Origin of the sequence: Duganella hordei, from assembly GCF_040369125.1 — a bacterium.
GTDB classification, from domain to species: Bacteria; Pseudomonadota; Gammaproteobacteria; order Burkholderiales; family Burkholderiaceae_D; genus Rugamonas; species Rugamonas hordei.
On record NZ_BPWI01000001.1, the window covers coordinates 801,829 to 859,499 of the forward strand.

Here is a 57,671-nt window from a genome sequence, read left to right on the forward strand (position 1 = left end):
CTGCCGATGCGGTTGGTGTAGCACCACACCAGCGCGCCGCTGGAACTGAAGATCGCGCCGACAAACGCCAGCTGCAAATAAAACAGCACCGAGCCCGGGTTGTGCAGATGGCGGCTGATCGGGATGGCCCGGTAGCCCAGCGCGACGACGGCGAAGCCCAGCGGATTGGCGGCGCTGAACAGCAACGCCCAGCCCGGCGGCATGCCGCTGTAGAGGGCCAGCATCAGCGTCGCCAGGTAGCCGGGAACCGCGCCCCACCACCAGCCGCAGGTGAGCGTCCACAGCATGCATATCACCAGCGGCGGATAGACGGTGACGTACAGCTCGATCCCGCCCAGCCGGACCGGCAGTCCCGACCAATGCAAGATCACGGTCGCCAGGCCCAGCGCGATGCTGGCCGCCAGCGACAGCAGCCACAAGCCGAACACCAGTTTGCGCTCATGCGGCGCGCCGTCGCGCAACAATCGGCGCATCGACAGGGCGCGGGCCGTATGGTGCGTTTGCGTATGCAGCAGTGAGTGTTTCATGACATTCCCAAGTTCGAATGCCAAATTGTAATGCAAAGTGACTGTCTGGCAACTGATCAGGGCGGCAAACGCAGGCCGTCGAGCGGGAATGGATCCTGTTGGCCGCCCAGCATGCCGGCCAGGATGCTGGCGGTGCCGCAGGCAAACGTGAAGCCGAGCGGACCGTGGCCGACGTTGAGCCACAGATTGTCGTAGCGGGTGGCGCCGATGATGGGCGCGCTGTTCGGCGTGGCCGGACGCAGCCCCGCCCAGGCCTGGGCGCCGGCATAGTCGGCCGCGCCCGGCATGGCTTCCCTGGCCAGCCGCACCAGGCCCTCGACGCGGCGGCGGTCGATGCGGCGGTCGGCGCCGACCAGGTCCACCATCGCGGCGATGCGCAATTGATCGCCGATGCGCGCGTACAGCACCTTGCGCTCGAAATCTGTGACGCTGATTTCCGGCGCAAGGTCCTGCGGGCGTATCGGCGCGCTCAGGCTGTAGCCCTTGAGCGGATAGATCGGCAGGTAGATGCCGGCGCCGGCCGCCAGGTCGCGGCTGTCGATGCCGGCCGCCAGCACGAAATGGTCGGCGCCCAGCCTGCCGATCGAGGTCTGCAGCCCGGCTATCCGGCCGCGCTCGGTCAACAGCGCCTGCACGTCGCAGCGCAGCACGCCGCTGAAGTTGCGGTGATCTGCCAGACGCTGGCGCAGCGCCACGCAGAACGCGTGACAGTCGGCCACCGCCTCGCCCGGATTGAAGATGCCGCCGGCCAGGTCGCCCTGCAGCGCCGCCAGCGCCGGCTCGTACGCCGCCGTGCCGGCCGGGTCCAGCACGCGGGCGTAGGCGGCCGCGTTGGCGGCGGCGCGATCGAACAAGCGCTTGCTGCGGTAGACCACCAGCTTGCCGGCGTCGCGCCAGGAAAACTCGGACAGCGGCAACTGCAGCGACAGCTCGGTCATCGCATTGCGGCTCAGCTCGCCCAATTGCAGCAAGGTGGCGGTGGTGCGGCGGTTGCTGTCGGCATTGCAGTTGCGCAGGAATTGCGCCAGCCAGCGCCATTGGCGCAGGTCGGCCTCCGGTTTGAAGCGCAGCGGGCCGTCGGGCTGGAACAGCCATTGCAGCGCCTTCAGCGGCACGCCGGCATCGGCCAGCGGCGCCACGTAGCGGTAGCTCAACTGGCCGCCGTTGCGGTAGCTGGCCATGCTGCCGACTTCGGCCTCGCGCTCCAGCAAGCTCACGCTGTAGCCGGCCTCGGCCAGCCACCAGGCCGATGTCAGCCCCACCACGCCACCGCCGATGACTATCACCTGGCTCATCATTATTGGCCGAGGATGGCGTGACGGTACAGCGCCGTCAGGATGCGCTCTTCGCTGCGCGTCATGGCCGAGTAGCGGCCGGGATTGCGCTCGGGATCGGCACCGGTGCCGCCGATCAGCGACACCATGCCGTTGCCGCGCTTGAGGTCGACGACGAAGGTGGAGATCAGCCCGTACGCATCGCCCAGGTGGCCGGCCGCGCTGAAGCCGCCGCCCTCGACCAGCCGGTTGCCGGAGGCGGGCAGGTCTTCGAAGCGCTGACTGCCCAGGCCCCAGCTGTGGTACAGGCCGCGATAGGTGTCGCCGTTGCTGCCGTTGTCCTGCCATTGCTGGCTGAACATCAGCGCCACGGTCTCGGGCTTGAGGATCTGCCGGCCCTGATACTGTCCCTTGTTGATCAGCATCAGCATGATCTTGCCGAGATCGTTGGCCGAGATGCGCATGCCGCCGGTGGGGCTGAACAACGTGCCGTTGCCGCCGATGATGTAGTGGGCGATGCCGGCGGGCGCCGCCGGCGGCCGCGGGCCGTAGTCGTCCACTTGCGCGATCCACGGGCCGGCGCTGTCCCACACCTCGGTATCGACGGTGCGCTTGCGGTACAGCGTGGCCACGTCCGCCAGTTCGGCTGCGGAGAATTCGGACGGATTGTAGCCGCCGCGTATGCCCATCGGCTCCAGCAGCAGGCGCTTCATCAAGCGGTCGAAACGCTCGCCGGTGACTTTTTCCAAGATGGTGCCGATCACGCCCCAGTTCAGATTGGTGTACGTGAAATACGCGCCGGGCGCCGCATTGGCGGCCGAGGCCCAGACGCCGGCGGCGCCGGTCAGCTTGTCGCGGATGGCGACGTCGGCGCCCCAGGAATAGCCGCCGTCGTCGCGCAGCGACGAAGTATGCGTCAGCAACATGCGCAAGGTGATCGGCTGGTCGGGGAAGTGGGGATTGCGCAGCGCGTAGCCGAGGTAGCTGCCGGCGTCGGCGTCCAGGTCCAGCAGATGCTGTTCCACCAGTTTCATCACGCCGAAGGTGGTCATCATCTTGGAGATGGAGGCGATGCGGAACATGGTGTCCGCATCGACCGGCGCGGCCGAGGCGCCGATGCGGCGCTGGCCGGTTTGATATTGATACTGCACTTTGCCATTGCGCACCGCCAGCACCGACAGGCTGGCCAGCGGCATTGCCGGATCGGCGGCCACGGCGGCCAGCTCCTGGTCCAGCGTGGCGGCGGGGCCGGCGCTGACCGCCGTCACGCCGGACATCAACAACATGCCCATCAAGGCCTGCATTTCGCGTTTCATGTTGGCCCTTGGTTATTCGATAGGGCAAGAATACTGTGCCAATCCGACCCAGGCCAATGAAAACCGGCTCTCCTTGTATAACTTTTCGGAATGACCATCTGGCAAGCTTTCATAACCCGCAATCGGCATTCAAGCTTACACTTCTTGCATGCTAAAGACCGAACTCCCGAGTCAGGAACATACCGGCCTGGACCAGTATCCGGTAGCCGAGCTGGTTGGCACGCTGATCGCCGACCAGTTCAACGCGCTGGACGCCGTGCGTGGCGCCGCCGCCGTCATCGCCGCCGCGGTGGACGCGGCGGTGCCACGCATTGCCGCCGGTGGCAGGCTGATTTACGTCGGCGCCGGCACCTCGGGCCGGTTGGGCGTGCTGGACGGCGTCGAGCTGCATCCGACGTTTTCCTGGCCGCATGAACGGGCGCTGTCGCTGCTGGCTGGCGGCAAGGGCGCGATGTTCCAGGCGGTCGAAGGCGCCGAGGACAACCGGGAGCAGGGCGGACTCGACATGGCCGGGCTGCGGCCGCAAGCCGACGACGTCGTCCTGCTGCTGGCCGCCTCCGGCACCACGCCTTACGTGCTGGGCGCGCTGGACGTGGCGCGCGCCAGCGGTGCGCTGACCATAGGCATCGCCAACAACGGCGGCGCGCCGGTCGCCATCCGGGCCGAGTTCGGCATCACGCTCGATACCGGGCCGGAAGTCATCTCCGGCAGCACTCGGCTGAAGGCCGGCACCTCGCAGAAAATCGTCCTCAACACCATCTCCAGCGCCATCATGGTGCGGCTGAACAAGGTCTACGGCAACCTGATGGTCGACATGAAGGCCACCAACGCCAAGCTGGTGCGCCGCGCCGTCGCGCTGACCATGCATGTGACCGGCGCCGACGAGGCCAGCGCCCGCGCGGTGCTGGAACAATGCGGCTTCCACGTCAAGGTCGCCATCGTCGCGCTGATGCGCAAGCGCACCGTGGCGGACGCGCAAGCCTTGCTCGAGCAAACTCATGGCAGCGTCCGGGCGGCACTCCTGCTACAGTAACGCATTGCGCTATTGAAAGAAGGACGATGCGGTTACGTCATATCGAAGTTTTCCACGCGATCATGCAGGTCGGCACCATCAGCGGCGCGGCGCAGGTGCTGCACATTTCGCAGCCGGCCGTCACCAAGGTGCTGCAGCATTGCGAGCTGCAACTGGGCATGCCGCTGTTCGAGCGCGTGCGCGGCAAGCTGTACCCGAAGCCGGAAGCGCACCGCCTGTTCGCCGAGACCGAAAAGCTCAACCGCGACCTGCAGGGCATCCGCCGCCTGGCCGCCAGCCTCAAGGGCCGCACGGTGGAAACCATCCGCCTGGTGTCGACGCCGACCATCGCCGTCAGCGTGCTGCCGCAGGCCATGAGCGACTGGCGTCGATCCTTCGCCGACACCCGCTGCGAACTGGCCACCCACCACACCAGCGAGATCGTCAACACGCTGCGCCTGGGCGAGGCCGATCTCGGCCTGTCGCTGCAGGACCCGCGCCATCCCGGCATCGTCGCCGAACCGATCGCGCAGGGCGTGATGACGGTGATCGCGCCGCTGGGCCGCTGGCCGGACCAGGAAAGCGCCACGCCGCTGACCGCGCCGCAGCTGGAAGGCGAGCTGATCGGCTACGCCGACAACGATCCGCTGGGCGAGATGGTGGTGGCGGCCTGCGAGGCGCAAGGCATCCAGCCGCGCTTCCACACGGTGGTGCAGACTTACCAGATCGCCCGTTCGCTGGTGGAGGCGGGCGGCGGCATGGCGGTGGTCGATCCGTTCACCGCCGCATCGGGCCGCGGACGCCTGCAAAGCCGGCCATGGGCGCCGGAAATCCCCATCCAGCTCTACCTGCTGACGCCGGCCCACGCGCCGCTGTCGCACGGCGCCGGCCAACTGGCCCGCAGCATCGCCGAAGCCGCCCGCGCCTTACTTAGCTGACCGCGCAGCTGCCCGTCGGCTGATGTTTATTAATAACAACGTGGCAAAAAAGATACAAATACCATTTCGCAAATCGCTCCCCACTGGCATGCTGCTGCGCAAAGCCCGGCTTCATTACTAAAAGTTATACGCACAGTAGCTATTTTCATTAGCTGGCATAGGAAGCATGGGACTAATCTGAGCGACGGCGGGATAACGTAATGCTATGACATTGCCACCGGCCGCACTCGATAGCTCGCAAAGTTCAATCAAAGGGAGAGGCCGTGAAGGTTAAGAAACTGGCGCAAATGATTGCGTTGATAGGTGTGGTGGCCCCGGTAGCGGGACCGGTGTTTGCGCAGGATGCCGGCGCCGCGATGCAGCGCGTCGAAATTACCGGCAGCAGCATCAAGCGGGTGGCCAAGGAGGGCGCCTTGCCGGTCCAGGTGATCAGCTACGACACCATCGAAAAATCCGGCATCACCAGCACCGAGCAACTGATCCGCAGCCTGTCCGCCAACGGCACCGGCGCCGACAACATGACCTCGGGTAACAACGTGTTCGGCGCCGACGCCGACCGCGTCAGCGGCGGCGCCTCGTACGCGTCGCTGCGCGGCCTCGGCCCCAACAGCACGCTGGTGCTGCTGAACGGCCGCCGCATCGCCAGTTTCGGCGCCAGCGCCAAGGCGGTCGACCTGAACGCGATCCCGCTGGGCGCGATCCAGCGCGTCGAGATCCTCAAGGACGGCGCCTCGGCCATCTACGGCACCGACGCCATCGGCGGCGTGATCAACTTCATCCTGCGCACCGACTACACCGGCCTCGAAGCCTCGCTCAGCGACAACTTCACCCAGCAGGGCGGCGGCGCCACCCGCCGGCTGTCGCTGCTGGGCGGCTTCGGCTCGCTGCAGAAGGAAGGCTACAACGTCATGGGCAGCGTGACCTATGACAACAACGAGAAACTCAGCTCGCGCGACCGCTCGTTCGCCAACGGCTTCCAGCCGGCGCGCGGCCTGTCGCCGGACACCACCGGCACGCCGTACGCCAACCAGCTGACCGGCGCCGGCACCGCGCTGGGCACCGGTTTCAAGCGGCCTGGCGATCCGACCACCTACCTGCAAGCCAATCCGTTGAGCTTCCAGGGCAAGTGCGACAGCGTTCCCGGCATGTCGCAATACCAGACCGCGCTGTGGAAGGACGTCACCTCGCCAGCCCGCAGCACCTATTCCTGCGCCTACGACTACGGCGCCGACTACGTCATCAGCTTCCCGGTCGAGCGCCTGAACGCGGTCACCCGCGCCACGCTGCAGATCAGCCCGGACCACAAGCTGTTCGTCGAAGGCTTGTTCGGCCACACCAAGGCCACGGCCGAGCTGACGCCGGTGCAGATCTCGACCTCGCTGGCGGCCGGCAATGCCTACCCGGTCGGCGGCGCCTACTACCAGGACCTGTCGGCCATCATCCCGACCTTCGACAAGACCAAGCCCATCATCTACAAGTGGCGCGCCTACCCGTGGGGCAACCGCACCCAGGAAAACGTCACCGACAACGCGCGCGTGCTGGTCGGCATGGAAGGCGTGCTCGGCAAATGGGACTACCGCGCCGGCGTGTCGCATGCGGAAAGCACCACCAAGACCGCGCTGACCAACGGCTACGGTTACACCAGCAAGATCAACGCGGCGCTGGCTACCGGCATCATCAATCCGTGGGCCACCGACGGCCAGACCCAGACGCAGGCAGCCAAGGACCTGGTTGAATCCACCATGTTCCGCGGCGCCTTCCAGCACGGCAAGACCACGCTGACTTCGCTGGACGGCAACCTGTCCGGCGAGGTGTGGCAGCTGCCGGCCGGCGCCATGTCGATGGCCGTGGGCTTCGACCTGCGCCGCGAGGGCTACAACTTCGCGCAGGACGTCGACGCGACGCAGATCCTGCTGTCGCCGGGCAATGCCGCGCTGCCCGACGCCAGCCGCGACGTCAAGGCCGTCTACACCGAGCTGCTGGTGCCGATCACCAAGGAACTGGAAATGCAACTGGCGGTGCGCCGCGACCACTACAGCGTGTTCGGCGCCACCACCAATCCCAAGGTCTCGTTCCGCTACCAGCCGACCAGTTCGTTGCTGTTCCGCGGTTCGGCCAACAAGGGCTTCCTGGCGCCGAGCTTCACGCAGCTGTATTCGGCCCAGCTGTCGCAGGAACTGCCGAACGGCATCATTGATCCCATCGGCTGCCCGGCCCACCCAGGCGATCCGGCCTATTGCGCGATTCCACGCCTGCCTTACACCACCGGCGGCAATCCCAACCTGAAGCCGGAAACGTCGAAGCAGGGCAGCGTCGGCATGGTGATCGAGCCGGTCAAGGGCTATTCGGCCTCGCTCGACTACTGGGCGATCAACTCGATCAACCGCATCCTGAACCGCACGCCGCAAGTGGTGCTGGCCAACGCGGCCGCGCTGTCGGGGAACATCATCCGCAACGCGGACGGTACCATCGCCTACGTAACCGCCGGCTGGATCAACGCGGCCGGCGCCAAGACGCGCGGCGCCGACCTCAGCCTGCGTGGCGAAGGCAAGGTCAGCGACTACAAGTGGAACTTCAACCTGGACGGCACCTACACCCAGAGCTTCAAGTTCGCCGAGATCGAAGGCCAGCCGTACAAGGAATACGTCGGCAACTTCTACACCCGCGACCTGTACCTGCGCTGGAAGCACAACGCCACCATCAGCCTGGCGCGCGGCGACTGGAGCGCGATGCTGATCCAGAACTACAGCTCCGGCTACAAGGACCAGTTGCCGGACGGCGGCAAGGCTGCGCCGCCGCCGGGCTTCAACCCGGACGTGAAGGCCTACACCAAGTACGACCTGTCGGCCACCTACTCGGGCATCAAAAACACTACGATCACGATCGGCATACAAAATCTGCTCGATACGGATCCGCCGTTCACCGCGCACAACGTGGATGAAGTGGTTGGCGCAGGCTGGGATCCCCGGGTGGCAGATCCACGCGGACGTTCGCTGAGTATCCTGCTCAAGTACAAGTTCCTGTAATGACGGAGTCCTTCAGCCGGCGGCAGTTCGGCAATCTGCTGGCCGCCGCCGCGCTGGGGACTACCGGACTGCCGGCGGCAGCGGCCGCCCATCGAAAGAAATCCATGCACCTGATCAAGCCGCGACGCCTGCAGCCGGGCGACCTGGTCGGCATCATCGCGCCGGGCGGACACACCAGCGACGGGGCGTTGGCCAAGGCGGTCGCCAATATCGAATCGCTGGGACTGCGAGTTCGACTGGGCGACAACATCAACTATGTCTACGGCAATTACGGCGGCACGGTGGCGCAGCGGCTGGAAGACTTGCACGGCATGTTCCTCGATCCCGAGATCAAGGCCGTGTGGGCGATACGCGGCGGCTCAGGCTGCATCTCGCTGCTGGAGCACATCGACTACCAGCTGATACGTGCCCATCCGAAGATCCTGATCGGCTATTCGGACATCACCGCGTTGCATCTGGCGCTGCTGCGGCTCTCAGGGCTGGTGACTTTCCACGGCCCGGTGGCGTCATCCACGTTCTCGGAATATTCAGTGGCGCAGCTGCAAAACGTGCTGATGACGCCGCATGACAGCTACACCATTGCCATGTCGGCGGACAACGCGCAGAAGGCGCTGGAACAGCCCAACTACGCGATCCGCACCGTGCACGAGGGCATCGCCACCGGCAGGCTCATCGGCGGCAACCTGTCGCTGGTAGCCGCGCTGGCCGGCACGCCGTACGCGGCCGATTTCCACGACGCCATCCTGTACCTGGAGGAAGTCAACGAGGAACCGTACCGCGTCGACCGCATGATGACGCAGTTGCAGCTGAGCCAGGGCTTCTGCCATGCGGCCGCCGTCGTGCTGGGCATCTTCGAGAACTGCGAAGCCACCGACGGCGAAAGCGCGCTGACGCTGGACGAAACCGTCGACCAGCATCTGCTGCCGCTGACGCGTCCGGCCGTCGCCGGCTATTCCTTCGGCCACATCCGCAACCAGTTCACCATCCCGGTCGGCCTGCGCGCCAGGCTGGACAGCGGGCAACAAACCTTGACGCTGCTGGAGCCCGCTGTTATTTAAGCCGCAGGACGACGTGCGTGGCTTTCTCCGACGCGACGGATCGCACGCATTCGTATCCCAGGGTCCGCAGGTCTATCCCCTGGAACAGCGACTCTCCCTGGCCGAGCAGGACAGGCGAGATAGCAATGTGCAATTCATCGACGAGGCGCTCACGGAGATACTGCTTGATGGTGTTCACTCCGCCGCCGATCCGTACGTCCTTTCCGGCAGCGGCCTCGCGTGCCCGGTCGAGCGCCTCGTGGATGCCTCCCGTGACGAAGTGGAACGTCGTGCCGCCCTCCATCTCGATGGAGGGACGGGCGTAGTGGGTCAGGACGAAAACCGGGACGTGATACGGCGGATTGTCTCCCCACCAGCCTTTCCAGTTCTTGTCCGGCCAGTCCCCGCGATCGGGGGAGAACATATTCCGTCCAAGAATCCAGGCCCCGACGTTCTGAAAGCTGCGGGCGGCGAAATCATCGTCAACCCCGGTCGTACCGCCGTCCTTGCCAAACAGGGCCTGCTGGAACGTGCGTGTCGGGATTAGCCACTGGTGCAATTCCGTTCCGCCGACGCCCAGCGGATTGTCGATGCCCTGATTCGGACCCGCTCCGTATCCGTCGAGCGAGACGGTAAAACCTTCAACGCGAACTCGTGTCATCTTTTTCCTCCGTTTATTTAGTGTTGAACGCCAATTGGGCGGCGAAAGCCCGTTTGTACGCAGGCCGCGCTTCGCCACGGGCAACATAGGCGGCAAGGCTTGCAAATTCATTCAGAATACCCGATGGCCTCAGCCTGAGCAGCACCGACACCATGATCAGGTCGCCCGCGCTGAACCCGCCGTCCAGCCATTCGGCATCGCCCAGGCGCGCCGAGAGTTGCTCCAGCCGGCTGCGGATGCGATCCGCAATCAGGGGCATGCGTTCCTTGCTCCAGGGCTTGTCGCCCTCCATAAATTTTGCGGTAACAATTTCAAGGATCGGCGGCTCCACCGTGTTGAGTGCGGCAAATATCCACGTGATCGCGCGGGCACGGGCGTTGGCATCGTCCGGCAACAAGCCCGGATAGCGCGAGGCGATATGGAAAATGATCGCGCCCGACTCGAACAGCACAAGATCGCCGTCCTCATAGGTTGGAATCTGGCCGAAGGGATGAATGGCCAAATGCGCCGGCTGCTTCATCGCGGAGAATGAAACCGGGCGCACGTCATAGGGCAGGCCGGCTTCTTCCAACGCCCAGCGTACGCGCGTATCGCGTGCCAGTCCCATGCCGCCGTCGGGCGAGCGTTCAAAGGCTGTAATGGTGATAGTCATCGGGATCTCCTAGGTGATTGGGGTGATTTCAATGACGACGAACGACCAGCCGCCAAATCGACACGCCTGCTTCGTGCGGTGCCAAATAAATTTGATACACTGCGCGCTTTCCATAGTTGCCAGAGTTTACACGATGCCCCCAAGCCCCCAGGAATTACGCGCCTACGCCTTGCATTGCCTGCTGGAAGCCGATCCGGCCGCCAAAGTCATGGCGGTGGCGGCGATGGCCGCGGCCTGGTCCACCGGCGCTTGCGGACTGGCCGAGGGCGCCGCGCTGGAGCCCCAGGCCGCCATCCCTGGTCGTCCTGCGCGTCCGGAGCTGGTGCCGCCGCTGCAGGTAGGCCGCCGCTCGATGGCCACCGTCGAAGGCCGCGCCATGCTGATCCACGCGCTGGCCCATATCGAATTCAATGCCGTCAACCTGGCGCTGGACGCGCTGTGGCGCTTCCCGGACATGCCGTCCGAATACTACGTCGACTGGCTGCGCGTGTCGGCCGAGGAAGCCACACATTTCGCCATGCTGTCCGCCCATTTGCAGACGCTAGGATATCAATACGGCGACTTCCCCGCGCACGACAGCCTGTGGGAAATGGTCGGCAAGACCACCGAGGACGTGCTGGCGCGCATGGCGCTGGTGCCGCGCACGCTGGAGGCCCGCGGCCTCGACGCGATTCCACCGCTGCGCGCCAAGCTGGCCCAGGCCGGCGACCTCGACGCGGCCAGGATCCTCGACATCATCCTGCGCGACGAGATCGGCCACGTGGAAATCGGCAACCGCTGGTACGGCCACCTGTGCCAGCAGCGCGGCCTGGAGCCGCGCGCCACCTACGCCGAGCTGGCCGTGCGCTACAAGGCGCCGACGCTGCGCGGCCCGTTCAACATCGAAGCGCGTCTCAAGGCCGGCTTCACGGAAGACGAGGTACGTGCGCTATAGCACGCTCGGTTGACAACCGTGCGTCGGCTTAACAGTTATCCGCTTACCATGTCCATCGCCAGCTGCCACTACACCAGAGGATGCGATCGACATGAACGATTTCAGCGATATTAACGTTGCCAGGCGCGAGTTGCTCATCGCCGGCGCACTTTCCGCAACGGCCGCCGCCGTGCCCGCCGTTGCAAGCGCACAAGCCACTACACCGGCAAGCAACAATCCGCCTCCCGTCCTGGCCAAGACCTCGCTGCAAGTCAACGGCCAGACCCACCAGCTCAATCTCGACACCCGCACCACGCTGCTCGACGCCCTGCGCGAACACCTGCACCTGACCGGCACCAAGAAAGGCTGCGACCACGGCCAGTGCGGCGCCTGCACGGTGATCGTCGACGGCCGCCGCATCAATTCCTGCCTGACGCTGGCGGTGATGCACGACGGCGCCAAGGTCACCACCATCGAAGGGCTGGGCAACAAGGACAAGCTGCACCCGATGCAGGCCGCCTTCATCAAGCACGACGGCTACCAGTGCGGCTACTGTACGCCGGGGCAGATATGTTCCGCCGTGTCGGTGCTGGACGAAATCAAGCAAGGCATACCGAGCCACGTCAGCGCCGACCTGAATGCCAAGCCGGTGTTCAGCGCCGCCGAACTGCGCGAGCGCATGAGCGGCAACATCTGCCGCTGCGGCGCCTACTCCAACATCATCGACGCCATCACCGAGGTGGCGGGGAGGGCGGCATGAAGGTGTTCACCTACCAGCGCGCGCAATCGCCGGCCGAAGCGGCCGCCGTGGCCGCGCGCACGCCCGGCGCCAAGTTCATCGCCGGCGGCACCAATCTGCTGGACCTGATGAAGCTGGAAATTGAAACGCCGCCGCACCTGATCGACGTCAACGGCCTGGGCCTGGACAAGATCGAGGCCATCTCGCAAGGCGGACTGCGGATCGGCGCGCTGGTGCGCAACACCGACCTGGCCGCCGACGAACGCGTGCGGCGCGACTACGGTGTGCTGTCGCGCGCCTTGCTGGCCGGCGCGTCGGCCCAGTTGCGCAACAAAGCCACCACCGCCGGCAACCTGCTGCAGCGCACCCGCTGTCCGTACTTCTACGACACCAACCAGGCCTGCAACAAGCGCCAGCCCGGCAGCGGCTGCTCGGCCATCGCCGGCTACAGCCGCAACCACGCGGTGGTCGGCGTCAGCGACGCCTGCATCGCCACCCATCCGAGCGACATGGCGGTGGCCATGCAGTTGCTGGACGCGAACGTCGAAACCGTGCGGCCGGATGGATCGGTGCGCACCATTCCGATCGCCGATTTTCACAAACTGCCCGGCAGCACGCCGCATGTCGAACACGCCTTGCAACCCGGCGAGTTGATCACCAGCGTGACGCTGCCCAAGCCTTTGGGCGGCACCCACATCTACCGCAAGGTGCGCGACCGGTCCTCGTACGCCTTCGCGCTGGTGTCGGTGGCGGCGGTGGTGCAGGCAGACGGCAGCGGACGCGTGGCGCTGGGGGGCGTCGCGCACAAGCCGTGGCGCTTGCCGGCGGCCGACGCGAGCCTGCCGCAAGGAGGCAAGGCGGTGGCCGAGCAACTGCTGGCCGGCGCCAGGACCACGCACGAAAACGCATACAAGATTCCCCTGGTCCAGCGCACGCTCAGTTCGGTGCTGGCGGAAGCGAAGAAAGGCTGACAGCATGAAATTCACCACGCCCGCCACCACCAATCCCATCGACCAGTTGAAGGTGATCGGCCAGCCGGTCGACCGTATCGACGGTCCGTACAAGACCACCGGCACCGCGCCGTACGCGTATGAGCAGCATGCCGCGGCGCCCAACGCCGCCTACGGCTACGTGGTCGGATCGGCCATCGCCAAGGGCCGCATCGTCTCGATGTCGCTGGACGAGGCCAGGCGCGCGCCGGGCGTCATCGCCATCGTCACGGCGGACAGCGCTGGCAAGCTGGGCAAGGGGAAATTCAACACGGCCAAGCTGCTGGGCGGACCGGACATCCAGCATTACCACCAGGCCGTCGCGCTGGTGGTGGCGGAAACCTTCGAACAGGCGCGCGCCGCCGCGCAGCTGGTGCAGGTGAGGTACGCGGCCGAAAAAGGCGCCTACGACCTGGCCAAGGCCAAGGACAAGGCGGCGCCGCATCCCGACAAGGAAAACAAGGACAGCAAGGTCGGTGATTTCACTGGCGCCTTTGCCTCCGCCCCGGTCAAGCTGGACGCGACCTACACCACGCCCGACCAGTCCCACTCGATGATGGAACCGCACGCGTCGATCGCGGTCTGGAATGGCGACAAGCTGATGGTCTGGACCGCGAACCAGATGATAGATTGGAGCAAGGGCGACATGGCCAGGACGCTGGGCATCCCCAAGGAAAACGTGCGCCTGATCTCGCCCTACATCGGTGGCGGCTTCGGCGGCAAGCTGTTCCTGCGCTCGGAAGCCTTGCTGGCGGCGCTGGGGGCGAAGGCGGCCGGACGTCCGGTCAAGGTCGCGCTGCAGCGCCCGCTGATGTTCAACAACACCACGCACCGGCCGGCCACCATCCAGCGCATCCGCATCGGCGCCAGCCGCGAAGGCAAGATCAGCGCCATCGGCCATGAAAGCTGGTCCGGCGATCTGCCCGGCGGCGGGCCCGAGACGGCGGTGCAGCAAACCAAGCTGCTGTACGCCGGCGCCAACCGCATGACCAAAATGCGGCTGGCGGTGCTGGATCTGCCGGAGGGCAACGCCATGCGCGCGCCCGGCGAGGCACCGGGATTGATGGCGCTGGAAATCGCCATGGACGAGCTGGCCGAGAAGCTGAAGATGGATCCGGTCATGTTCCGCATCATCAACGACACGACCTCCGATCCGTCGAACAAGGATCGCAAGTTTTCGCAGCGCCGGCTGGTGGAATGCCTGCGCACCGGCGCGGACAAATTCGGCTGGAACCAGCGCAGCGCGCAACCGGGCAAGACGCGCGACGGCCGCTGGCTGGTCGGCATGGGCGTGGCCGCGGCCTTCCGCAACAACCTGGTGCAGAAGTCGGCCGCGCGGGTGCGGCTGGACCGCAACGGCGTAGTCACGGTGGAAACCGACATGACCGACATCGGCACCGGCAGCTACACGGTGATCGCGCAAACGGCGGCCGAGATGATGGGCGTGCCGCTGGCCAAGGTCGCGGTCAAGCTGGGCGACTCGTCGTTCCCGGTCTCGGCCGGCTCGGGTGGGCAGTGGGGCGGCAACAGCTCGACGGCGGGCGTGTACGCCGCCTGCGTCAAGCTGCGCGAAACGGTGGCGCAAAAGCTGGGCCTCGATCCGACCGGCGCGGCGTTTGCCGGCGGCACGGTGCAGGCGGGCGGACGCTCGATGCCGCTGGCGCAGGCGGCGGCCGATGGCGATGTCGTGGCCGAGGACTTCATGGAATACGGCGACCTCGATAAAAAATACCAGCAGTCGACCTTTGGCGGGCACTTCGCCGAGGTCGGCGTGGACGTCTATACCGGCGAAATCCGCGTGCGGCGCATGCTGGCCGTCTGCGCGGCCGGCCGCATCCTCAATCCCAAGTCCGCGCGCAGCCAGGTCATCGGCGCGATGACGATGGGCGTCGGCGCGGCGCTGATGGAAGAGCTGGTCATCGACCAGCGCGGCGGCTTCTTCGTCAACCACGACCTGGCCGGCTACGAGGTGCCGGTGCACGCCGACATCCCGCACCAGGAAGTGATCTTCCTCGACGAGACCGATCCCATTTCATCGCCGATGAAAGCCAAGGGCGTTGGCGAGCTCGGCATCTGCGGCGTCGGCGCGGCGATCGCCAACGCCGTCTACAACGCCACCGGCGTGCGCGTGCGCGAATATCCGATCACGCTCGACAAGCTGCTGGCAAAGTTGCCCGAAACCATCTAACACTTTTAGCCAATTTCGTTTGCGGGGTTCGTCATTTTCGTAATTGCGGTGGTTTGAAACGAATCGCAGAATGGTCCCACGCGTACCCGATACGCGATAAAAATAAATCTATACGGAGACTAACAATGCGAGTGAAACACTTGGTAGCGCTGCTGTCGGCAGCGCTATGGATACCGCACGCCGCTACGGCGGAAAACTACCACTGGGACTCGGTTGCCATCGGCGGCGGTGGTTTCGTCACGGGCATCGTCGCCAGCAAAACCGAACGCGACGTGGTGTTTGCCCGCACCGACGTCGGCGGCGCCTACCGCTGGGACGCCGCGGCGTCGCGCTGGCAGGCGTTGACCGACTGGGTCAGCGAAGCCGACGTCGGCCTGATGGGCATCGAATCGCTGGCGATCGACCCGCGCAACGCCGCCAACGTCTACCTGCTGGCCGGCACCAGCTACTTCAGCAACGGCAAGACCGCCATCCTGCGCTCCAGCGACTACGGCAAGACCTTCACCGTGACCGACGTGACCGCCAAGTTCAAGGCCCACGGCAACGGCATGGGCCGCCAGAACGGCGAGAAGCTGCAGGTCGATCCGGGCTCCAGCAATGTGCTCTACGTCGGCACGCGGCGCGACGGACTGTTCAAAAGCACCGACGCCGGCGCGACCTGGAACCACCTGGACTCCTTCGGCGTCACCAGCACGCCCAACGACAACGGCGTCAGCTTCGTGTTGCTGGATCCTGCCAGCGTCAGCGGCGGCGCGGCGCAGCGCATCTTTGTCGGCGTCTCGCGTTACGGTTCGGTCGGACCCAATCTGTATTTCAGCGCCAATGCCGGCGCCAGCTTCAGCGCGGTCAAGGGCGGCCCAGGCGGCGGCCTGATGCCGCAACGCGCGGTGATCTCGCCCAAGGGCAAGCTCTACATCACCTACGCCAACGGCGCCGGCCCGCATCCCGCCACCAACGAGCCGATGGACAACGGCCAGGTGTGGGAATACAGCGCGGTGGGCGGCAACTGGGTGAACATCACGCCGCCCGGCGCGGCGCATCCGTATGGCGGGGTCAGCATCGATCCCGCCGATCCCAAGCATCTGGTGGTGTCGACCATCAATACCTGGATGCCGCAGGGCGCCAGCAGCTACGGCGACCGCATCCTGACCTCGAAAGACGCCGGCCGCAGCTGGACCGACGTGGTGGCGCGCGGCTTCGCGCTGGACAACAAGGGCGCAGGCTGGATCAGCAACGGCCAGTCCATCCACTGGGCCGGCTCGGTGGAATTCGATCCGTTCGACGCCAGCAAGGCGTGGATCGGCTCGGGCAATGGATTGTTCAAGACCAACAACATCAACGCCACCACCACGACCTGGGACTTCGACGTCGCCGGCCTGGAAGAAACGGTGCCGTTCAATGTCGAAAGCGTGCCGGAAGGTCCGCTGGTCTCGGTGATCGGCGATTTCGACGGCTTCGTCAGTGCCGACGCCGCGCAATACGGCGTGCAGCACACGCCGCAAATGGGCAGCACCAGCGGCCTAGCCATCGCCGCGCTGGACAGCCGCATCATGGCACGCGCCGGCACGGCCATCTACTACAGCACCAACGGCGGCGCCAGCTGGAGCAAGACGGCGTCGATCAACGGCGACCACGGGCAACTGGCCTGGTCCGCCGACGGCTATGCCTTGCTGCACAGCCCGGCCGGCTCGGCCACCAGCTATCGCTCGACCGACTATGGCGCCAGCTGGACGCCGGTCGCGGGCTTAAGCGTCAGCAACGCGCGCCCGGTGGCCGATCCGGTCAATCCCAGCAAGTTCTATGTCTACGACAGCGGCAACCTGCTGGCCAGCACCGACGGCGGCGCCTCGTTTGCCGTCGCCGGCAGCCTGACCACGGGCGGCTCGCCGCTGATCCGCGTGGCGCCCGGGCGCGAAGGTGATATCTGGGTTTGCCTGAACGGCGGCGGACTTTCCCGTTCGACCAACTCCGGCGCCAGCTTCAGCAAGATCGCCAGCGTCAACCAGTGCGGCGCGGTCGGCTTCGGCAAGGCGGCGCCGGACGCCACCTATCCAACCATCTTCATGGTCGGCACGGTAGGCACCACCACCGGCCTGCTGCGCTCCACCGATGCCGGCGCCACTTGGGTCCGCGTCAACGACGACGCCCACCAGTACGGCGGAATCGGCAACGGCCGCTTTGTGACCGGCGATATGAACGTCTTCGGCCAGGTCTATATGAGCTCGGTCGGACGCGGCATCGTCTATGGCAAGCCGACGGACAGCGGCGGCGAGGTGACCGTGACGCCGGCGCCGGCCGGCCCGGTGACGCCGAACCAGCCGGTCAACCAGTGCAGCTACGTGGTGACGGCGTCATGGCAGGGCGGCTACAACGCGGCGGTGCGCATCACCAACAACCGCAACAGCGTGATCCAGGGTTGGCAGGTCAGCTGGACCTACAGCGACAACTCGGTGGTCCAGGGCTACTGGAACGCCGCCGTCGCCGGCAGCAGTCCCACTTATACGGCAACGCCCAACCAGAGCTGGAACCACGACATCTATCCGGGCAACACGGTGGAATTCGGCATGACCGTCAGCGGCTCCGCCATTCCCGTCGTCACCGGCGACGCGTGTAACTAAACAAGGAATAACCATGAAAAATTTTCTGATTGGACTGTTCGTCAGCTCCGGCTTGCTGCTGGCCACACAGGCCGGAGCCGCCGCGGTCAATTTCGACAACCTCGGCGCGGACGGCGATTTCACATCCATCGCCAACCCGTATGCGGGACTGGACTGGAGCTCCGACTGGTATCTGGGCGACAACACCATCGACGGCTATGACAACGGCGCGCATTCCGGCGCGCTGTTCGTGACCAACGGCTACGGCGTCGACAACCTGACCGTCAGCAGCGCCACCGGCTTCAACTTTGCCGGCGCCTGGTTCGCCACGCCAAACACCAACGGCGCGACCGCAAGCTGGATCAACATCACCGCCTACGACGCATCGAACCACGTGATCGGCAGCACCGGCAACGTTGGCATCGGCAGCAGCTACAGCTGGGTCGCGGCGAATTTCAACAATGTCGCGCGCCTGAACATCGCACGCGACGACGGCTGGTTTGTCATGGATGACTTCACGCTGGCCAGCGTCAGCGCGGTGCCCGAACCGGGCAGGGGACTGCTGCTGGGGGCCGGCCTGTTGGCGATGCTGGGCTGGACGCAGCGCAGGAAGATGCTGAAGCCGGTGGCATTCGTCCTCCTGGCGCTGGGCGCCGGAACCGCTGCGCAGGCGCAGAACTGCGGCACCGGCGGTGGCGCCACCGTGTGCCTGACGGCGACCGGATCGTCCGACAACATCAAGCTGAGCTGGACCGTCAGTGGCGCCGTCACCGGCTTGCAGGTGTACCGCGACACCGACAGCGACGCCACCGGCCGCGGCCGCGTGGCGATACTGGCCGCCAGCGCGACCACCTACACCGACACCACGCCGGCGGCCGGCACGCCATACTGGTACTGGATCAAGTTCACCACCAGCACCGGCGGATCGAGCTCCGGCCCGGCGACGGCCGTGCGCGCCGGCGCCATGCGCAGCCTGACCAGCGTGCAGCTGGCGGCGCAGATGTCGCCCGGCTGGAACCTGGGCAATTCGCTTGAATCGATAGGCGGCGAGACGGCCTGGGGCAATCCTCCTGCCAATCAGGCGCTGTTCAACGCGGTCAAGGCGGCAGGCTTCAAGAGCGTGCGCCTGCCGGTATCGTGGAGCCAGTATGCCGATTCCAGCTACAACATCAGCGCCAGCTGGATGGCGCGCGTCAAGGAAGTGGTGGACGCCGCCCGCGCCGCCGGCCTGTACACCATCATCAACGTCCACTGGGACGGCGGCTGGCAGCAGCCGACCTATGCCCAGCAGGCGGCCGTCAATTCCCGCCTGACCAAGTTCTGGACCCAGATCGGCAACACCTTCAAATATTACGACGACTACCTGCTGTTCGCCGGCACCAACGAGATCATGGTGACCAACGTCTACACCGCGCCGACCGCCGAGAATATCGCGGTGCAGAACAGCTTTAACCAGACCTTCGTCAACGCGGCGCGCGCGACCGGCGGCAACAACAGCGTTCGCCACCTGATCGTGCAGGGCTACAACACCAACATCGACTACACCTACGCCACCAACACGGTGCCCACCGACAGCGCCACCAAGCGCCTGATGATGGAGGTGCATGACTACGATCCGTACGATTTCACGCTCAACACCAGCGGCGCGATCTGCCAATGGGGCGCGAGCGCCACCGATCCGGCCGCCACCGAGACCTGGGCCAACGAGGCCTACGTCGATGCGCAGTTCCAGAAGATGAAGTCGCGCTTCATCGACAACGGCGTGGCGGTGGTCCTGGGCGAATACGCGGCGAACCTGCGCACCGAATGCAGCGCCAATGCGAGCTACCGCAAGCTGTGGGACCAGTACCTGACCAAGTCCGCCTACCAGCATGGCCTGGTGCCGATGTACTGGGACAGCGGCTCGACCGCCAACCACGCGTCCGGCCTGTTCAACCGCTCCACCGGCGCCCAAGTGTTCCCGGACATCATCAGTACGATCGTCAACGCGGCAAAATAAGGCGAAGCCGCCCGCCATCGCCGGCTCGCCGCGTCGTCAAGCCATCTGCGCGATGGTGTTGCGGAAGCGGCGCAGCGAGCCGGCGAACAGCACCGCGCCGATCGCCGCGATGGCCAGCATCTGCGGCCAGATGACGTCGATGCCGGCGCCCCGGTACAGGATGGCCTGGCCGGCCGCGACGAAATGCGTGGTCGGCGCGGCCAGCATCAGGTATTGCACCAGTTCGGGCATGCTCTCGCGCGGCGTGGTGCCGCCCGACAGCATCTGCAAGGGCAGCAGCACCAACACCATCAGCATGCCGAATTGCGGCATGCTGCGCGCCAAGGTGGCGAGGAAGATGCCCATCGAAGTCGTGGCGAACAGGTGCAGCGCGGCCACCAGCACAAACAGCGCCACCGAGCCGCGCACCGGCACCTGCAGCGCGCCCTGCACGATGAACAACATCGCCGCCAGCGCCGCCAGCACGACCACCAGGCCCATGGCCCAGATCTTGGCCAGCATGATCTCCACCGGCGTCACCGGCATCACCAGCAAGTGCTCGATGGTGCCGTGCTCGCGCTCGCGGATCAGCGCCGCGCCGGTCAGTATCACCGACAGCATGGTGACGTTGTTGATGATTTCCGTCAGCGAGCCGAACCAGGATTGCTCGAGGTTGGGATTGAAGCGCATGCGCAGCGCCAGGTCGACCGGCGGCGCGGCGGCCTGGTGGCGGCGCGCGAAATCGCCGACCTCGGCGGCGACGATCTGCTGGATGTAGCCGTTGCCGGTGAAGGCCTGGCTCATGCGCGTGGCGTCGACATTGAGCTGGATGTCCGGCGCCCGGCCGGCCAGAGTGTCGCGCTGGTAGTCCGGCGGGATCGCCAGCACAAAAGTGTAGTCGCCGTTGTCGAGGCCGGCGTCCGCCTGCGCCGCGCTGACCAGCACCGGCGAGCGGAAATGCGGCGGATAGAAGCTCGACGCGATGCGCGCCGACAGCGGCGAGCCGTCCAGGTCGACGATGGCGATGGCCGCGTTGTGCAGGCTTTCCGGCATCGCCGTGGCGGCCACGTAGATCGACACGGTGAAGGTGTAGGCGATCAGCACCAGCATGGCCGGATCGCGCAGCAGGCTCCACAGCTCCTTGACGCCGAGGCGGTAGATGTGGGCCAGCCGCGTGACCAGGGGAACGCGCATGGTCAGCCTTCCTGTTTCTTCAGCAGCAGCACCGACGCCGACAGGATCAGCGGCACCGCCAGCAGCAGCGGCCACAGCGAACCGGCCAGGTCGCCCAGCCCCAGCGCCTTGTTGAACACGCCGCGGCTGATGGTGAGGAAATGGGTGGCCGGGTAGATGCGGCCGATCACGGCGCCGGCGCCGGTCAGCCCGGAGACCGGATTGAGCAGCCCGGCGAACTGCACGCAGGGGATGATGGTCCCTATCATGGTGACGAACAGCGCGGCGATCTGGCTGCGGGTGAAGGTCGACACCAGCAGGCCCAGCCCGGTCGAGCACAGCACGTACACCAGCGCGGCCAGGGTCAGCGTGGCCAGGCTGCCCTTGACCGGCACGCCGAAGGCCGTCGCCGCCAGCAGCGTCAGCAGCGCGAAGTTGAGCATGCCCAGGCCGATGTACGGGATCTGTTTGCCGAGCAGGAACTCGACGCGCGTGACCGGCGTGACATACAGGTTCAGGATCGAGCCCAGCTCCTTTTCGCGCACCACCGAGAGCGCGCTGAGCATGGCCGGTATCATCATCAGCAGCATCGGGATCACCGCCGGTATCATCGCCGGCAGGCTGCGCACGTCCGGATTGTAGCGGTAGCGCGTCTCCAGCGCGCCGGCGCCGGCCGTGGTCGAGCCCAGCCGGTGCAGCGCCAGGTCGGCCAGCCAGCCCTGATGCATGCCCTGCACGTAGCCGCGCGTGGTTTCGGCCCGCATCGGCATCGCGCCGTCGACCCAGGCGCCGACCGCCACCGGCACGCCGCGTTCGATGTCGCGGCCGAAACCGGGCGGCAGCTCGATCGCCAGCGCCAGTTCGCCGCTGCGCATGCGGCGGTCCAGGTCGTCGTAGTCGGTCAGCGGCGCATGCTCGATGAAGTAGCGCGAGCCGGACAGGTTCAGCGCATAGTTCTGGCTCAGGCCGCTCTGGTCGCGGTCCAGCACCGCGTAGGACAGGTTTTCCACGTCCATGTTGATGCCGTAGCCGATGATGAACATCAGGATCGCCGTGCCCAGCAGCGCAAGCGTGGCGCGCACCGGATCGCGCCGCAGCTCCAGCGTCTCGCGCAGCGTGTAGCTGTAGGCGCGCCCCAGGCTGCGGCGCCAGCGTGTTTGCGGGGTGGTCTCCGGCGCGGGCGGCAGGGCGGCCGCGGATGCCGCTGTGGCCGATGGCGCCGCGTCGTCCGCAGCCGCAGCCTCGCGCAGGTAGGAGATGAAGGCTTGCTCCAGCGTGGCGACGCCGCGTTCGGCCACCAGCGCGGCCGGCGCCGCGCTGACCAGCACCCGCCCCGCGTGCATCAGCGAGACGCGGTCGCAGCGCTCGGCCTCGTTCATGAAATGGGTGGAGATGAAGATCGTCACGTGGTCGCGCCGCGCCAGGTCTATCATCAGGCGCCAGAACAGGTCGCGCGCGACCGGGTCGACGCCGGAGGTGGGCTCGTCCAGTATCAGCAGCTCGGGCCGGTGCACCATCGCCACCGCCAGCGACAGGCGCTGGCGCACGCCCAGCGGCAACCGCTCCGGCAGCGTGTCCATCACGCCGGCCAGGCCGAAGCGCGCCGCCATGTCGGCCACGCGCGCGGCGATGTCCGCCTCGGGCACGCTGAACAGGCGCGCGTGCAGCACCAGGTTTTGCGCCACCGTCAGTTCGCCATACAGCGAAAACGCCTGCGACATATAGCCGACCCGGCGCCGGGTCGCCATGTCGCCGGCGTCGACCCGGGCGCCGAACAGCAGGGCGCTGCCGGCGCTGGCCGGCAGCAGGCCGGTCAGCATTTTCATCGTGGTCGACTTGCCGCATCCGTTGGAGCCGAGGAAGCCGAAGATCTCGCCGCGGCGGATGCGGAAGTCGACGTGGTCGACGGCGACAAAATCGCCGAAGCGCATGGTCAGCCCCTGCGCCTCGATGGCGATGCCGTCGCCGTCGGCCGGCGCCTGGAACGGCGGCACGGTGACGGCCTGGTGGCCGCCGCGCTTGTCGGCCGGCAGCAGCGCGATGAAGGCCGCCTCCAGCGTGGCCGTGCCGGTGCGCAGGCGCAGCGCCTGCGGCGCGCCGGTGGCCAGCACCCGGCCGGCATCCATCGCCACCAGCCAGTCGAAGCGCTCGGCTTCCTCCATGTAGGCGGTGGCCACCAGCACGCTCATGCCGGCGCGCTGGGCGCGGATGCCGTCGATCAGGTCCCAGAACTGGGCGCGCGACAGCGGATCGACGCCGGTGGTCGGTTCATCGAGGATCAGCAGGTCGGGATCGTGGATCAGCGCGCAGCACAGGCCGAGCTTTTGCTTCATGCCGCCCGACAGCTTGCCGGCCGGCCGCTGCAGGAACGGCGCCAGCCCGGTGGCGGCCGTCAGCTGGTCGATGCGGCGCCGGCGCCCGGCCGCATCATGGCCGAACAGGCGGCCGAAGAACTGCAGGTTTTCCTCCACCGACAGCGTCGGATACAGGTTGCGGCCCAGTCCCTGCGGCATGTAGGCGATGCGCGGGCAGACGGCGTCGCGGTGGCGCCGGGCGCGCATGTCGCCGCCCAGCACCCGCACGTCGCCCTGCTGCACCATGCGCGCGCCGGCCAGCAGCGACAGCAGGCTGGACTTGCCGACCCCGTCCGGCCCGATCAAGCCGACCATGCAGCCGGCCGGCAACGCCAGGTCGACGCCGGCCAGCGCCACCGCCTTGCCGTAGCGCAGCGCGACACCGCGCAGCTCGGCCACGGGGGCGGGACTGGCGGCGGCCGCGGCACTTGTCATTGCGGCACCCGCACTTCCAGCTCGGGCGGCCACGGCGTCTGGCTGTCCAGCCGTACCCAGGCGACGCCGGGCAGGCCGGTCTTGACCAGCCTGAAATGCTTGCGCAGCAGCGCCGGCTCGATCTGCGCCTTGACCCGGAACATCAGCTTCTGGCGCTCGCTGGCCGTCTCCACCGTCTTGGGCGTGAACTGCGCGGTGCTGGCGACGAACGACACCTGCGCCGGGATCACGTACTGCGGCGCGGCGTCCAGCACCACCCGCACCGGCGCGCCCAGGGCCAGCTTGCCGGCCGCCTGTTCGGGCACGAAAAAGGTCATGTAGACGTCGCTCAGGTCCACCAGGTTGAGCACCTTGCCGCCGCCGGCCAGCACTTCGCCGGCCTGGGCGATGCGGTACTGCACCCGGCCGGCGCGCGGCGCCGTCAGCGCGCTGTCGGCGATGTCGACGGCGATGCGCGCGACCGTGGCCTCGGCCGCCGTCACCGCCGAACGCGCGCCGGCGGCCTGGGTGCGGGCGGCGTCGATCGCGCCGCGGGCAGCGGCCGCCTGCGCCCGGGCCGCCCGGATCACCGCCCGCGTGGCGCGCACCCGGCTGGTGTCGTCGTCCAGTTCCTGCTCGGACGAGGCGCCCTCGAGCACCAGCGTCTCGGAACGGTTCAGGCGCCGCTGCGCCGCGTCGAGCTCGCTTTCGCGCTGCACCACCAGCGCCTGCGCTGCCTGGTAGTCGCTCTGGCGCATCGCCACCAGCGCGTCGGCGCTGGCCACGCCGGCGATCGCCTGCTGGCGCATGGCCACCGCCTCGTCATGCTGGGCCTGCAGCGACAGCACCTGCATATGGCCCAGCACCTGGCCGGCGGCCACGAAGTCACCCTCGTTGACGGCGATGTCCTGCAGCCGCCCCGGCAGCTTGGCGGCGACGTCGATCTCGGTGGCCTCGATGCGGCCATTGCCGCTGATGAATTCCGGGCCGGGACCCGCGCGATGGAAGTGCAGCCAGGCATAGCTTGCGCCGCCGAGCACGGCGGCGGCGGCGACGGCGCCGGCGATTTTTCTGGTCAGGGTGATGGTCATGGGCTGGAAGGGGAAGGTTGGGCGGCGGCGATCACGGGATCGCCGCCGAGCGCGGTGTACAGGGCGACGCCGGCGCTGAGCAGCGCGCGCCGCAGCTGCACCAGCTGTTGTTCGGCGCTGAGCAGGTCGCGCTGGGCGTCGAGCACGTCGAGGAAGGGCGCGGCGCCGGAGTCGTAGCGCAGCTGCGACAGGCGCGCGCGTTCGCGCTGCACCCGCAGCGTGCGCCCGGCGATGGCGACCTGGTCGGTCAGCCAGGCGCGCGTGGACAGCGCGTCGCCGACGTCGCGGAACGCGCCCTGGATGGTTTTTTCGTAGTTGGCGACAGCGCTGTCGCGGCGCGCCTCGGCCAGGTCCAGGGCGGCGCGCCGGCGCCCCCCGTCGAACAGCGGCAGGGTGATGGCGGGGGCGAAGGTCCAGGCGCCGCTGCCGCCGGCGAACAGATGTTCCAGCTCGGCGCTGGCGCTGCCGAACGAGCCGGTCAGGCTCACCTGCGGAAAGAAGGCGGCGCGCGCCGCGCCGATATTGGCGTTGGCGGCCTTGAGCTGGTGCTCGGCGGCGATGATGTCGGCGCGGCGTTCGAGCAGCGCCGACGGCAGGCCGGGCGCCAGCACCGGCAGGCTGTCGCCAGCGTCGTCCGGCGCCGGCGGCGCAGGGATCACCGGCGTGCCGACCAGCAGCTGCAGCGCGTGGCGCTTGAGGTCGCGCTCCTGCTGCAGCTGGGCGGACAGCGCCTGCGCCTGCAGCAGCAGGGTTTCGACCTGGGTCAGGTTCAGGCGCGAGGTGGCGCCGACGGCGGCGCGGCGGCCGAAAATGCGGTAGCTCTCCTGGCGCGTGGCCAGCGTGCGCTGGGCCAGCGCGATGCGCTGGTCCATCTCGCGGACTTCAAAATAGGCTTCGGCGACCTGGGCGATCAGCGCCACGGCGACGGCCCGGCGCGCCGCGTCGCTGGCCAGGTAGTCTTCCAGCGCGGCCTCGCGCAGGTTGGCCAGGCGCCCCCAGAAGTCGATCTCCCAGTCGCTGACGCCGACGCCGGCCTGGTACTGGCCGGCGACCATGGGCCGGCCGGTCAGGCTCAGGTCGGCGGGCAGGCGCTGGCGTTGTCCGGCCGCCTGCGCGGCCAGCAAGGGCAGCGCGGCGCCCCGCTCGATGCCGTAGGCGGCGCGCGCCTGCTCGACCCGCAGCGCGGCGATGCGCAGGTCGCGGTTATGTTCCAGCGCCTGCGCGATCAACGCCTGCAGCGCGGGGTCGGCGAAATAGGCGCGCCACTCGGGCGGCGCGGCGGCGCCGGCGGACGACGCCGGCATCGGGTAGTGCGCGGCCACCGGCAGCGGCGGCCGGAAGTAGGGCGGCGCCAGCGATCCGCAGCCCGCCAGCAGCGCGCAGCCCAGTATCAGGCTGCGCCCTCCATTCAGGGAAAACGGCGTGGACGGCGACATGATGCGGCTCCTGGTAATGGGCGAATAGGCGCCGTGTCGAGCATCGGCGAACGCAGTGTAAGGGGGGCGCCGCCGCCATGTATTTGATGTAGGTCAAATATCCGCCGATGGGGCGGCGGCGTCGGCGCCGGCCGGAGAATGACTGAGCCATTTGATCTGCATCAATTTTCGGGGCTGACTTCAGCGGACGCAGCGGTTAGTGTGAAGCAAGCACTGCTTTGGTGCCGCAAGGAGAATCGAATGAATGCAAGCCCACAGATCGACCCGCCGGGCGCCGCGCTGCGCAGCATCGCCACGCTGGGCGAACTGTTTGCCTGGCGCGCCGGCCGCACGCCCCACGCCGTGGCCTACCGCCAGTACGACGCCGCCGCCGGCCAGTGGCGCAGCCATACCTGGAGCGAGGTGCAGCTGCGGGTCCAGCGCTGGCAACGGGCCATCGGCGCGCTGATGCTGGGCGCCGGCGCGCGCGTGGGGATCCTGCTGCCCAACGGCGTGGACGCGGTGTGCGCCGACCAGGCGGTGCTGTCGCTCGGCCTGGTGCCGGTGCCGATGCACGCGCTGGACAATCCCGCCAGCATCCGCTACATCCTCGACGATTGCCAGGTGGCGCTGCTGCTGACGGCGAACCAGCAGCAATGGCGCGCCATCGCCGCAGGCGGCGACGCGCCGGCGCACCTGCGGCTGGTGGTCACGCTGCAGGAGTGCGACGTGGCGCCGTTGGAAGAGCAGCCGCCGATGGTGTCGCTCAACGCCTGGCTCGACAGCCGGGGCGACCTGTGGAGCACGCCGCGCCGGGTGGCGGGCAGCGACCTGGCCGCCATCGTCTACACCTCCGGCACCACGGGCAAGCCCAAGGGCGTGATGCTCACCCATGCCAACGTGCTGGCCAACCTGCGGGCGGTGCTGGCGCGCGTACCGGTGCGCCCCGACGACGTGTTCCTGTCGCTGCTGCCGCTGTCGCACACCTTCGAGCGCACCATCGGCTACTACCTGCCGCTGGCGGCCGGCGCCAGCGTGGCGTATGCGCGCTCGGCGGCGCAGCTGGCCGAGGACCTGCTCGCGGTGCGCCCGACCGTGCTGGTCGCGGTGCCGCGCGTCTACGAAAAATTCCATGCGGCCGTCGAAGACCACCTGGCCGCCGCCGGGCGCGGCGCGCGCCTGCTCCATGGGCTGGCGCTGCGCGTGGGCTGGCGCCGCTTTTGCCGGCGCCAGGGGCTGCCCGGCGGCGCAGGGTCGGCGCTGGCCGATGCGCTGCTGTGGCCCGTGCTGGAGCGGCTGGTGGCGCGGACCGTCCGCGCCCGCTTCGGCGGCCACCTGCGCGCGGCCGTCAGCGGTGGCGCGCCGTTGCCGCCGGCCGTGGCGCAGGGGCTGCTGGCCATGCAACTGCCGCTGCTGCAAGGCTACGGCATGACCGAATGCGCGCCGGTGGTGGCCGCCAACGGCATCGACGACAACTGGCCGGCCAGCGTCGGCCGCCCGCTCGAGGGCACCGAAGTGCGCCTTGGCGAGCGCGACGAGCTGCAGGTGCGCTCGGCCAGCGTCATGCGCGGCTATTGGGGCCGGCCGGAAGACACCCGGCGCGCCATCAGCGCCGACGGCTGGCTCAACACCGGCGACCAGGCCGCCATCGAGCAGGGGCGCATCCGCATTGTCGGCCGCCTCAAGGACATCCTCGTCACCTCGAACGGCGAGAAGATCGCGGCGGCCGACGTCGAGCAGGCCATGCTGACCGATACCCTGTTTTCCCAGGTCATGGTGGTGGGCGACAATCGTCCGTCCCTGAGCGCGGTCGTGGTGCTCAACCCGCGCCAGTGGCAAACGCTGGCGCCGCTACTGGCGCTCGATCCCGGCCAGCCAGCCAGCCTGACCGCGCCTGCCGCGCAGGCCCTGCTGCTCAAGCGGGTGCGCGAAGCCTGCGCCGCGCTGCCGCGCCACGCGGTCCCGCGCGCGATCCACGCCGTGACCGAACCGTGGACGGTGGAGAACAGCCTGCTGACGCCGACGCTCAAGCTCAAACGCAACAACCTGATGGCGCGCTACGCGCCGCAGATCGACGCCCTGTACGCGGCCCGCGACAGCCGCCAGCCACAGGAGCTGGTGCCGTGACGGCACGGCGCCATCCATCCAATCCACACCAGGCAGCGACCATGAAAATACAATTCCTTGGAGCGACCGGCACCGTGACCGGCTCCCGTTATCTGCTCACCTCGGGCACCGCGCGCATGCTGCTCGACTGCGGCCTGTTCCAGGGCTACAAGCAGCTCAGGCTGCGCAACTGGGAAGACTTGCCGGTGGCCGCCGCCGAGATCGACGCGGTGGTGCTCACCCACGCCCACCTGGACCACAGCGGCTACCTGCCGTTGCTGGTCCGGAACGGCTTTCGCGGCAAGATCTACTGCAGCGAGGCGACCTACGACCTGTGCCGCATACTGCTGCCCGACAGCGGCCGCCTGCTCGAGGAGGAGGCCAGCCACGCCAACCGCCACAACTATTCCAAGCACGCGCCGGCCCTGCCGCTCTACACGGAAAAGGATGCGCTGCGGGCGCTGGAGTACTTCTCGCCGGTCGGCTTCGGCGAGCCGTTCCCCATCTGCGGCAAGCTGCAGGGCCGGCTGGCCCTGGGCGGCCACATCCTGGGCGCGGCCATCGTCACCATCAGCGACGGCCGGCGCAGCGTGACCTTTTCCGGCGACCTGGGCCGGCTGCGCGACGCCATCATGGTCGAGCCCAGCCATATCACCCGCAGCGACTACCTGGTGCTGGAGTCGACCTACGGCGACCGCCGCCGCGACCCGGCCGATCCCGCCATCCTGCTGGGCCAGACCATCCGCGAGACGGCGGCGCGCGGCGGCGTCACCATCATTCCCGCGTTCGCCGTCGGCCGCGCGCAGTCCATCCTGTACGCCATCCACCAGCTCAAACGGCAGGGCCAGCTGCCGTCGGCGCTGCCGGTCTACCTGAACAGCCCGATGGCCACCGACGCCACCGCGCTGTACCAGAAATACCTGCCGCTGCACCGGCTGGACCGCCGGGAGTGCGAAGCCATGTGCCATGCGGCGCACATCGTCAACAGCGTCGAGGAATCGATCGCGCTCAACGAGCGCCGGCTGCCGATGGTCATCGTCGCCGCCAGCGGCATGGCCACCGGCGGCCGCGTGCTGCACCACCTGAAGGCCTTCGCCGGCGACGCCCGCAACACCGTGCTGTTCGCCGGCTTCCAGGCCGGCGGCACGCGCGGCGCGGCGATGCTGGGCGGCGCCACCGAGATCAAGATCCATGGCGAGTATGTGCAGCTGCGCGCGGCCGTGCGCCAGATCGACAACCTGTCGGCGCACGCCGACGCCGGCGAGATCATGAGCTGGCTGGGCCACTTCCTGGAGCCGCCCAAGCGCACCTTCATCACCCACGGCGAGCCGGCGGCGGCCGACGCGCTGCGCCACCGCATCGAGGAACAGCTGCACTGGGATTGCCGCGTGCCCGAGTACCTGGAACAGCAGGAGTTGCCGTGAACGGGCCGATGGCGGACGGCATGCTGCTGCCTGGCCAGGACACGCCGCTGGCCAGCCTGTCGCTGCGCCGGCTCGGCATCGACACCTACCAGGAGCCGGTGGCCTACCTGCGCAGCGATTGCCCGGTGTGCAAGTCGGAAGGGTTCGAGGCCCGCTCGCGCATCGAGATCTGGCGCGGCGAGCAGCACATCGTCGCCACCCTCAACGTGGTGCACGACGACCTGGTCGACATGTGCCAGCTGGGTTTGTCGGAAGCGGCCTGGCGCGCGCTGGGCGGCATCGACGGCGAACCGCTGCGGGTGGCGCATGCGCGGCCGGTGCAATCGCTGTCGGCCGTGCGGGCCAAGATCTACGGCCGCCCGCTGGGCGCCGAGGCGGCGTCCGCCATCGTGCGCGACGTGGTCGACGGCCGCTATTCCGAAATCGAGCTGGCGGCCCTGATCACCGCCTGTTCCGGCGACCGCATGGACACGGCCGAGACCATCGCGCTGACGCGCGCCATGGTGGCGGTGGGCCAGCGCCTGCACTGGCCGGTCGAGACCGTAGTCGACAAGCACTGCGTGGGCGGCTTGCCGGGCAACCGCACCACCTTGCTGGTGGTCCCCATCGTCGCGGCCTGCGGCCTGACCATCCCCAAGACCTCGTCGCGCGCGATCACCTCGCCGGCCGGCACCGCCGACACCATGGAAACGCTGGCGCCGGTGGCACTGGACCTGCCCGCCATGCGCCGCGTGGTCGAGCGGGAGGGCGGCTGCATCGCCTGGGGCGGCGCGGTCTCGCTCAGCCCGGCGGACGACCTGCTGATACGGGTCGAGCGGCCGCTGGGCCTGGACAGCGACGGCCTGATGGTGGCCTCGGTGCTGTCGAAGAAGATCGCCGCCGGCTCCACCCACGTGGTGATCGACATGCCGGTCGGCCGCACCGCCAAGGTCCGCTCGGCGCAGGCGGCGCGCACCCTGGCGCAGCGCTTCGACAGCGTCGGCCGCGCGCTCGGCATCAACGTCAGCGTGATGATCAGCGACGGCAGCCAGCCGGTCGGGCGCGGCATCGGTCCGGCGCTGGAGGCCTGGGATGTGCTGGCGGTGCTGCAGAACCAGGCCGGCGCGCCGGACGACCTGCGCCAGCGCGCGCTGCAGCTGGCGGCGCGGGTGCTTGAACTGGGCGGCAAGGCGGCGTCCGGCCACGGCCTGACGCTGGCCAGCGGCGCGCTCGAGAGCGGCGCCGCCTGGGCCAAGCTGCAGGCGATCTGCGCCGCGCAGGGCGGCATGCGCACGCCGCCGCGCGCGGCCTACACCCACGTGCTGCCCGCGCTGCACGACGGCCGCGTGGTCGCCATCGACAACCGCCGGCTGGCGCGCCTGGCCAAGCTGGCCGGCGCGCCCAAGGCGCCCGCCGCCGGCCTGGTGCTGCACGCGCGGCTGGGCAGCGTGCTCAGCGCCGGCCAGCCGCTGTTGACGCTGCACGCGGAATCGCCCGGCGAGCTGGCCTACGCGCTGGCCTACGCCGAGGCGCAGGACACGATTTTTTCCATCCAGGAGACATGATGAACGCGATCATGATGGCGCTGCCCGGCGCCGAAACGCTGGCCGCCGCCCTGCGCGGGCACCTTGGGTGCGAGGCGGGCGAGCTGCTGCTGCACCGTTTTCCCGACGGCGAAACCTGCCCGCGGCTGGCGCGCGCGGTGGCCAGCCGCGACGTGGTGCTGGTGGCCGCGCTGGATCAGCCGGACAGCAAGATCATGGCGCTGTACCTGAGCGCCTGCGTGGCGCGCGAGCTGGGCGCGCGCAGCGTCGGGCTGGTCGTGCCGTATCTGCCCTATATGCGCCAGGACGCCGTGTTCGCGCCGGGGCAGGGCGTGACGTCGCGCCATGTCGCGCGCCTGCTGTCGGGCTGCTGCGACTGGCTGGTGACGGTGGACCCGCATCTGCACCGCTATCACAACCTGTCCGAGCTGTACGAGGTCGCCAGCGAGGTGGTGCCGGCGGCGCCGCTGATCGCGCGCTGGATAGGCGCCAACGTGGCGCGGCCGGTGCTGGTCGGCCCCGACCAGGAGAGCGAACAGTGGGTGGCCCAGGTGGCGGCCGGCGCCGGCTGCCCGTACACCGTGCTGAGCAAGGTGCGCAGCGGCGACCGCGAGGTGGCCGTGTCGCTGCCCGACGCGGCCCAACTGGCCGGCCGCACGCCGGTGCTGGTGGACGACATCGTGTCGACCGCGCGCACCATGATCGCCGCCGTGGAGCGGCTCAAGGCGGGCGGCTTCGCCGCGCCCGTCTGCATCGGCGTGCATGCGCTGTTTGCCGGCGCCGCCTACGCCGAACTGCAGGCGGCCGGCGCCGGCCGCATCGTCAGCTGCGACACGGTGGCCCATGCCAGCAACCAGATCGGCGTCGGCGCGCCGTTGGCGACGGCGGTGCGTCACATGCTCGGGCTATCCCGGGCGCTGCGCTCGGCGTGAACGGACAATTTGCCGGATTTTTGATTTGCATCAGGAATCGCTAGTGCGCCGATCGGCCGGCCGGATTACTGTAACCCTGCGATCATTTGAAAGGACATGACATGAAGACGATATCCACCATGGCGTTGACGATGGCCCTGGCGCTGGGCGCGCACTGGAGCGCGGCGGCGGACCTGCAGCCGACATCGCAGAACGGCGTGACCTACCTGTCCGGCGGCGTCGGCGAGGAAGAGCGGCAAGCGATGCTCGACGCGCGCGGCGACTACAAGCTGCTGCTGACCTTTTCCACCAAGGGCAGCGGCGAAATGCTGGCCGACGTGGCGGTGACCATACGCGACCACGCCGGCAAGGAGGTGGCGAGCCTGGTCTCGCCCGGTCCGATGTGCTACCTCGATCTGGCGCCCGGCAGCTATCGCATCCTGGCCTCCGCGCACGGCAAGGAGATCGCGCGCACGGCCGTGGTCAAGCCGCGAGGCAGGCGCGAGCTGTATTTCTACTGGGACCCCGTATGAACTGACAGGCAGCGCGAATGCCGGCGCGCTGCCGATCGACGATCCGGCAACACTTCAACAAAAAGGAGTAGCACATGGCTAACAATTTAATGCAGTTCGATCCCTTTGGCAGCCTGGCGCGGTTCGAGCCGTTGCGCGGCGTCGAGGATTTCTTCCGCGACTTCGGCCTGCGGCATGCGTTGCGCGACATGGAGGCCAAGCCCTTGATCAAGCTCGACGTCCACGAAACGGAACAGGCCTACAGCGTCAAGGCCGAGCTGCCCGGCATGAAGAAGGAAGACATCAAGGTCGACATCGACGGCAACCGCGTGTCGATCTCGGCCGAGACGCGGCGCGAGAGCGAGCAAAAGGACGGCGAGACGGTGGTGCGCAGCGAGCGCTATGTCGGCCAGCAGTACCGCAGCTTCACGCTGGAGCAGGAGGTCGACGACAGCCAGGCCGTGGCCAAGTACCAGGACGGCGTGCTGGAGCTGACGCTGCCAAAGAAACCCAGTAGCAACGGCGCCAAGAAATTGGTGATCAATTAAGTCAGACGGTCCGGGGTGCGGCCGCGGGCCGCGCTCCGCCGCATCCGCACAGGAACCCATCATGTTCAAGCATATCTTAGTGCCGACCGACGGCTCGGCAATTTCAAGCGCCGCCATCCGCAACAGCGTCACACTCGCCAAGGAGTGCGGTGCGATGGTCACCGGCCTGCATGTGACGCCGGAATTTCATGTCCTGACCCATCACAGCGAAATGCTGGAAGCGACACGCGCGGAGTACAAGCAGGACAGCGAAGCGCAGGCCCGCAAATATCTGGAGGAAATCGAGCAGGCCGCCCGCGAGCTGGGCGTTCAGTGCAAGACCATCACGGTCACGGACGACCAGCCGTACGAGGTCATCATCCGCACCGCCGAACAGCAGGGGTGCGATCTGATCTGCATGGCCTCGCACGGCCGGCGCGGCATCAAGGGCATGCTGCTGGGCAGCGAAACACAAAAGGTGCTGACCCACAGCCAGGTGCCGGTGCTGGTGTTCCGCTGACGACGGCGCCTCAGCGCCAGCTGTAGGCCAGCAGCGAAGGCAGGCTGGCCGCCAGCAGTATCAGCACCAGCCCGCCGCCCACGCGCCGCAGGAAGGGCCGCCCGCCGGCCGCCGCGGCCACCAGCTTGCTGGAAGTGTTGGCCGCCAGCGCAAACAGCAGGATATGCCGGGTCGCGCCCGGCGTCAGCACGCCGCTGTCGGCCAGCGACAGGATGGAACTGGCCGCCGCGTGCACATCGACCAGGCCGACCAGCAGGGCGCCCAGCATGGCGGCCGGCGCGCCCAGATAGGTATTGGCATAGGCCAGCAGGGCCGTGGCGCCGCTCAAGATCAGCGCGAACAGCAGCGCCTGCCGGATGCTGAACACGCGGCCGCCGCGCGCCGGGCGTTGCAAGGTGTCCGGCACCGTCCGCAAGGTCGCGGCCGACACCAGCAGGGTTGCCGTCATGGCGCAGCCCAGCGTGGGCGCCAGCGTCAGCAGCTGGGCCGGCGCGATGGTCAGCGCGACCACCAATAGCAGGATGTAGGTGGCCACGTTCGACAGCAGCGCCGCCGCCGCGCAGGCCGCCAGCAGGGCCGGATCGCGGCGGCAGCGCTGGCCCATGTCGGCGGTGGCGGCCACGCTGGAGACGAAGCCCGACGCCAGCCCCGTCAACGCCAGGCCCATGCGCGGACCGGCCATGCGCAGCGCGATATGCGCGCCGGCCTGCAAGCTCATCATCAACACCACCAGGCCCCACATGCGGCGCGGATTGGCGCCCAGCAGCCAGCCGTTGGCGGCGTCCGGCAGCAGCGGCCACACCACCAGCGCGGCGCCGGCCAGCATCAGGCCGTCGCGCAGTTCGCCGCTCTTGAGCGTGACGCGGACGAAATGGTGCAACGGCGCGCGCAAATCCAGCATCGACGCCACCAGCACCGCGAGGCCGGCCGACACGGCCGGATGGGCGATCGCGTTCACGCCCAGCAGAAAACTGAGGAACAGCGCCAGCTCGGTGACCATGCCCGCTTCCTGCACGTTGCCGCGGGAATAGCTGATCAGGGCCAGCGCCACCACCAGCAGCGCTGTCGCCTGCACCAGCGCGCTGGAGATGGTCTGCGCCAGCGCGCCCGCCAGCGCCACCAGCGCAAAGCTGCGCACCCCGGCCAGCGCGTGGGTGGGCGTGGCGCCCTTGCGCCGCTCGCGTTCGATGCCGATCAACATGCCGCTGCCGAGGGCCGCGCCCAGCCCGATCAAATCCGCGCCGATGTCCATGTGCGCGTCCGCGTCAGTGCGCCATCAGCACCGGCAAGGTCATCGCGCCGAGGATGGTCCGGGTGACGCCGCCCAGCGCCACCTCGCGGAAACGGGTATGGCCGTAGCCGCCCATGACCATCAGGTCGGCGTCGATGTCCGAGGCCAAGGTCAGCAGCTCGTTGCCGACGTCGAAAGGGGTGTCCCGCCGCTCGACCTCGACGGTGATGCCGTGCCGGGCCAGGTACAGCGCCAGGTCGGCGCCCGGCTGCTCGCCGTGCGCCTGATGAGGGGCGTAGGGATTGAAGATGGCCAGCGTGACCTTGGCCGCCCGCTGCAGCAGCGGTATGGCGGCGGTGACGGCGCGCGTGGCCTCGAGGCTGCCGTCCCAGGCCACCATGACCTTGTGGCCGATGCGTGCCATGCGGCCGGAGTGGGGCGTGACCAGCACCGGCCTGGGCGCGTGCAGCATCACTTGCTGGGCCAGTCCCGGCGCCGGGGTGGCGCCCGCGTGGTCCGGATCGGCCTGGCCAACCACCACCAGGTCGGCATAGCGGGCGTGCAACGCCAAGCCCACATCGAGCTCGTCGTCGACGCAGCGCTTCTCGTGCGATTGCACGCCGAGCCGGCCGGCGGCGGCCGCGAAGTCGCCCAGCGCCAGGCCGGCACGCTCGCGCAGGAAACCGAGGTCGCCGACCTCGATCGGCATGCCCGGCGCGCCCGGGGGGAACAGGCTGGACTGCTGGATGAACCGGTTGATGCCGCTGCTGGCGACGCCGACCAGATGGGCTTCGAACGCGACCGCCAGCTGGGCCGCCATCTCGATGGCGCGCGCGGCGGGCTGGGATTTGTCGGCCTGCACGAGGATGGTTTTATAGGACATGGTCTGCTTCCTTCTTGTCATGGGTGGCTGTGGCAGGGGCAGGCGCCGGTGCGGATGCCGTTCGAAATCCTCCTGGCAGGCCAGGCAGGTCAGCGCGGCCGGCTGCACCCGCAGGCGCTCCGGCGCGACGGGGCCACCGCAGCTGACACAGCGGCCGTAGGTGCCGGCGGCCAGGCGCGCGCAGGCGCCCTCGATGCGGCGCAAGGCGGTCAGCTCCTCGGCCAGCAGCACCATGTCGCAACCGCGCAACTGGCGGGCCACGCCGGAATCGTCCAGCATGGCCCGGTGCTCCAGCAGCGCCGCCGCCAGCCACGCCGGCGCCTGCGCCAGATGCCGGCGCAGCTGTCCGTCCAATGCGGCGCGCAGCCGGTGCAGACGGTCGGCGAGCTGGTCCAGCTCGGCTGAGGGTGGGGGATTCATGGCTACAATGTACGGGCGCGCGCAGGCCACGTCTGTAGCATCAATTGATCCAGATCAAAATCGCCGGGAATACAAGGCCGGTCGCTATGCGCATGCAAGCCACCGCGCAACAGTTGCTTTCGAAATATTTTTTGGCATTCGGCGCGGTTCGATCGTATCATCTTGGGCATGAACGCCGGACCGGCGCAACTGTTCAGGATAGTCCGTTGAAAAATCTCCTTATCGAAGGCCAGAGCCTGGAGTGGCTGCTGGCGTCGGCCACCGACGCCATGCTGATTGTCGACCATGCCGGCGGCATCGTGCTGGGCAATCCCGCGCTGGAGCGGATGTTCGGCTACGGCCCCAACGAGTTGAGCGGCATGACGGTCGAGGCGTTGATACCGGCCCGCTTCCACCACGCCCACGTGGGCCAGCGCGGCGACTTTTTCCAGCAGCCGCGCTCGCGCGCGATGGGCGCCGGCGCCGAGCTGTTCGGGCAGCACCGCGACGGCCACGAGTTCGCCGTCGAGGTCAGCCTGTCGCCGCTGCACACCTCGCATGCGCTGCCGCTGGTGCTGGCCACCATCCACGACGTCACCGAACGCAAGAAGGCCGAGCAGGCGCTGCAGGAAAGCGAGGCGCGCATGCGCGCCATCTTCGAGACCGCCGTCGACGCCATCATCACCATCGACGAGCAGGGCGTGATGGAGCGCCTGAACCCGGCCGCGCAGCGCCTGTTCGGCTACAGCGAGGCCGAGGCGGCCGGCCGCAACGTGTCGATGCTGATGCCGCAGCCGCACCGCGCGCTGCACGACGGCTACCTGGCGCACTACCGCGAGACGGGCGAACAGCGCATCATCGGCAAGGGCCGCGAAGTCGAGGGCTTGCGCAAGGATGGCAGCGTGTTCCCGATGGAGCTGTCGGTGGTCGAGATGCAGCTGGGCGCGCGGCGCATGTTCACCGGCATGGTGCGCGACATTTCCGAGCGCAAGCTGGCGGAGGAGCACAACCGCCGCCTGATGCAGGAGATCAGCAGCGCCAACGAGGAACTGACCAACTTCGCCTACGTGGTGTCGCACGACCTGAAGGCGCCGCTGCGCGGCATCGGCTCGCTGGCCGACTGGCTGGCCACCGACTACGCCGAGCAGTTCAACGACGAAGGCAAGGAACACATGCGGCTGCTGATCAACCGGGTGCACCGCATGGGCAGCCTGATCGACGGCATCCTGCAGTATTCGCGCGTGGGCCGGGTCAAGGAAGCGCATACGCCGGTCGACCTGAACCGGCTGCTGGCCGACGTGGTGGACCTGCTGGCGCCGCCGCCGCGGTTCCGCATCACGGTCGCGCCGGGCCTGCCGACCGTGCTGATCGAGCCGACCCGCATCCAGCAGGTGTTCCACAACCTGATTTCCAACGCCATCAAATACATGGACAAGCCGGACGGGCGGATCGACATCGATTGCGCCGACGACGGCAGCCACTGGCGCTTCAGCGTGCGCGACAACGGCCCCGGCATCGAGCAGCGCCATTTCGAGCGCATCTTCCAGCTGTTCCAGACGCTGGCCTCGCGCGACCGGGTCGAGAGCACCGGCGTGGGGCTGGCGCTGGCCAAGAAAATCGTAGAAATGTATCAGGGACGGATCTGGCTTGAATCGCAGACCGGGCAGGGCAGCACGTTCTGGTTCACGCTGCCCAAGTCCTCTCCGTCGCAACCCAGAACAGGACAAGCCCATGAAAGTGAGTAACAAACCCATCCTGCTGGTCGAAGACGACCACGTCGACATCATGACGATCAAGCGGGCATTGAAGGAAATCCACGTCGGCAACGCCGTGATCAGCATGGAAAACGGCGAGGCTGGCCTGGAGTATCTGCGCGACCCGGCGCAGGAACGGCCCTGCATCATCCTGCTGGACTTGAACATGCCGATCATGAACGGCATCGAGTTCCTGCAGCAGATCAAGCTCGACCCGTCGCTGCGGCGCATCCCGGTGGTGGTGCTGACCACCTCCGAGGAGCAGCAGGACAAGGTGCGCAGCTTCGACCTGGGCGTGGCCGGCTACATGGCCAAGCCGGTCGACTACCGCCGCTTCGTCGAGATGATGCGCTCGATCGACCTGTACTGGACCATCAGCGAGATGCCGTGAACGCCGACCTTGCCGACAACGGCGCCGGCGCCCCAGCGGTATTGCGGGTGCTGATCGTCGAGGATGACGTGGTCGACCGCATGGCGTGCCGGCGCGCCTTCGCTGCCGATGCCACCGGCGGCTTTGCGCTGCTGGAGGCCGACAGCGGCGAGCGCGGGCTCGAGCTGGCGCGCGAGCAGCGGCCCGACTGCATCCTGCTCGACTACCATCTGCCGGACCTGACCGGCCTCGAATTCCTGGCCCACCTGAACGCCGACGGCGCCGGCCAGGCCATCCCGGTGATGATGCTGACCGGGGCCGACAGCGCCGCCGTGGCGGCCGAGGCGATGCGGCGCGGCGCGCGCGACTACCTGGTCAAGGACGTCGACGGCCGCTACCTGGAATTCCTGCCGGGGGCGATCCACCGCATGCTGCGCGAGCAGCGCCTGCTCAACGACAAGCGCCAGGCCGAGGCGCAGTTCCGCACGCTGGTCGAGCAGATGCAGGCCATCACCTACATCGCCGAGCTGGGCGAGGGCGGCGCGCTGCGCTACATCAGTCCGCAGATCGGCATGCTTGGCTTCACCCCCGCCGAGTGGCTGGCCGACCCCGGGCTGCACGGGCGGCAGATGGATCCGGCGCAGCGCGCGTCCACGCTGCGCGCGCTGGACGATTGCCGCCGCGACGGCAGCCCGCTGCGGCTGGAATACCGGCTGTCGGCACGCGACGGCCAGGCGCTGTGGTTCCGCGACCAGGCCGAGCTGGTGCGCGACGACGAGGGACGGCCGCTGTTCATGCAGGGCATCATGATCGACATCACCCAGAATAAGCTGACTGAACAGGCCTTGCTGGCGTCGCAGCAGGCGCAGCGCGACCTGGCGGCGCACCAGGAAAGAATCAAGGAACACGAGCGCAAGCGCATCGCCCAGGAAATCCATGACGAGCTGGGCGGCCTGCTGACCGGCATCAAGGCCTATATCTCGGTCAGCATGGACCGCGGCGCGGCGGCCGGTGCGGCGCCCGAGCCCTTGCTGGCCGAGGCGGCCGGACTGGCCCAGGACGCGATCGAGACGGTGCGCCGGGTCATCACCGACCTGCGGCCCAGCGTGCTCGACCAGCTGGGCGTGTGGGCCGCGCTGGAATGGTATGCGGAGCAGATCGAACGCCGCTCCGGCCTGCACTGCGCCTGCGCCATCAGCCCGGCCGCGTCGGCGCTGGAGCTGGGCGCCGAGCGCAGCACGATGCTGTTCCGCATCGCGCAGGAAGCGCTGACCAATGTGGTGCGGCACGCCGAGGCCAGCGCGGTGCAGCTGCGGGTAGACTACGCCGACGGCGTGCTGCAGCTGCGCATCGACGACGACGGCAAGGGTATCGCGGCCGAGCGCTTGCTCAATCGCGAGTCCTGGGGCATCCTCGGCATGCACGAACGCAGCCGTCATTTCGACGGCGAATTGAAAATCACCGGCAGGCCGGGGCAGGGCACGACCCTGCTGCTGCGCCTGCCATTGGACGCACACCATGAGCAATAATCCCATCCGCGTGCTGCTGGTCGACGACCACGCGATCGCCCGCAACGGCGTGCGCTTGATGCTGAGCACGGTCGACGACATCCGCGTCGACGGCGAAGCCTGCAACGCCAACGAGGCGCTGCAGCTGGCGCAGGCGCAGGAATTCGACGTGGCGCTGCTCGACATCACCATGCCCGGCAAGAACGGGCTGGAGCTGCTCAAGCAGTTGCGCGCCGAGCGGCCCAAGCTGGCGGTGCTGATGCTGAGCACCTACGCCGAAGATATCTACGCCGTGCGCGCGCTCAAGCTGGGCGCGGCCGGCTACCTGACCAAGGATGCGCCAACCACGGCGCTGGTGGCGGCGGTGCGCAAGGCCGCATCCGGGGGCAAGCACGTGAGCCCGGCCCTGCTGGAAAAGCTGGCCAGCCTGATCGGCGGCGGCGAGGTGGGCAAGCTCGAGGCGCTGTCGAACCGCGAGCTGGAGGTGTTCAAGCTGATCGCGGCCGGCGAATCGCTGGTGCGCATCGGCGAGACGCTGCACCTGAGCCCCAACACGGTGACCACCTACCGCGCCCGCATCCTGGAGAAAATGGGCCTCGACAGCAATGCCGAGCTGACCCGGTATGCGTTGGAGCACGGCATCATCTAGTTTCATATTGCAAAGGTTGTAGGGGAAGCCCTACAGATTTCTGTCCGGACTCCCCTACGCGACACGGCAGCGAAGCCCGATAACCGCGCGGCCGCCGATCGCCGATACTGTCTCCATACCGCAGCCAACGCTCAGATGCTGCGAAAAACACAACAGGGAGCAGCGAACATGACGACCAACCTCCAACTGGCAACACACAATGGCGGTGCCGTGAGCAGCAGCCAGAACAAATGCGCGATGTGCGGCTTGAAGAACCTGTGCCTGCCGGTGGGGCTGAACGACGCCGAGGTCAGCCGCCTCGACAAGATCATCGGCCGCCGCCGCCGCGTCGAACGCGACGAAAACCTGTGCCGCATGGAACAGCCGTTCAACAACCTGTATGCCGTGCGTTTCGGCCATTTCAAGACCTCGCGCGTCAACCACCGCGGCGAGCAGCAGATTACCGGCTTCCAGATGGCCGGCGAGCTGCTGGGCATGGACGCCATCGGCACCGGCCAGCACGGTTGCGGCGTGGTGGCGCTGGAAGACAGCGAAGTGTGCGAGATCCCGTTCGCCCGGCTGCAGGAATTGTTCGCCGACGTGCCGCAGCTGCTGCAGCACTTCCACCGCATCATGAGCCAGGAAATCATGCGCGAGCAAAACGCGATGATGTTTCTCGCCAATATGCGGGCCGAGCAGCGCTTCGCCTTGTTCCTGCTGAATCTGTCGACGCGCTATGCGGCGCGCGGCTACTCCCCCAACAGCTACCAGCTGCGCATGTCGCGCGAGGACATCGGCGACTACCTGGGCCTGACCATCGAAAGCATCAGCCGGCTGCTGTCGCGCTTTCGCAGCAACGGCTGGATACGGGTCGACAAGCGCGACCTGACCATTGTCGACCGCGCCAGCCTCGAGGCGCTGGCGACCGGCGCCGACCAGGACGGCACCAAGGTGGCCGCCAAGGCGCTCGGCCGCACGCCGGCGGTGGCCTGAGGCAGTGAGCCTGCCGCCGGCTCAGCCCGGCGCGCGTCCCGACCGTTCGACCGCCGTCTGGCAATCCACGCACGTCTGGGCGCTGGGCTCGGCCCGCAAACGGGCCGCCGCGATGGCCGCGCCGCACTGCACGCAGGTGCCGTAGCTGCCCGCGCGCACGCGTTCCAGCGCCTCGTCGACGGCGCGCAATTCCATCAATTCGTGATTGAGCAGCGCGATGTCGGTGTCGCTGAGCTGGCACGCTTCGGCCTGGTCGGCATCGATCGCGTAGCTATTAAACAGCGCCATCTGCTGTTGCTCGTCGGCCTGGTGCAGGCGCTGGCGCAACTGCTGCGCCAGTTCGCGGCGCCGCAGCAGCAGACTACTGTTGAGCTCGTCTATGACGTGGGCGCTGCTGTCGGGACTCATGTCGATCTCCATTCACTTGTTCAATGCAGCCATCGTAGAGACTCGCCCGTGCAATTTGATTGATGCAAATCAAAAAGGGCCGGCTTCGGATAGAATGGTTTTTCGCGCGCAAGCAGCAGCTTGCACGCTCACTGTGAGGAGAGATGCATGACGGATCCATCGAAGTATGTACCGCCGGCGATCTGGGTCGCGCCGGCATCGTCGGGCGGCACGTTCGGCAACATCAACCGCCCGGTCGCCGGCGCCACCCACGAACAGGAACTGCCGGTCGGCAAGCATCCGCTGCAACTGTATTCGCTGGGCACGCCCAACGGCGTGAAGGTCACCATCATGCTGGAAGAGCTGCTGGCGCTCGGCCATGGCGGCGCCGAATACGACGCCTGGCTGATCCGCATCAACGAGGGCGCCCAGTTCTCCAGCGGCTTTGTGGCGGTCAATCCCAACTCCAAGATCCCCGCGCTGGTCGACCGCAGCGGCGCGCAGCCGCTGCGCGTGTTCGAGTCCGGCTCCATCCTGATGTATCTGGCGGAAAAGTTCGGCGCCTTCCTGCCCACGGAAACGGCGGCGCGCACCGAAACCCTGAACTGGCTGTTCTGGCAGATGGGTTCGGCGCCGTTTGTCGGCGGCGGCTTCGGCCACTTTTACGCCTACGCGCCGGAAAAGCTGCAATATCCAATCGACCGCTATGCGATGGAAACCAAGCGCCAGCTCGACGTGCTGGACCGCCAGCTGGCCGAACACCGCTACGTCGCCGGTGACGAGTACACGATCGCCGACATGGCGGTCTGGCCGTGGTACGGCGGCATGGTGCTGGGGCAGTTGTACAGCGCCGCCGAATTCCTGTCGGTGCACGAGTACCGGCATGTGCGGCGTTGGGCCGACGAGATCGCCGCGCGTCCGGCCGTCATCCGCGGCCGCAAGGTGAACCGCACGTTCGGCAACCCCCAAGACCAGGTGCTGGAGCGGCACGACGCCGCGGATCTGGACTGACGCCGGCCGCTGGCATCGACGTCGGACCGAGGCACTGAAACACCGTGCCTGCGGTGCGTTTTGATCTGGATCATGGTTTTTTCACTCACTTGCTCTCATAGTAAAAGCCCGTTCGGCCCAAACGAGAGCATGTCATGTACCACACCAACGTCGCGCCGCCGACGGCGGCCATCCGGCTCGGAAGGGCGGGGGCGCCGCTGTTGTTGGCCTGTCTGACCGGCTGCAGCCTGCTGCGCCCGGTCGATCTGCCGCCGCCGGCGCCGGCGTTCCAGCCGCCGCCGGCCTGGTCTTCCGGCCACACCGCCACGTCCTCCGCGTCCGATGGCGCCGCGCTTGCCGGCTGGTGGCGCCGCTTCGACGATCCGCTGCTCGAGCAGTTGGTGACGCGCGCCCTGCAAGCGAACACCAGCATCGCGTCGGCGCGCGCTTCGCTGCAGCAGGCGCGCGCCACGCGCGATGCCGCAGCCGCAGCGCTGGCCACCACCGTGGTCGGCAGCGCCCAGGCCCAGCGTAGCAAGCTCGACGGGGCGTCCGCCACCAATAGCTACAACCTGGGCTTCGATGCCAGCTGGGAACCGGACCTGTTTGGCGCCAACCATCATGCACTGGCGGCCGGTGCGGCCACGCTGCAGGCCAGCGCGGCCACGCTGGCCAACGTGCAGGTCTCGGTCGCCGCCGAGGTGGCGCGCAGTTATATCGAACTGCGCGGCATCCAGGCACGGCAAGTCATCGCCCGCGACAACCTGGCCAGCCAGCAGGCCACGCAGCAGATTACCGCATGGCGGGTCCAGGCCGGACTACTGACTTCGCTGGAGCAGCAGCAAGCGATCACCGCCACCGAGCAGGCCGCGGCCCAGTTGCCGGTGCTGGAGAGCAGCCGGGCGTTGCTGGCCCACAGCCTGGCCGTGCTGTGCGGGCAGGCGCCGGCCGCGCTCGACGACGCGCTGGCGCCGCCGCAGGCGATACCCGCCGGCGGCGCAGAGCTGGCGCTGAGCCTGCCGGCCGCCACACTGCGCCAGCGTCCCGACGTGCGCGCGGCCGAAGCCCAGCTCGAAGCGGCCCGCGCCAAAGTGGCCCAGGCCGACGCCGCGCGCTACCCGGTGCTGCGTCTCGAGGGATCGCTGGGATTGAGTGGACTTGCCGCGGGCGGCAGCGGCGCGGCGCTGCTGCGCACCTTGCTGGGCAGCGTGGCGGGCAATGTGTTTGACGGCGGCGCCAGCGCGGCCCAGCTGCGGCTGCAACGCGGCGCGCTGGCGCAAGCGCAGGCCGGCTATCTGGCGACGCTGCTGACCGCGTTGCAGGAAGTGGAGGATGCGCTGGCCGCGCAGGCGGCCGACCGTCTGCGCCTCGATCATTTGCGGCTGGCCGCCGCGGCGGCCGACAGCGCCGCGCTGCTGGCGCGGCAGCGCTACGCCAGCGGCCTGGTGGACTTTCAAACCGTACTGGAAACCCAGCGCGCGCTCTACACGTCGCAGGACGGCGTGGCAACCGCCAGCGCCAACGTCGGCACCGACCAGGTGCGCCTGTACAAGGCACTGGGCGGCGGCTGGCAACCCGACGGCGGTGCCGCACCGATGAAGGGAAGCACACCATGAATCAACGTATGGCAGCACCGGCCGTCGTCATCGACGCACCACCACGCCCCTGGTGGCGGCGCGCCGCCGTGTGGGGCGCCGCGTTGGCGCTGCTGGCGGCCGGCGCGGCGGCGTACGCGTGGCGGCAGCATGCCCAGGCGGCACGGGCTCCCGCCTATGTCACGGTGCCGGTCAAGCGCGGCAGCGTCACGCTCAGCGTCACCGCCAACGGCACCTTGCAGCCGACCCGCGCGGTCAATATCGGCAGCGAGCTGTCGGGCACGGTGGGGCGCGTGCTGGTCGACGTCAACGACCAGGTGCGCGCCGGCCAGGTGCTGGTCCAGCTCGACACGGCCAAGCTGCAGGACCAGATCGTGCGCTCGCGCGCCGCGCTGGCCGCCGCCAGGGCCGAGCTGGCGCAAAGCCAGGCCAGCCTGGCGGAGGCGCGCGCGGCACTGGGACGGCTGGAGGAAGTGGCCCGCCTGTCCGGAGGCAAGGTGCCCTCGCGCGCCGAACTCGACACCGGCCGGGCCACGCTGGCGCGGGCCCAGGCGGCCGAGCTGAGCGCCGCCGCCAACGTACAGAGCGCCCAGGCCACGCTGTCGACCGACAGCACCAACCTGGCGCGCGCCTCGATCCGCTCGCCGATCGACGGCGTGGTGCTGAGCCGCAGCGTCGATCCCGGCAACGCGGTGGCCGCCTCGCTGCAGGCGGTGACGCTGTTTTCGCTGGCCGAGGACCTGCGCCATCTGCGCCTGCTGGTCAATGTCGACGAAGCCGACGTCGGCGCCGTGCGCGTGGGCCAGCCGGCCACCTTCAGCGTCAGCGCCTATGCGGACCGCAGCTATCCGGCGGTGGTCACCCGGGTGTCGTACGGCTCGACCATCACCGAGAACGTGGTCACCTACGTGGCCTACCTTGAAGTCGACAACGCCGACCTGAGCCTGCGTCCCGGCATGACGGCCACCGCCGTCATCCGCGCGGCGGTACACGACGACGTGCTGCTGATACCCAACAGCGCGCTGCGCTTCACGCCCAGCGACACCGCAGCGGCGGCAGCGCCGGCGGGCATGGTGTCGCGCCTGATGCCACGCCTGCCCGGACGGGCGCCGCGCCAGGCCGGCGTCGCCGACGCCTCCGCCTCCGCGCGACGCACATTGTGGCTGCTGAGCGACGGCGTGCCGCGCGAGCAGGTGGTCACGCTCGGCATCAGCGACGGCCGCTACACGGAAGTGAGCGGCCCAGGGCTGCGACCAGGCATGCTGGTGATCACCGACCAGCGCTCGGCGGCGCCATGAACGGCGACAGCGCCGCGCCGCTGATACGGCTGCGCGAAGTATGCAAGCGCTACGGTCACGGCGCAGCCGCGCTGACGGCGCTGGACCGGGTCAGCCTGGATATCGCGCAGGGTGAGTTTGTCGCCATCATGGGACCCAGCGGTTCGGGCAAGTCAACCGCGATGAATCTGCTGGGCTGCCTCGACACGCCCAGCAGCGGCCAATACCTGTTTCACCAGATCGACGTGGGCGCCGCCACCCGCGACCAGCGCGCCCGCTTGCGCCGCCGTTATCTGGGCTTCGTGTTCCAGGGATTCAATCTGCTGGCGCGCACCTCGGCCCAAGAAAACGTCGAACTGCCGCTGCTGTACCGGGGCGAGAACGCCGCGCGCCGCCACGCGCTGGCGGCGGCCGCGCTGGCCGCTGTCGGCCTGGCCGGCTGGGAGACGCATACGCCGTCCGAACTGTCGGGCGGACAGCAGCAGCGGGTGGCGATCGCGCGCGCCATCGTCAGCGCGCCGTCGCTGCTGCTGGCGGACGAGCCGACCGGCAACCTTGACAGCCAGCGTAGCCGCGAGATCATGGAACTGCTGGCGCGCCTGAATCGCGAGCAAGGCATCACGGTGGTGATGGTGACGCACGAGCCGGACATGGCGCTGTACGCGCAGCGCATCGTGCGCTTCCTCGACGGCCGCATCGAGAGCGACGAAGCGAACTTGCAGCCAGTGCCCATGCCGGCCGCGTCGGGCGAGAAGGCGGTGAGCTGATGCTGTTCAATACCATTCTGCTGGCGTTGCGTTCGATCCGGCGCAACCTGCTGCGCTCCTTCCTGACCATGCTGGGCATCGTCATCGGCGTCGGCGCCGTCATCGCCATGGTCACGCTGGGCAACGGCGCCACCAAGGCGGTGCAGGACCAGATCTCCAGCCTGGGCAGCAATCTGCTGATGGTGCGGCCTGGCCAGCGCCTGGGCCAGGGCAGCGGCGGCGCGCCGGCGTTCAAGGAGGCCGACGCCGAGGCCATCGCGCTGCAGATCGGTGGCATACGCGCCGTGGCGGCCGAGAGCCGCAGCGGCGCCACCGTGGTGGCCAACGGCCGCAACTGGAGCACCACCGTCACCGGCGGCAGTGCCGACTGGCCCACCGCCGCCAACTGGACGCTGGCCGCCGGTCGCCCGTTCGACGATGGCGAGCAGCGCGCGGGCGCCGCCGTGTGCGCGCTGGGCGCCACGGTGGCGCGCGCCTTGTTCGGCAACCGCGACGCGCTGGGCGAGCGGCTGCGCATCAAGCAGTTCTCGTGCGTGATCGTGGCGCTGCTGGCGGCCAAGGGGCAGGGCGCGATGGGCAACGACCAGGACGATCTCGTGCTGCTGCCGCTGCACACGCTGCAGCGCCGCGTCACCGGCAACCAGCGCGTGAACACCTTGCTCATTTCGATGGAGCAGGGCAGCGACAGCAAGGCGCTGCAGGCGCGCCTGGTGCAGCTGCTGCGCGAGCGGCGCAAGCTGGCCGCCGGCGAGGAAGACAACTTCAACGTGCTCGACACGCGCCAGCTGGCCGACACCATGTCGGGCACGACGCGCGTGATGACCACGCTGCTGGCGGCGGTGGCGGCGGTCAGCCTGCTGGTGGGCGGTATCGGCATCATGAACATCATGCTGGTCAGCGTCACCGAGCGCACGCGCGAGATCGGCCTGCGGCTGGCCATCGGCGCGCTGGAACGCGACGTGTTGCTGCAGTTCCTGATCGAGGCCATGGTGCTGGCCGCGCTGGGCGGCCTGGCCGGGGTGCTGCTGGCGGCGGTGGCCACCGCCGTGCTGGCCCGCGCGATGCAGCTGCCCTACCTGTTCAATCCGGGAGTGAACCTGCTGTCCTTCGTGTTCTCGACCGGGATAGGGGTGGTGTTCGGCTACGTGCCGGCGCGGCGCGCGGCGCGGCTCGATCCGATCGAAGCGCTTCGCCATGAATAGAAGAGAAGGGAAAGAGCAGGGCGCCTCATGGCTAGTTTTGATGCAGGTCAAAGTTTTTTCACCTGCCGAACCGCATAGTGGCGTTTTCAACCAAGGAGTAGCGATATGTCATTCAACCATGTCGTTGCATGGATCGACCATGCACAGACCCATCTGATCCGCTTCAATGCCGATACCTCGTCCATTGAAGTGATCAAGACCGATTCCCACCATCCCCACCTGCACGTGAAGTCCGCCGGCGGCGCCGGTCATGCCGCCGAGAGCGCGCGCTACTTCGACGACGTGGCCAAGGCGCTGGCTCCGTCGCGTGAAATCCTGCTGGTGGGTCCGGGCATGGAAAAGCTGGCGCTGATGAAGCACCTGCTCAAGCACCATCACGAGGTGGCCGAGCGAGTGATGAGCATAGAGACGGTGGACCACCCCAGCGACGGCGAGCTGCTCAAATATGCACGCAAATATTTCGTCAAGGCCGACATGATGCTGTGATCCGTATCAAACCTGCCCTGCCTTGACACGCCTCCGTGATCGCAGCAGTACCGGAGCTGCCGCAAGCAACACCAGGCTCAAGGTCGATGGTTCGGGGACCGATAAGGCATTTTGGATATCCACGAAGGCCGTTGGCGTTCCCCGCGATGCGTCCGGGATAGTCAGATCCCACTGCCATGCCCACTCCAGGTTTGGCTTGCCGAGCACGGAATGGTTGTCGCTCGTTGGCCACGCCAGAGACGTGGGCAGGGAGTCCCGCAGTTGGCTGCCAACAGGCGAAAAGTAGCGGGTGGGCGGCGGAAAGAACTGGTAGTATCCAGCCCCCATCTCGTAGCGATCCGGCATTACTCCAGCGTCCGCAGTCGTGCTCACCACCGATCCGCGGGGTGATTTTTGTCTGATCACCTCGGGACTTACCCAGAGCAACGAGTCATAGTCACTGGGGCTCTCGATGGCTAAATTGATATCCAGGTCAGACTGATTGAAAAGAAACAGGTGAATGTCCAGCGGGTTGTCGGTGAAATTGTTAATGATCACTGATTCCTGGAGGAAGGAACGATCGCTGGCGTGCGTGACATTATATTGGGTGGCGAGCCGAAAGCGATTATCAGGGTCGCGGAATTCAAATCTCACACCGTGATTGCCGAGGAAGATCGTGTCGGTCAAGCTAAGGCTGCTAACCGGCCGCTCCGGGCCTGAGTCCAGTCGGTACCACCATGACTGAGAGAAACTGTGGCTTCCCGTATAGCCGTTGGGATTTCTTGTCCAGGAGTTCGTGCTTGCCGGATCGAGCTCAACGCTTGAGGTCCCGTCGGTGATCGTTGCAATGGCAAATGCAGGGCCGGTACAAGCCAGCGCCAGCGCGGCAATGCCGAGCAGCGCCGCTGAGCGCCGCCTGCGTAAGCCTGGGGCGCGACGTGCAACGAACCACGACCTGGCCAGATTCCTTATTCGTTCCAAACCGCAAAACATAGGCTCAAACATTTGGGGCTCCTTTCCCTGAGACGACCGCAAATCCATCCGTGATCAGGTAAAAGCACATAGCAGGCCAGCATGCTTTGAGTTGAAAATATTTAAGCTAAAACAATGACTTATTCATTTCGATGGCAATAAAAAGGCGCATCGGGTTTGATTGCGGATTGACGTGTCAGAAATGCCGACACTGAAATAGAAGGGCGGCGCATGGTTTGGCACCGATGTTCGCCGCCGACGTCGGCGCGGTCGCGGTGAAAGGCAGCCCGGCCGTGGCGGACCGGCGCATGAAAATCACCAGCATGGCAAAAATTTTGCGCAACCACCCGCTGGCGCGACTCGCGCCGAAACCCCGGTGCTAGCATGGCGGCCGAGATGACAGCAGCGCCGACCTGGCGATGTGCAAAAAAAAAGGAACCAGAATGAAACGACTTTCCCCTATCGCTGCGACGGTGTGCATGTTGGCTCCGCTTGCCGTAGTGGCCGCCCCGGGGCCGGCCGTGGTGGCCTCGCCGGACGGCAGCGCGGTGATGCGCATCGCGCGCGACGCCAGCCAGTTTTCCATTGTCCGCCGCGGCGAAACCGTGATCGCGGAGTCTCCGCTTGGGCTTGAACTGGACGGCGCTCCCGGCTTCGGCCCGCTGGAGCTGGAACGGCGCGAGGACGTCAAGGTCAACCACGTCATACCGCTGATCGCCACCAAGGCCGCCAGCGCGCTCGATCGTTACAGCGGCACCACCCTGGTGTTCCGCGAACGGGCGCCGGCGGCACGGCGCCTGCTGCTCGACGTGCGCGCCTATGACGACGGCATCGCCTTCCGCTACCGCATCGAAGATACCGCGCCGGTGCGCCTGCGCGGCGAGCGTACCGCCTTCGTGCCGGCGGCCGATCCCGAGTGCATGGTGTCCGAGGCGGAGGGCGCGCACGAAAAGCCGTTCGCCAGCAGCAAGCTGTCGGCGCTGCGCGAAGGCGTCGCCTATGACGTGCCGGTGGTCTGCGCCACGCCGTCGGGACGCACCTCGTACGCCATCACCCAGGCCAACCTGGCGGGCTACACCGGCGCCTCGCTGTGGCGCGAGGGCGCCGCGTTGCGGCTGCGCTTGTCGGCGGTGCCGAACCGCACCGGGCCGGCCTATGTGTCGCAGGCCGGACTGACGACGGCCTGGCGCGTGGTGATGCTGGGCGACCGCGCCGGCGACATGATCCCTTCACACCTGATCGGCAACCTGAATCCGGAGCCGGCGGGCGACTTCCGCTGGGTGCAGCCGGGCAAGGCGGCCTGGGACTGGTGGTCGGGCCCGGTGGCGGGGATGAAGCCGGACATGGACAGCTACCGCCGCTTCATCGATTTCGCCGCCGCCTCCGGCCTGCGCTACTACCTGATCGACGCCGGCTGGGCCTGGGGTTCCGGCCCCGGCTGCTGCAACGCGCTGCCCGGCACCGACATCACCCGCGCCGCCGACGGCATCGACATGCCGGAGCTGGTGCGCTACGCCGCCGCCAAGGGCGTCGGACTGCTGCTGTGGGCCCACTGGGAGCATGTGGCGCCGCGCATGGAGCAGGTGCTCGATACCTACGCGCGCTGGGGCGTCAAGGGCATCAAGGTCGACTTCATGAACCGCGACGACCAGGACATGGTCGCGTTCTACCACCGCATCGCGGCCGCCACCGCCGAGCGCAAATTGCTGGTGGACCTGCACAGCGCCTACGTGCCGGCCGGCCTGCAGCGGACCTACCCGAACTTCATCACGCAGGAGGGCGTGCTGGGCGCCGAATGGAACAAGTTGAACAGCAGCGTCACGCCGCGCCACAACCTGATGCTGCCGTACACGCGCATGCTGGCCGGCCCGATGGACTACACGCCGGGCGGCTTCCGCAACGGCACCCCGGCCAGCTTCAAGGTGCAGGACGTGCTGCCGCTGACGCAGACCACGCGGGGCCAGGCGCTGGCCATGTACGTGGTCTACGACAGCCCGCTGCAGATGGTGTCCGACGCGCCCGAGGCCTACCAGGACGCGGCCGGTTTCGATTTCGTCAAGCGCGTGCCGGCGGCCTGGGACGAGACCCGTTTCCTGTCCGGCGAGCCGGGGCGCGACATCGTGATGGCGCGGCGCCAGGGCAGCAGCTGGTACGTCGGCGCGATGCGGGCCGAGGAGCCGGCCGGCGCCACCGAGCGCGTGCCGCTGCGCTTCCTGGCGCCCGGCAAGTATCGCGCCACGATCTGGGAAGACGGCGCCACGCCCAATGAGCTGCGGCGGGTGGAGCGCGAGGTCGGTCCGGCCGACGTGCTGGAGTTGACGCTGGCCCCCGCCGGCGGCGCTGCGGTGATCCTGGAACGCCTGTAGCAGCGCTTGGGGCGGAGCCTCCGCTGGCTCAGCGGGATGGATCGCTGGCCGGAGCGGAGGTTCTCGCGGCTGCGGCCAGATCGGCGGGAACGGTAATCCCGAAGCGCTTGATCAGCTTGAAGTCGAACGCCACGCCTATCTTTGCCGGAGTCTCGGACGGAATGGCGGCGATGGCCTCGCCGGCGAGCAGGCGCGCGACCATTTTTCCGGCTTGTTGCCCCATGCCTGGCAGCGATGGGTAGATGTTCATGGCCGCCCCCCAGCCCTCGCGCGCGTCCGGTTCTATGATGCCAACCAGGGGTTTGTCCGCATATTTCGCCATCGTGCGCGCGAACTCCGGATTGATCCCCATTTGGTCGTTCGGCGCCAGAAACAGGTCGACCTGGGAGTTCAGCTCCTCGATCAGCGGCACCGTTTGCATGGCCATGCGTTGGGTGCCGTTGTCGCCCCTGACGAATTTGACGCTGCGGTAAATGATCTTCAAGTCCTTGAACTCGGGGTCGCTGGCCAGCAGCTGTTCCAGCCAGGCGCGGTAGCTGAGCGATTGCGGCATGTCGCCGTAGATCAGGCCTATGGTCCGGGCGCGCGGCATGACGCGCCGGATGAATCGCAGACGCTGCTTGACCGGCACCGGAAAGGAAACGCCGGTGACGTTGCCGGCAGGCGCGGTGCCGAAGCCGCTGATCAGTCCCAGTCCGACCGGATCGGTGACCGACGCGAAGACAAACCGGCTGTTTGGCTGATCCGCCGCGATTTTTGCAAATGCCTTGGCCGCGATCGTGCCGGCGATGTAGACCACGTCGAAGCTCGCGCCATGCTTTAGTTCCCAGATGTGCGTGGCGGCGCCCTCGAATTGAGACAGCGAGTAGCGCTCGACCTCGAGGTTACGTCCCGGCACGAAGCCGTGGGCCGCGAGCGCATCGAGCATGGCGCCGGTGATGGTTATATACGGCTCGGTCTTTTGCGTGTCGATCACCAGCAATCGCTTGGCAGGCACGGCTCCAGCAGCAACAGCGGGGGAGCCGCAAGGTGCCGATGAGCTCAGGAATGTCGATAGTAAAAGCAACGCAATGCTGCTGCGGCGATCGCTCATAATCTATCCTCATTGCAACCTTGGCTAACGAACGTATGTGCGGCTCTTTACGTTTTACACCTGGTAGTGATGCGGATCAAGTATTTAACGACATCCTTCGCTTTTTGACTCCGATGGCAGGGATTTAGTCTTGGCGGCCGATCAGTCGGCGCCCGCGCAGCCATTCCTCGGCGCGACGGGGCCAGTCCGACGCCGTGCCCTGGCCAAGGCGCATGCCCATGCCGTGGCCGCCGTGCTCGAACAAATACATTTCGGCCGGCACGTGGGCCCTGGTCAGAGCCTGGTAAAACAGGATGCTGTTCTCGACCGGCACCAGGCCGTCGTCCTGCGAATGGATCAGCAGCGTGGGCGGGGTGTTGGCGGTGACCTGCCGCTCGACCGACATCAGCCGCACCAGCTCGGGCGACGGCGCCTTGCCCAGCAGGGACTCGCGCGAGCCGGCGTGCGCGGCCGGCGCTTCCATCGTGATGACCGGATACATCAGCAGCGCGAAATCGGGGCGTGCGCTGACCGCGTCCAGCGCCGTGCCGGTGCGCCCGGCCGGATCGTTGTACAGGGTGGCGGCGCTGGCGGCCAGGTGGCCTCCGGCCGAGCTGCCCATGACGCCGATGCGGTCCGGCGCGACGCCGTACTCGGCCGCGTGGGAACGCACCAGGCGGATCGCCCGCAGCACGTCCTGCAACGGCGCCGGATGGCCGTAGTCGGACAGGCGGTACTTCAGCACGAAGGCCGTCACGCCCAGGCTCGACAGCCATTGCGCGTACTGCTGCCCCTCGCGGGTGTTGGACAGGAAGGTGTAGCCGCCGCCCGGGCAGATGACCACCGCGGTCTTGCTGGCGCGGTCGTAGGCGGCCGGGTACACCGTCAGCGTGGGCTGGCTGACGTTGCTGACGCGCTCGTCATCCAGGCGCTCCGGCCCGGGCGCGGTCCTGGCGTTGGGCACGCCTTCGGGCCAGAGCGTCAGCACCTTGGTCTGGGCCTGGGCCAGGGCGGCGGTCAGCAGCAGCAGGGCGAGTAGGGTTTTTCGCACAGCTCAGCTCGCGCGCGCAAAGCTGATCTTCAGCGCGTTGGCGTAGGCCAGCGCCGGCGCGTCGGCCGGCAGGGTCACCTGCAAGCCGGCCGCGGTCTGCCGGAACGCCAGCTGGCGGCCGGACCCGAGCAGTTCGACCCGCGAAACGCGCCGCTTCAAGTGCGGGCTGTCGCTGCGCATGGACGCGATCGACACCGTGCCGGCCGCCGGCCAGCCCATGACGAAGGCATACACCTGCTCGCCCTTGGCGGTGAAGCGGATGTCCGCCGCCGAGAACGGTTTGCTCTTGCCCTCGTTGAAGCCCGGGCCCGACATTGCCGGGCTGTCCTGCATCACCGGCCCCTCGCCGAACACCGCCCACGGCCGGGTGTCGTAGACGCCTTCACCGTTGCGGGCGATCCAGCGGCCGATTTCCTCGACGATGGCGTGCTCCTGCTCGTCGATGGTGCCGTTGCCGCGCACCGGCACGCTCAGCAGCAGGTTGCCGTTCTTGCTGACCACGTCGATCAGCGTGTGCACCACCGTCTGCGCGCTCTTGTAGCCTTTGCGGTCATACAAGCCGCGGTCGTAGTGCCAGTTGCCGATGCAGGTGCAGGTCTGCCATGGCTGGGCCTCGATCTGGTTGCTTTGGCCGCGCTCGACGTCCCACACCATGGTGCGGCGCTGTTCGGCACTGAGGATCTTGCCGTTGACGACAGCCTCGTTTTTGCCCTTGGTGGCGATGCTGCGGTTGTACATGTGCGCCGCCAGCCGCAGGCCGACGTCGCTGACCGGATGCAGGGGCAGCACGGTATCGTCGTAGTACACCAGGTCCGGATCGTAGGAATCGATCAGGTCGCGGGTGCGGTTGTAGAACTTGTCGCAATAGGCCTGGTCGGGAATCGACGCGCCGCCGCCCCAGTGCCACTGCTGGTCCTGCACGCCGTCGCCGCCGCCGCGCTTGCTCAGGGCGTGGCCTTGCGCATACAAGGCCTGCGGGTCCATACCCTCCCACCACTTGCCCTTGCCGTCGGCCCGGGTCAGATTGCCGTCGTAGGGGATGCCGGCGTAGGGGCCGCTCTTGTCGGCGCCCTGGGAGGTCTCGTACCAGGTCCAGGCGTGCGCGGCGTGCACGCTGACGCCGAAGCGCAGGCCGTTGGCGCGCGCGGCCTTGGCCCAGCCGCCGATCAAGTCCTTGCCGGGACCGTTCGTGGTCGAATTCCACTCCGGCTGGTAGCGGCTGCGGTACAGATCGAAGTTGTCATGGTGGTTGGCCAGCGCGACGAAGTACTTGGCGCCGGCCTTCTTGTAAAAGGCCACCAGGGCGTCCGGATCCCAGCGCTCCGCCTTCCACTGGTGAATGATGTCCTTGAAGCCGACCTGGGACGGGTGGCCGTACTTCTGCAAATGATGCTTGTAGGCGTCGCTGCCTTCCTCGTACATCAGGCGGCCATACCAGTCGCCGAACTCCGGCTCGCATTGCGGGCCCCAGTGCGCCCAGATGCCGAACTTGGCGTTGCGGAACCAGTCCGGGGTTTTGTAGTTCGCCAGCGAATCCCAGTTCGGCGCGAACGGGCCGGGGGCGATGCTCGCCGTCCCCGCCGGCGCGACCGCCTCGGCGGCGTAGGCCAGGCGGGACAGCGCGATGGCGGGAATGGCGGCGCCCATGTGTTTCAGTAATTGTCGTCTTTTCATTGTGTCGTCTCCAGAATGCGATAGTTGGATTATGTTGCCGAAGCGGTCCGCCGCAGTTACGAAATTGAATAACGTGTGGGGCAAAATTTCGTAAAACGGGAAATCCCGGGAAGCCCGGCTTGCATTTGTATTTCCTGCTATTTATATTGAGCCGGCAAACGACCCCAAGGTCTTGTATTGAACCAGGAGAGGAAAAGAATTTGAAGACGACGATGCAACGGACTGTGCGACGCGTCAGCGCCATGGTGGCGGGCTTGCTGTGCGCTGCGGCCATGGTGCCCGGCCAGGCCACGGCAGGCGACGAATCGGCCGCCCGCGTCCAGTGGTGGCGCGAAGCCCGTTTCGGCATGTTCATCCACTGGGGACTGTACTCGATACCAGGCCGCGGCGAGTGGGTGCAATGGGGCGAGCAGATCCCGGTCAATCAATACGCCAAGCTGGCCGACCAGTTCAAGCCGACCCGTTTCGATCCGCAGGCCTGGGCCGCGCTGGCCAAGGACGCCGGCATGAAGTACACCGTGCTCACGGCACGGCATCACGATGGTTTCGCATTGTTCGACGACGGCGCCAACCCTTTCACCAGCGTGAACAGCGCCGCGCACCGCGATTTCGTGGCCGAGTATGTGAAGGCGGTGCGCCAGGCGGGATTGGGCGTGGGACTGTATTACTCGCCGCTGGACTGGCGTTTCCCCGGCTTCTTCTTCCCCGACCTGCAGCGCGAAAGCGCGGAAGCCATGCGCGCGCAATACCATCGCCAGGTGGAGAAACTGCTGTCCAATTACGGCAAGATCGACGTGCTGTGGTTCGACGGCGGCGAAACCGACTGGCTGAGCTTTAGCGGCGACTGGACCATCGCCGAATGGAAGAAGCGCGCCGACGGCAAGCACTACCAGGGTGGCTTCAGCTGGCAGCACGACCAGGTCTACTCCACGCTGCGCCGCCTGCAGCCGCAAGTGCTGATCAACGGCCGCGCCGACATGCCGCCGGACTTCCGTTCGCGCGAAGGCGACGCCGCGCTGGGCGATTTCGACAACGAGCATCCGTGGGAGCTGTGCACCACCATCGCCGGCGCATGGGGCTACCAGCCCAATATGCAGCCCAAGCCGCTCAAGCACTACCTGCAGTTGCTGGCCAACGTGGCAGGGCGCGACGGCAACCTGCTGCTGAACGTGGGCCCCGATCCCGACGGCCAGATCGATGCCACGCAGGCGGCGCGCCTGCGCGAGATCGGCGCCTGGCTGGGGCAGTACGGCCAGAGCATCTACGCCACCCGCGGCGGCCCCTTCCTGCCGGGCGAGTACGGCGCCTCGACCCATCGCGACCGGACCATCTATGTCCACGTGCTGAAATGGCAGCAGGACAAGCTGGCCTTGCCGGCGATTCCGGCCAGGATCGTGCGCGCGTCGGTACTGACCGGCGGCGACGTGCGGTTCACGCAGACGGGGCAGGGCATCGAGCTGTCCGTGCCGCCGTCCGCGCGCAACGACATCGACACCATCATCGCCTTGCAACTGGATTCGCCGGCCGCCGCGATCCGGCCGCTGCCTGTGCCGAAGTAAGCGTCGGGCGGCCCGAGGCCCGGCGTCGCGTACCCGATTTGATCAATTTCATCTGTTGCGTTGAGCAATTTAGTATTGAAATCAGGTCAGGAAGTATGGACCATGGCTTCAGCCTTGAAATCGACCTCGTCGCGGCGTAGACCGCGACGCACATGGCTGATTGCCGTGACGGCAATCCTGATAAATCACTGGGGGAACGCAAGATGCAGTTGAAGAAAAACATGACCTGCCTGACGGCCGGCTTGCTGATGGCGTTCGGCGCCGCGGCCGAGACCTATCACTGGGACAACGTTGCCATGGGCAGCGGCGGCTTCGTCAGCGGCGTCGTACCCAGCAAGAGCGAGCGCGGCATTGTGTATGCTCGTACCGACGTGGGCGGCTCCTACCGCTGGGATGGCCAGACCGGCCGCTGGATAGCGCTGACGGACTGGCTGAGCGAGAGCGATACCGGCCTGATGGGCGTGGAGTCGCTGGCGGTCGACCCGCGCAACGCGGCCATCGTGTACATGCTGGCCGGCACCAGCTACTTCAGCGGCGGCAAGACCGTGATCATGCGCTCTACCGACTATGGCAAGCACTTCCAGGTGACCGACGTGACGGCCCAGTTCAAGGCGCACGGCAACGGCATGGGCCGCCAGAATGGCGAGCGGCTGCAGGTCGACCCGGGCTCGAGCAACGTGCTGTTCGTGGGCACCCGCAGCAACGGCCTGT

Annotated in this window: 48 protein-coding genes (2 of these 48 only partly in view); 32 read left to right on the forward strand and 16 right to left on the reverse strand. The window is 67.6% G+C overall.

Features of this window, described 5'->3' with window-relative positions; genetic code table 11:
• The 3 genes in view from ABWW33_RS03395 to ABWW33_RS03405 are tightly spaced (at most 56 nt apart) and all read right to left on the reverse strand, a layout consistent with a single transcriptional unit that may run on beyond the window.
• Positions 1–527, reverse strand: the 5' portion of a protein-coding gene (locus tag ABWW33_RS03395; protein WP_353398851.1) for a sensor domain-containing diguanylate cyclase. 943 nt of this gene lie to the left of the window's left edge; the window shows 527 of its 1,470 coding nt (coding positions 1–527); the start codon lies at positions 525–527; its stop codon lies off the left edge, out of view.
• 56 nt (positions 528–583) lie between these two features.
• Positions 584–1,825, reverse strand: a complete 1,242-nt coding sequence (locus ABWW33_RS03400) for a D-amino acid dehydrogenase (protein WP_353398854.1) — start codon at positions 1,823–1,825, stop codon at positions 584–586.
• Entirely contained in the window at positions 1,825–3,117 is a 1,293-nt protein-coding gene (locus tag ABWW33_RS03405; protein WP_353398857.1) for a serine hydrolase domain-containing protein, read from the reverse strand. The genes ABWW33_RS03400 and ABWW33_RS03405 overlap by 1 nt, the downstream gene beginning before the upstream one ends.
• A gap of 148 nt (positions 3,118–3,265) precedes the next feature.
• Here ABWW33_RS03405 and ABWW33_RS03410 point away from each other — a divergent pair, with 148 nt between their 5' ends.
• The 4 genes from ABWW33_RS03410 to ABWW33_RS03425 all read left to right on the forward strand — a co-directional run bounded on the left by ABWW33_RS03410 (position 3,266) and on the right by ABWW33_RS03425 (position 9,151).
• Positions 3,266–4,150: an N-acetylmuramic acid 6-phosphate etherase gene (locus tag ABWW33_RS03410; RefSeq protein ID WP_353398860.1), complete on the forward strand. Its 885-nt coding sequence runs from the start codon at positions 3,266–3,268 to the stop codon at positions 4,148–4,150.
• Positions 4,151–4,176: 26 nt separating this feature from the next.
• On the forward strand, positions 4,177–5,067 hold the full coding sequence (locus ABWW33_RS03415; protein ID WP_176650877.1) for a LysR family transcriptional regulator: 891 nt from the start codon (positions 4,177–4,179) through the stop codon (positions 5,065–5,067).
• A gap of 263 nt (positions 5,068–5,330) precedes the next feature.
• Positions 5,331–8,093 (forward strand): TonB-dependent receptor, encoded by a 2,763-nt coding sequence (locus ABWW33_RS03420; protein ID WP_353398863.1) that lies wholly within the window; start codon positions 5,331–5,333, stop codon positions 8,091–8,093.
• On the forward strand, positions 8,093–9,151 hold the full coding sequence (locus ABWW33_RS03425) for a S66 peptidase family protein (protein WP_353398866.1): 1,059 nt from the start codon (positions 8,093–8,095) through the stop codon (positions 9,149–9,151). Before ABWW33_RS03420 ends, ABWW33_RS03425 begins: the two co-directional genes overlap by 1 nt.
• Here ABWW33_RS03425 and ABWW33_RS03430 read toward each other — a convergent pair.
• Positions 9,144–9,791, reverse strand: coding sequence for a dihydrofolate reductase family protein (locus ABWW33_RS03430; protein WP_353398869.1), 648 nt, complete (start codon positions 9,789–9,791; stop codon positions 9,144–9,146). The genes ABWW33_RS03425 and ABWW33_RS03430 overlap by 8 nt on opposite strands.
• Before the next feature lie 13 nt (positions 9,792–9,804).
• Complete coding sequence (locus tag ABWW33_RS03435) at positions 9,805–10,443, reverse strand: glutathione S-transferase family protein (protein ID WP_353398872.1); 639 nt, start codon at positions 10,441–10,443, stop codon at positions 9,805–9,807.
• Between the two features lie 133 nt (positions 10,444–10,576).
• On the opposite strand from ABWW33_RS03435, the gene ABWW33_RS03440 reads away from it, so the two are divergent.
• The 6 genes from ABWW33_RS03440 (at position 10,577) to ABWW33_RS03465 (ending at position 19,868) form a co-directional block, all read left to right on the forward strand.
• Positions 10,577–11,377 (forward strand): ferritin-like domain-containing protein, encoded by an 801-nt coding sequence (locus ABWW33_RS03440; protein ID WP_353398875.1) that lies wholly within the window; start codon positions 10,577–10,579, stop codon positions 11,375–11,377.
• A gap of 91 nt (positions 11,378–11,468) precedes the next feature.
• Entirely contained in the window at positions 11,469–12,116 is a 648-nt protein-coding gene (gene paoA, locus ABWW33_RS03445; protein ID WP_353398878.1) for an aldehyde dehydrogenase iron-sulfur subunit PaoA, read from the forward strand.
• Positions 12,113–13,066: an FAD binding domain-containing protein gene (locus tag ABWW33_RS03450; protein WP_353398881.1), complete on the forward strand. Its 954-nt coding sequence runs from the start codon at positions 12,113–12,115 to the stop codon at positions 13,064–13,066. Before paoA ends, ABWW33_RS03450 begins: the two co-directional genes overlap by 4 nt.
• A gap of 4 nt (positions 13,067–13,070) precedes the next feature.
• Positions 13,071–15,272: an aldehyde oxidoreductase molybdenum-binding subunit PaoC gene (gene paoC, locus ABWW33_RS03455; RefSeq protein ID WP_353398883.1), complete on the forward strand. Its 2,202-nt coding sequence runs from the start codon at positions 13,071–13,073 to the stop codon at positions 15,270–15,272.
• Positions 15,273–15,397: 125 nt separating this feature from the next.
• Entirely contained in the window at positions 15,398–17,890 is a 2,493-nt protein-coding gene (locus ABWW33_RS03460; RefSeq protein WP_353398886.1) for a cellulose binding domain-containing protein, read from the forward strand.
• Positions 17,891–17,903: 13 nt separating this feature from the next.
• Positions 17,904–19,868, forward strand: a complete 1,965-nt coding sequence (locus ABWW33_RS03465; protein ID WP_353398889.1) for a glycoside hydrolase family 5 protein — start codon at positions 17,904–17,906, stop codon at positions 19,866–19,868.
• 36 nt (positions 19,869–19,904) lie between these two features.
• On the opposite strand, the gene ABWW33_RS03470 is transcribed toward ABWW33_RS03465, so the two are convergent.
• The 4 genes from ABWW33_RS03470 to ABWW33_RS03485 are packed head-to-tail and all read right to left on the reverse strand — an operon-like array spanning position 19,905 to position 26,315.
• Positions 19,905–21,041 (reverse strand): ABC transporter permease, encoded by a 1,137-nt coding sequence (locus ABWW33_RS03470; protein ID WP_353398892.1) that lies wholly within the window; start codon positions 21,039–21,041, stop codon positions 19,905–19,907.
• A 2-nt stretch (positions 21,042–21,043) separates the two neighbouring features.
• Positions 21,044–23,809, reverse strand: a complete 2,766-nt coding sequence (gene rbbA / locus ABWW33_RS03475; protein WP_353398895.1) for a ribosome-associated ATPase/putative transporter RbbA — start codon at positions 23,807–23,809, stop codon at positions 21,044–21,046.
• Complete coding sequence (locus tag ABWW33_RS03480) at positions 23,806–24,879, reverse strand: HlyD family secretion protein (protein ID WP_353398898.1); 1,074 nt, start codon at positions 24,877–24,879, stop codon at positions 23,806–23,808. The genes rbbA and ABWW33_RS03480 overlap by 4 nt, the downstream gene beginning before the upstream one ends.
• Positions 24,876–26,315: an efflux transporter outer membrane subunit gene (locus ABWW33_RS03485; RefSeq protein WP_353398901.1), complete on the reverse strand. Its 1,440-nt coding sequence runs from the start codon at positions 26,313–26,315 to the stop codon at positions 24,876–24,878. Before ABWW33_RS03485 ends, ABWW33_RS03480 begins: the two co-directional genes overlap by 4 nt.
• 240 nt (positions 26,316–26,555) lie before the next feature.
• Between ABWW33_RS03485 and ABWW33_RS03490 the strand changes: the two genes are divergently transcribed.
• The 7 genes from ABWW33_RS03490 to ABWW33_RS03520 all read left to right on the forward strand — a co-directional run bounded on the left by ABWW33_RS03490 (position 26,556) and on the right by ABWW33_RS03520 (position 33,817).
• On the forward strand, positions 26,556–28,421 hold the full coding sequence (locus ABWW33_RS03490) for an AMP-dependent synthetase/ligase (RefSeq protein ID WP_353398904.1): 1,866 nt from the start codon (positions 26,556–26,558) through the stop codon (positions 28,419–28,421).
• A 41-nt stretch (positions 28,422–28,462) separates the two neighbouring features.
• Complete coding sequence (locus ABWW33_RS03495) at positions 28,463–29,824, forward strand: MBL fold metallo-hydrolase RNA specificity domain-containing protein (protein WP_353398906.1); 1,362 nt, start codon at positions 28,463–28,465, stop codon at positions 29,822–29,824.
• 20 nt (positions 29,825–29,844) lie between these two features.
• Positions 29,845–31,368 carry a thymidine phosphorylase family protein gene (locus ABWW33_RS03500; protein ID WP_353399252.1) on the forward strand — a complete coding sequence of 508 codons (1,524 nt, stop codon included), beginning with the start codon at positions 29,845–29,847 and terminating at the stop codon, positions 31,366–31,368.
• Positions 31,368–32,279 (forward strand): ribose-phosphate pyrophosphokinase, encoded by a 912-nt coding sequence (locus ABWW33_RS03505; protein ID WP_353399255.1) that lies wholly within the window; start codon positions 31,368–31,370, stop codon positions 32,277–32,279. The genes ABWW33_RS03500 and ABWW33_RS03505 overlap by 1 nt, the downstream gene beginning before the upstream one ends.
• Before the next feature lie 101 nt (positions 32,280–32,380).
• The gene (locus ABWW33_RS03510; RefSeq protein ID WP_353398909.1) at positions 32,381–32,791 is read left to right on the forward strand and encodes a hypothetical protein; all 411 of its coding nucleotides are present in this window, start codon (positions 32,381–32,383) and stop codon (positions 32,789–32,791) included.
• 74 nt (positions 32,792–32,865) lie between these two features.
• A complete protein-coding gene (locus ABWW33_RS03515; RefSeq protein WP_353398911.1) occupies positions 32,866–33,318 on the forward strand; it encodes an Hsp20/alpha crystallin family protein in 453 nt (150 codons plus the stop codon).
• Positions 33,319–33,379: 61 nt separating this feature from the next.
• On the forward strand, positions 33,380–33,817 hold the full coding sequence (locus tag ABWW33_RS03520; RefSeq protein ID WP_353398914.1) for a universal stress protein: 438 nt from the start codon (positions 33,380–33,382) through the stop codon (positions 33,815–33,817).
• 10 nt (positions 33,818–33,827) lie between these two features.
• Here ABWW33_RS03520 and ABWW33_RS03525 read toward each other — a convergent pair whose 3' ends face one another.
• Both ABWW33_RS03525 and ABWW33_RS03530 read right to left on the reverse strand, forming a co-directional pair.
• On the reverse strand, positions 33,828–35,069 hold the full coding sequence (locus ABWW33_RS03525) for an MgtC/SapB family protein (protein WP_353398917.1): 1,242 nt from the start codon (positions 35,067–35,069) through the stop codon (positions 33,828–33,830).
• A gap of 13 nt (positions 35,070–35,082) precedes the next feature.
• Positions 35,083–36,351 (reverse strand): universal stress protein, encoded by a 1,269-nt coding sequence (locus ABWW33_RS03530; RefSeq protein WP_353398920.1) that lies wholly within the window; start codon positions 36,349–36,351, stop codon positions 35,083–35,085.
• A 206-nt stretch (positions 36,352–36,557) separates the two neighbouring features.
• On the opposite strand from ABWW33_RS03530, the gene ABWW33_RS03535 reads away from it, so the two are divergent.
• From ABWW33_RS03535 to fnr, 5 genes are all read left to right on the forward strand, one after another.
• Positions 36,558–38,075, forward strand: a complete 1,518-nt coding sequence (locus tag ABWW33_RS03535; RefSeq protein WP_353398923.1) for a sensor histidine kinase — start codon at positions 36,558–36,560, stop codon at positions 38,073–38,075.
• Complete coding sequence (locus tag ABWW33_RS03540) at positions 38,062–38,475, forward strand: response regulator (RefSeq protein WP_176650890.1); 414 nt, start codon at positions 38,062–38,064, stop codon at positions 38,473–38,475. The genes ABWW33_RS03535 and ABWW33_RS03540 overlap by 14 nt, the downstream gene beginning before the upstream one ends.
• A complete protein-coding gene (locus ABWW33_RS03545; RefSeq protein ID WP_353398926.1) occupies positions 38,472–39,983 on the forward strand; it encodes a response regulator in 1,512 nt (503 codons plus the stop codon). The genes ABWW33_RS03540 and ABWW33_RS03545 overlap by 4 nt, the downstream gene beginning before the upstream one ends.
• Positions 39,973–40,611: a response regulator gene (locus tag ABWW33_RS03550; RefSeq protein ID WP_176650891.1), complete on the forward strand. Its 639-nt coding sequence runs from the start codon at positions 39,973–39,975 to the stop codon at positions 40,609–40,611. The genes ABWW33_RS03545 and ABWW33_RS03550 overlap by 11 nt, the downstream gene beginning before the upstream one ends.
• A gap of 168 nt (positions 40,612–40,779) precedes the next feature.
• Positions 40,780–41,583, forward strand: coding sequence for a fumarate/nitrate reduction transcriptional regulator Fnr (gene fnr, locus ABWW33_RS03555; protein ID WP_176650892.1), 804 nt, complete (start codon positions 40,780–40,782; stop codon positions 41,581–41,583).
• 21 nt (positions 41,584–41,604) lie between these two features.
• Here the strand turns inward: fnr and ABWW33_RS03560 are convergent, their stop codons facing one another.
• Positions 41,605–41,991, reverse strand: coding sequence for a TraR/DksA family transcriptional regulator (locus ABWW33_RS03560; RefSeq protein WP_353398930.1), 387 nt, complete (start codon positions 41,989–41,991; stop codon positions 41,605–41,607).
• A 147-nt stretch (positions 41,992–42,138) separates the two neighbouring features.
• Here ABWW33_RS03560 and yghU point away from each other — a divergent pair, with 147 nt between their 5' ends.
• From yghU to ABWW33_RS03590, 6 genes are all read left to right on the forward strand, one after another.
• Complete coding sequence (yghU, locus tag ABWW33_RS03565; protein ID WP_353398933.1) at positions 42,139–42,981, forward strand: glutathione-dependent disulfide-bond oxidoreductase; 843 nt, start codon at positions 42,139–42,141, stop codon at positions 42,979–42,981.
• Between the two features lie 134 nt (positions 42,982–43,115).
• The gene (locus ABWW33_RS03570) at positions 43,116–44,576 is read left to right on the forward strand and encodes an efflux transporter outer membrane subunit (protein ID WP_353398936.1); all 1,461 of its coding nucleotides are present in this window, start codon (positions 43,116–43,118) and stop codon (positions 44,574–44,576) included.
• A complete protein-coding gene (locus tag ABWW33_RS03575; protein ID WP_353398939.1) occupies positions 44,573–45,853 on the forward strand; it encodes an efflux RND transporter periplasmic adaptor subunit in 1,281 nt (426 codons plus the stop codon). Before ABWW33_RS03570 ends, ABWW33_RS03575 begins: the two co-directional genes overlap by 4 nt.
• Positions 45,850–46,599 (forward strand): ABC transporter ATP-binding protein, encoded by a 750-nt coding sequence (locus tag ABWW33_RS03580; RefSeq protein WP_353398942.1) that lies wholly within the window; start codon positions 45,850–45,852, stop codon positions 46,597–46,599. Before ABWW33_RS03575 ends, ABWW33_RS03580 begins: the two co-directional genes overlap by 4 nt.
• Positions 46,599–47,801, forward strand: coding sequence for an ABC transporter permease (locus ABWW33_RS03585; protein WP_353398944.1), 1,203 nt, complete (start codon positions 46,599–46,601; stop codon positions 47,799–47,801). Before ABWW33_RS03580 ends, ABWW33_RS03585 begins: the two co-directional genes overlap by 1 nt.
• A gap of 105 nt (positions 47,802–47,906) precedes the next feature.
• Positions 47,907–48,287: a translational machinery protein gene (locus ABWW33_RS03590; protein ID WP_353398946.1), complete on the forward strand. Its 381-nt coding sequence runs from the start codon at positions 47,907–47,909 to the stop codon at positions 48,285–48,287.
• A gap of 6 nt (positions 48,288–48,293) precedes the next feature.
• Here the strand turns inward: ABWW33_RS03590 and ABWW33_RS03595 are convergent, their stop codons facing one another.
• A complete protein-coding gene (locus tag ABWW33_RS03595; protein ID WP_353398949.1) occupies positions 48,294–49,271 on the reverse strand; it encodes a PEP-CTERM sorting domain-containing protein in 978 nt (325 codons plus the stop codon).
• Positions 49,272–49,474: 203 nt separating this feature from the next.
• Here ABWW33_RS03595 and ABWW33_RS03600 point away from each other — a divergent pair, with 203 nt between their 5' ends.
• The gene (locus ABWW33_RS03600; RefSeq protein ID WP_353398952.1) at positions 49,475–49,621 is read left to right on the forward strand and encodes a hypothetical protein; all 147 of its coding nucleotides are present in this window, start codon (positions 49,475–49,477) and stop codon (positions 49,619–49,621) included.
• 60 nt (positions 49,622–49,681) lie between these two features.
• Complete coding sequence (locus ABWW33_RS03605; protein WP_353398955.1) at positions 49,682–51,604, forward strand: glycoside hydrolase family 97 protein; 1,923 nt, start codon at positions 49,682–49,684, stop codon at positions 51,602–51,604.
• A 28-nt stretch (positions 51,605–51,632) separates the two neighbouring features.
• Here the strand turns inward: ABWW33_RS03605 and ABWW33_RS03610 are convergent, their stop codons facing one another.
• From ABWW33_RS03610 to ABWW33_RS03620, 3 genes are all read right to left on the reverse strand, one after another.
• Positions 51,633–52,697 carry an ABC transporter substrate-binding protein gene (locus ABWW33_RS03610; protein WP_353398958.1) on the reverse strand — a complete coding sequence of 355 codons (1,065 nt, stop codon included), beginning with the start codon at positions 52,695–52,697 and terminating at the stop codon, positions 51,633–51,635.
• Positions 52,698–52,821: 124 nt separating this feature from the next.
• Complete coding sequence (locus ABWW33_RS03615; RefSeq protein WP_353398961.1) at positions 52,822–53,727, reverse strand: alpha/beta hydrolase; 906 nt, start codon at positions 53,725–53,727, stop codon at positions 52,822–52,824.
• A gap of 3 nt (positions 53,728–53,730) precedes the next feature.
• Positions 53,731–55,401: an alpha-L-fucosidase gene (locus ABWW33_RS03620; protein ID WP_353398964.1), complete on the reverse strand. Its 1,671-nt coding sequence runs from the start codon at positions 55,399–55,401 to the stop codon at positions 53,731–53,733.
• 212 nt (positions 55,402–55,613) lie between these two features.
• On the opposite strand from ABWW33_RS03620, the gene ABWW33_RS03625 reads away from it, so the two are divergent.
• Positions 55,614–56,960: an alpha-L-fucosidase gene (locus ABWW33_RS03625; RefSeq protein WP_353398967.1), complete on the forward strand. Its 1,347-nt coding sequence runs from the start codon at positions 55,614–55,616 to the stop codon at positions 56,958–56,960.
• 203 nt (positions 56,961–57,163) lie between these two features.
• Positions 57,164–57,671, forward strand: partial view of a cellulose binding domain-containing protein gene (locus ABWW33_RS03630; protein ID WP_353398970.1) — the beginning only. It continues 2,000 nt past the right edge of the window; 508 of the gene's 2,508 nt are visible here — the first part of the coding sequence; it begins with the start codon at positions 57,164–57,166; the stop codon falls past the right edge of the window.

Bases quoted from the DNA above. Each gene is read 5' to 3' on its own strand.
- ABWW33_RS03520 (WP_353398914.1), top strand. From the start codon at position 33,380: ATGTTCAAGCATATCTTAGTGCCGACCGACGGCTCGGCAATTTCAAGC.
- ABWW33_RS03400 (WP_353398854.1), bottom strand. From the start codon at position 1,825: ATGATGAGCCAGGTGATAGTCATCGGCGGTGGCGTGGTGGGGCTGACA.
- ABWW33_RS03585 (WP_353398944.1), top strand. From the start codon at position 46,599: ATGCTGTTCAATACCATTCTGCTGGCGTTGCGTTCGATCCGGCGCAAC.
- ABWW33_RS03550 (WP_176650891.1), top strand. From the start codon at position 39,973: ATGAGCAATAATCCCATCCGCGTGCTGCTGGTCGACGACCACGCGATC.
- ABWW33_RS03590 (WP_353398946.1), top strand. From the start codon at position 47,907: ATGTCATTCAACCATGTCGTTGCATGGATCGACCATGCACAGACCCAT.
- ABWW33_RS03425 (WP_353398866.1), top strand. From the start codon at position 8,093: ATGACGGAGTCCTTCAGCCGGCGGCAGTTCGGCAATCTGCTGGCCGCC.
- paoA (WP_353398878.1), top strand. From the start codon at position 11,469: ATGAACGATTTCAGCGATATTAACGTTGCCAGGCGCGAGTTGCTCATC.
- ABWW33_RS03440 (WP_353398875.1), top strand. From the start codon at position 10,577: ATGCCCCCAAGCCCCCAGGAATTACGCGCCTACGCCTTGCATTGCCTG.
- ABWW33_RS03595 (WP_353398949.1), bottom strand. From the start codon at position 49,271: ATGTTTGAGCCTATGTTTTGCGGTTTGGAACGAATAAGGAATCTGGCC.
- ABWW33_RS03450 (WP_353398881.1), top strand. From the start codon at position 12,113: ATGAAGGTGTTCACCTACCAGCGCGCGCAATCGCCGGCCGAAGCGGCC.
- ABWW33_RS03465 (WP_353398889.1), top strand. From the start codon at position 17,904: ATGAAAAATTTTCTGATTGGACTGTTCGTCAGCTCCGGCTTGCTGCTG.
- ABWW33_RS03570 (WP_353398936.1), top strand. From the start codon at position 43,116: ATGTACCACACCAACGTCGCGCCGCCGACGGCGGCCATCCGGCTCGGA.
- ABWW33_RS03410 (WP_353398860.1), top strand. From the start codon at position 3,266: ATGCTAAAGACCGAACTCCCGAGTCAGGAACATACCGGCCTGGACCAG.
- ABWW33_RS03500 (WP_353399252.1), top strand. From the start codon at position 29,845: ATGCTGCTGCCTGGCCAGGACACGCCGCTGGCCAGCCTGTCGCTGCGC.
- ABWW33_RS03560 (WP_353398930.1), bottom strand. From the start codon at position 41,991: ATGAGTCCCGACAGCAGCGCCCACGTCATAGACGAGCTCAACAGTAGT.
- ABWW33_RS03405 (WP_353398857.1), bottom strand. From the start codon at position 3,117: ATGAAACGCGAAATGCAGGCCTTGATGGGCATGTTGTTGATGTCCGGC.
- ABWW33_RS03430 (WP_353398869.1), bottom strand. From the start codon at position 9,791: ATGACACGAGTTCGCGTTGAAGGTTTTACCGTCTCGCTCGACGGATAC.
- ABWW33_RS03495 (WP_353398906.1), top strand. From the start codon at position 28,463: ATGAAAATACAATTCCTTGGAGCGACCGGCACCGTGACCGGCTCCCGT.
- ABWW33_RS03540 (WP_176650890.1), top strand. From the start codon at position 38,062: ATGAAAGTGAGTAACAAACCCATCCTGCTGGTCGAAGACGACCACGTC.
- ABWW33_RS03575 (WP_353398939.1), top strand. From the start codon at position 44,573: ATGAATCAACGTATGGCAGCACCGGCCGTCGTCATCGACGCACCACCA.
- ABWW33_RS03605 (WP_353398955.1), top strand. From the start codon at position 49,682: ATGAAACGACTTTCCCCTATCGCTGCGACGGTGTGCATGTTGGCTCCG.
- ABWW33_RS03435 (WP_353398872.1), bottom strand. From the start codon at position 10,443: ATGACTATCACCATTACAGCCTTTGAACGCTCGCCCGACGGCGGCATG.
- yghU (WP_353398933.1), top strand. From the start codon at position 42,139: ATGACGGATCCATCGAAGTATGTACCGCCGGCGATCTGGGTCGCGCCG.
- ABWW33_RS03525 (WP_353398917.1), bottom strand. From the start codon at position 35,069: ATGGACATCGGCGCGGATTTGATCGGGCTGGGCGCGGCCCTCGGCAGC.
- ABWW33_RS03415 (WP_176650877.1), top strand. From the start codon at position 4,177: ATGCGGTTACGTCATATCGAAGTTTTCCACGCGATCATGCAGGTCGGC.
- fnr (WP_176650892.1), top strand. From the start codon at position 40,780: ATGACGACCAACCTCCAACTGGCAACACACAATGGCGGTGCCGTGAGC.
- ABWW33_RS03510 (WP_353398909.1), top strand. From the start codon at position 32,381: ATGAAGACGATATCCACCATGGCGTTGACGATGGCCCTGGCGCTGGGC.
- ABWW33_RS03610 (WP_353398958.1), bottom strand. From the start codon at position 52,697: ATGAGCGATCGCCGCAGCAGCATTGCGTTGCTTTTACTATCGACATTC.
- ABWW33_RS03515 (WP_353398911.1), top strand. From the start codon at position 32,866: ATGGCTAACAATTTAATGCAGTTCGATCCCTTTGGCAGCCTGGCGCGG.
- ABWW33_RS03470 (WP_353398892.1), bottom strand. From the start codon at position 21,041: ATGCGCGTTCCCCTGGTCACGCGGCTGGCCCACATCTACCGCCTCGGC.
- ABWW33_RS03505 (WP_353399255.1), top strand. From the start codon at position 31,368: ATGAACGCGATCATGATGGCGCTGCCCGGCGCCGAAACGCTGGCCGCC.
- ABWW33_RS03485 (WP_353398901.1), bottom strand. From the start codon at position 26,315: ATGTCGCCGTCCACGCCGTTTTCCCTGAATGGAGGGCGCAGCCTGATA.
- ABWW33_RS03625 (WP_353398967.1), top strand. From the start codon at position 55,614: ATGCAACGGACTGTGCGACGCGTCAGCGCCATGGTGGCGGGCTTGCTG.
- ABWW33_RS03460 (WP_353398886.1), top strand. From the start codon at position 15,398: ATGCGAGTGAAACACTTGGTAGCGCTGCTGTCGGCAGCGCTATGGATA.
- paoC (WP_353398883.1), top strand. From the start codon at position 13,071: ATGAAATTCACCACGCCCGCCACCACCAATCCCATCGACCAGTTGAAG.
- ABWW33_RS03620 (WP_353398964.1), bottom strand. From the start codon at position 55,401: ATGAAAAGACGACAATTACTGAAACACATGGGCGCCGCCATTCCCGCC.
- rbbA (WP_353398895.1), bottom strand. From the start codon at position 23,809: ATGACAAGTGCCGCGGCCGCCGCCAGTCCCGCCCCCGTGGCCGAGCTG.
- ABWW33_RS03580 (WP_353398942.1), top strand. From the start codon at position 45,850: ATGAACGGCGACAGCGCCGCGCCGCTGATACGGCTGCGCGAAGTATGC.
- ABWW33_RS03490 (WP_353398904.1), top strand. From the start codon at position 26,556: ATGAATGCAAGCCCACAGATCGACCCGCCGGGCGCCGCGCTGCGCAGC.
- ABWW33_RS03480 (WP_353398898.1), bottom strand. From the start codon at position 24,879: ATGACCATCACCCTGACCAGAAAAATCGCCGGCGCCGTCGCCGCCGCC.
- ABWW33_RS03530 (WP_353398920.1), bottom strand. From the start codon at position 36,351: ATGAATCCCCCACCCTCAGCCGAGCTGGACCAGCTCGCCGACCGTCTG.